The sequence below is a fragment of the Psychrobacter sp. PG1 genome (assembly GCF_014897815.1).
GTDB lineage: Bacteria > Pseudomonadota > Gammaproteobacteria > Pseudomonadales > Moraxellaceae > Psychrobacter.
Window position 1 is genome coordinate 1 of the sequence record NZ_JABUZG010000024.1, and the last position, 57,671, is coordinate 57,671.

Sequence of the window (57,671 nt, forward strand, 5' to 3'; positions counted from 1 at the left end):
TCAAGTAAATCACTCTCCGATAAAGTCGGGGCGGTTCAAAAAGTAGTCAAGTAGAGTTTGAACCTATCATTGCCAAGCTGTCAGAAGATAAGATAAAACAATACTTGGCTGTGGCTTTGTCTGACGTGATCAAGCCTTTGGGTATTAAGCCACTTCCCTTTTCAAGGTTTTTATATTACGCCAGTTACTACTGGGAGGAGCTGGAGGGCGCTGATATTGATCATGCTTCAGTTGGGGTGCTGCGAGGTATGCATAACACGGCTGGACTGAGCACGCAGGACTTTGGTCGGTTTTTGAACCAAAAACATCAGCATAAAGAGGAGCCGTATGTTCTAGAACATATTTTGACGCTGTCTATCAGCAAAAACTCTGTTAATCAAAACGAGACATCTAGTAGTAGTTCTACCAAAAAGATAGAGGTTAGAAAGTCTGATTTAATTATGAACCTGACTAAAGACTTCAAAATGGATAAAAAACAGAAAAAGAAAAAAACCAGCAAAAAGCCACCTACTCTTATCGAAAGAGTACAAAAACGCTATGAATAATACGATGACTTAAGTGAAAAAATTTTATTAGATTGGGTGCTAAGTTTACTCAATCGAAAAGAGTCAAAATCACTTAGTAATGAGTCTATTTTGAAATATATTAGGACCATAGGCTATGAATGGTTATATTTCACAACAGCGCAGCCGCTTGATATTTGGTCAGAAGAAGAGTTTGAAGAGCTCTATGAAGACATCTTAGAATACAAAGCTGTCGTACGAAACAATACTGATATTGGATATTCTGCCAATTTATTAAAGAGTATGCACAACTTTGCCAAAAGCAAATACAACCTTCCCTCTGTGAATTTCCAGCAGTCCAAAAATGGTCGGCGTGTACGTGCGGAGCTGATATCACCGCAAGCGTACCAAGCCATTATTACGCAGATACTGGGTTCTGTAGATATATTGGAGCGGGAGATGTTCGCGCTTTTATTTATCTTAGTCTATCGTACTGGGATGCGCAAAAAAGAGCTGTTGGGTCTTAAGTATAATGACATCGAAGGCTTAAAAACAGCTGTACCATCAGTGGTGATAAGGCCCAATAGCTACCGTCCAACTAAGACTCAAAGTAGTATTCGCCGCGTTCCCTTATTTGCTCTCCTCAAACCTAATGAGCTGAATTTTTTTATTAATTTTGTGCAGAGTAATATTGGCGACAGTTCAAACAAATTTATCTTTACCTTATCATCGGATCAGCGCCCTATTGATGACCATGTTCCGTTGCAGTTACTCAAACGAGTCTTAAAAGACATATCGGTAGATGATAATGTAGCAGAGCATACTTTTCATGGGTTTAGGCATACGGCAGTGAGCAACCTATCTTTAGCGCTAGTAGGCCATTCAGATCTCGTAGAAGCACTCACCGATTATGACGAAAGCGACGTATTGCGTATAAAAGAAGGCCTACTCGGGGAGCATACCAAGGGACAAGATCGCTGGTACGCTCTATCAGGTATAATGGGACACTTATCGCCTGAGCGGAGCTTTGAGTATTACAATCACTTTGCTACTCTGATGGCTACTTATGCGTTGAGTGTTGCTGACATCGGACTACCCAAACAAACACTGTGTAACATTACCAAATCTACTAAAATTAGCCCAAGACAGATCAGTGATAATGCTGACATTGATGATAACGGTATGATCAATATGCCTAGTATACGTAAGCTGTTATTTAAAAATATCATAGAAGGCAAACGCAAGTCACCGAAATTTACGATCGAAAGCCGTGCTAAGCAATTTCTCTTGAGTACCAATACGCCAGCCAATAATGAGCTGTTTGGTCGTTATGGTCTAAACCGAGTACAACTGCTACTACAGACCTATGATAAAAAGATGCCTTTAAGTAAAGCGGCCCAGTTGGCAAATATGTCTATTCACGATGCAAATATTTTAATAAAACGTGCCAGCGAGATTACCGATATCACTACCAAACGCGGCAAACCTCGCTTTGTTAAGCTATCAGATTCAAACACCCCTGTACTGAGTCCACTGAACATTCAATACCAAAGTGATTTAAGATTGCTATCGCTTTTGTTAAATAATGCCTACCGTCTACGAGAAAAGTCAGGGACTGACTGGACTTGGTTTATTGAGATATGTCGTGAAAAACTGTCTGTTAGCAGAGCATACCTACCATTTAGAACAGAAGATGAGAAGGCGTTGCAGCGTTTCATTGATATCGCTGAGAAGCTGTTACCTTTGAAGCGTTGGCTAATGAGTAGCAACGAAGCTTTATTGATGAAAACTATTTCATCTACTGACTATCAAGACATTAAGCGGCAGTCTAACTGCTCATTAGAAGCTATTCATATCGGTATTGCTAGCCGAGATCCTAGAGCTCAAACGAACAAATGGCAGTACTCGCCGCTAATAAGGTTTTTTGTACATATGATGCTGATTACAGATGAAAATTTATCTATTAGGGATAGTAAATTATAGGTATTTTGTTGACTTGAGAATTAAATTTAGTAAATATATTTTAAAACGTATATCTTACTAAGCTTACTTGATTCTAAATCTCTTTTCATTAAACATAATAAAGCCGACTGAATTCAGTCGGCTTTATTATGTTTAATATTAGCATAATCATATTCACTTCAATTTCTCTCATCTATACCAATACTATTATTAGGAGTTCATGCGAGTCAAAACTCTTTACTTCCTATTTCTTACTAAAATATAAAGATTCTTTCCAAAATATGAATTATGTATATACTTATGTAATGTTATATTATAACATTACAATTAATCTCAGTACTGATTTGTATTCATGTAACTTTTAATTTTGGTAAAACTATGTCTAAGTCATTCAATATCAATGAGTTAAGAGGTATTCATTACACTCCTACACCACCCTCCAATTTTAGTATCAAACATACAACGGTTATATTCTCAGTGACTGCTGCTCTAAGCATGGCAGGCTTACCTGTCATGGCGGCAGAAATTCAGTCAACAAACAGTGAGCTTACTACCTCTGCTGATAACGGGTTATCCGATATGACGATGCCCTCAACCACTTTAGATACGATTGTTGTTACCTCAAACCCTTTACTCCCGCAAGCAAATGAGATGGCTACAGCAACCAGCATTGTTACTGGTGAGGCGCTAGATTCTCAGGTCAACAGTACGCTTGGCGATGCATTGGCAAACGAGATAGGCGTATCTACTGACAGTTTTGGACAAGGCGCGAGTCGACCAATTATTCGCGGACAGAGCGCACCGCGTGTTCAAGTCATGCAAAACGGCTTGACTGTACAGGATGCTTCACAGATTTCTCCAGACCATCAAATATCTGTGCCCATATTGGGTGCAAGACAAATTGAGGTCATAAAAGGCACATCAGCGTTGATGTACGGTGGCGGCGCTATAGGCGGAGTGGTCAATATCGTTGACAACACCATTCCAAACCCGTCGTCACAGAAAAACCTAAACGGCAAAGTGTCGCTAATCGGTCAACAAGCCACCGATGGGTATCTTGGGTATGCAGAGCTCAATGGCGGTATCGGCGATAATTGGCTTTGGAGTGGGCGTTATCAAAAAACGGACAAAGGTAATATTCAAGTACCGCATTGGGACACGGATGAGATTAGCAACAGTTGGTATACTCAAGATAATGGCAGTATTGGGCTATCGTATGTGACTGATTTGGGTTATATCGGTGGTTCATACCAACGTCAGTCTTCAGAATATGGTCTGCCATTCCACGTCCATAGCGAATGCTCGCCTGATAGCAATAATCCTAACAGTCTTAGCTGCGCAGGTGAGCACGACCATGACCACGCTCATGGAGAGGCGCCTTATGTTGATTTGACTTCAGACGTCTATCAGCTCTATGCCGAGCGGCAGATACCTATGATAGGGGTTGATAATATCAATGCCAAGATTAGTTATACCGATTATCGCCATGATGAAATAGATGAAGGCGTGGCTGGCACTACTTTCAAAAACAGTGCCATCAGTGCGCGTACCCAAGCAACCCATGCAACTTATAAAACAGGCAATTTAGGGTTTATGAAAGGGGTGGTTGGCTTAGATTACACCAACAGTGAGTTTTCAGCGGTGGGACTAGAAGGTTACCTTCCAAAAACGGATCGTACTCAAGTGGGACTATTTTTTATTGAGCGACTCACGCCGAATTACCTTGGTGCAAAAATAGAAAATGTCGATAAATTTGCTGACAATACGTTTTCATCATCTGATGAACATGCAGGTCACAATCATGGTGGTAGAGCAGATTCTACTGATGAAAGCACTAACGCCATCGTCAGCAAGCAAGGAAGAAGTCCTTGGTACATCGAATTTGGCGGTCGTCAAGATTTTCAAAACCTGACTGATACCGAAAATAATATTGACAAAGCACATACTGGTACTTCTGTCAGCTTAGAGGGTGGTAAGTACCTTACGCCCAACACACAACTGTCTGCAAGAATCAGTCATTCTGAAAGACTACCCTCCTCACAAGAGTTATTCTCTAATGGTGCCCATCTGGCAACCAATACTTGGGAGCGCGGTAATGATCAATTAAAAGAAGAGTCAACCAATGGTGTAGAACTTACATTGCGCTTTGACAATGGCGATAGCTTTGAGACCAGTATTTCTGCTTTTTATAATGACAGCAAGGACTATATCTACGCTAAAACACAAGATGTCGTTACAGAAGGAGAGTCGGCAGGTTTTAGATTGGTTGACTACGTTCAAAGCGATGCCAAACATTATGGCGGTGAAATTCAATCACGCTATTATCTGAACAACAGAATCAGTATCGGCAGCTTCGCTGATATCGCATTGATAACGCTAGACAGTAATGATCTTACCAGTAAATATGCCCCAAGATTGGTGGCCCCTCGAATTGGTGGTGACATTACAACTCAATTTGGTCAGTTCGATTTGGTACTCTCTGGCTATCATCGCTTTGAGCAAGACCACATTGCTGACTTTGAGACCAATACGCCAAGCTACAACATGGTTGACGCCAAGCTTGTCTATCACAGTCCTAGCGCTTATGACTATACCGCCTTCCTTCAGGTTAATAACCTTTTAAATGAGCTGGCATACAATCATGCCTCCTATTTGGTTGAACACGTGCCTATGCCGGAGCGTTCATTGAATGCTGGGGTGACCTATCGTTTTTAACCGTCAGTTCTCTAAGTACTGGCTTGTCTGACTTCTTGACAATAATTAGTAAAAAATCATACCCATGAATGGAGCACCTTTATGATTCAGTTTCACCCACTAAGTAAATCTATTGCACTAGCTTTATCTACTTTGTTAACGGTTACAGCGCTTAGCGGTTGTGGCTCAGATGATGATCGCAAAACACCAACAACGCAACCAGGCCACGATCACGATCACGATCATGATCATGATCATGATGAAGAGTCAGAGGTAACCGCTGAGCTAAGGCAAGGGCGGATAATGATTACCGAAAAAAACAGTAATAAAGCTTATGTTTATAGTCTTGCTCAAAACAAAGTTATTCAAAATTTGGATTTAACAGGTCAAGCTGATGCGCTTCAAACCAGTCCAGATGGTAATTATATTCTAGTACTCGACCGTACCAACCAAGGGGTGAATTTTTACCATAGTGGACTGGAAATTGAAGACCATGGCGACCACGATCACCCCTACGCTCGAGACGTCAGTAAGATGCCACTACAGTTAAATTACACCCGTCCTGTACATTATCAAACGTATGGCGAGCAAGCTGGATTGTTTTTTGATGGCTTAGGTGCGGCAGGTAATCCAATAGATAACCCTACACAGGCAGCTGGATTTGCCCTAGTAACAGATAAAGATATTGCAAATGGCAAACTTCTTTATCAAAAATTAAACACCAACATGCATGGCACAGCAGAGCCTCGCGGGAATTATGTTATCAGTACAGGACGTTATGATACAGTGGGTAGTCCACTCGCTGATACAATCAGCGTCTTTGAACGTCACAATGATCATTATCATTTAAACCAGACGTTTGATACCAAATGTCAGGGTCTGCATGGCAGTGGCAGCGTGACTGACTTTAGTGTTTTTGCTTGTAGTGATGGTATTTTGAGTGTGAAGCAAACTGATGATGCGTTTAGTGCTGAAAAAATCACCTACCCTGCCAGCTTGATCAATAACCAGTGCATCAATGAAGATGGTAGCAGTAGTGCCGCTCGAATCGGTTCGTTTGTAACCAACCATCATCACAACTATTTAGTTGGCACGGCCTGTGGTCAACCATACCGTATTGATCCTGCTAGTAAGAATGTTGCTCCTATTGTTTGGACGTCCAATAACAGTCGCCGAGTTGTCAGCTATGATTTTGATGCTCATGGAGAACATTTAATGCTACTTGACGACGCAGGAACCTTACATCTGCTTGATGTGACGCAGAACTATAAACAAGTAGCCGCATTGAATATTATACCGAATGGAATCAAGAACTATAGTCATGGTGGCCCATCTTTGATCGTTAATCCGAATACTGAGATGGTTTACGTGATGGACAGTGAGAGTCAGCAAATCATTACCATCAATCCTGATGCTAAAAAAATTGAGTCAAAAATGAAATTGGCCTTTGCACCATCGCAGTTGGCTTGGTTCGGGGTGAAAACTGTACACGACGATGAGCATCATCACGAGTCCTAACCTACTTTTTATAGAAACTTAAATTTTTAGACTGAACCCCATGAGTTAATTGTCGCTCATGGGGTTCAGTTTTTAGTAGAATAGACAGTTGTTAAGTAACAATTATATTAGCGTAGATGTAGATGCTCCCCTTTTCATACTTGACTGCTAATGAATAGATTGAGACAAATCTGAGAGCTGTTATAGTCATTCGAAGCTTAATCAATTGAGTTCAGACTGTATGCCGTCGTTTTATACGGGTTAGACAGCTTTAGTGATAATAAAGCCACTATTGGCATAAACAAACTGGGTATCCAAAGACAAGCCTCTAAACCAAATTCTTAATACACCCACCCTGATAACACCATTCCAATCAGCTAGCCTGCGCACTTAGCCAGAGTTATGCCTTAAAAGGGAGTGTGTTCGCGCTCCCTTTTTTAAATTCGAAAATACTTATTTGGATTCCATTCCCGCCAAGGTCATACCGAAGCGTATAATGGTCGCGACCACCAAAAGCGAGCCAACGCCAAGTGCCCAAAAAATCAGTAACCATTTGAACTGGTGAAGACTTTTTTTCATCGTACTTTCCTCCAAACTAACTTACTTACATAAAAGGCTGGCTCTCTGTAAACACCAATCTTTTTGCTATCTGCTTTCTAATGATAACCATCGGTATCTACGACTTTTCCACGGAACACTCGATAAGACCAAAAGGTATAAATCAAGATGACAGGCACAATAAACACAACGCCGACTAAGGTAAATTTAAGGCTAGACGTTGGTGCTGCGGCCTGATAAATCGTAATACTCGGTGGAATAATGTTTGGCCAAAGACTAATACATAACCCTAAATATCCTAAAAACAACATGCATAAAGCACAAATAAAAGCACGATCTTCTTGTTTAGAATGCGCCGCGCCCATAAGAAACAGTGCAAAAATAGCCGTAAAAATCGGTAAAGGCGCCAAATACATAATATTGGATACGTTAAACCATAAGTCCCGTACACTGTCGTTAATCATTGGCGTATAGATGCTGATAATGAACATACAGGCTACGAGCAGTAAGGTTAATGGTTTAATGAATGTGCGCATTTTTTTCTGCAAACCATGCTCTGTTTTAACAACCAACCAAGTGACGCCAAGTAGTCCATAAGCAAATAGCAAACTAAAACCCGTGAACAGGCTAAATGGACTCAACCAATCCAATCCACCGCCAGCGAACTCGCCATTGTCTACTTGAAAACCAATGATCACAGCGCCCATCGCCACGCCTTGAGCAAAGGTGGCCATTAGGGAACCAACAAAAAATAGCTTGTCCCAAATTGGACGATGAGACTCTGTCGCCTTAAAGCGAAACTCAAAGGCGACGCCACGCAAAATCAAACCAAATAACATCAGTAAAATCGGTCCATATAAGGCTGACAAAATCACCGAATACGCCATAGGAAATGCAGCCAATAAGCCCGCGCCACCCAATACAAGCCAAGTTTCGTTACCATCCCAAACAGGAGCAACCGAATTCACCATAATATCTCGCTCATGTTCGTCTTTAATAAAAGGAAACAGCAGACCAATCCCCAAATCAAAGCCATCTAAGAACACGTACATCATCAAACCAAAGCCGATAACAAAAGCCCAAATCGTCGGTAAATCAAAATACATGACACTGTCTCCTAAATTTCTACGCCATCAGCGGCAGATAGCGGACGGGCTGGGCGTTTGCTCAAATCATCATCATCTTCAAACAAATAATCGACGGTTGGACCTTTATGAATCAGCGCCAGCATATAACTCACGCCTAAACCAAACACACACAGATACACCACGACGAAAGCGAGCAATGATAAACTCATGGCAGTCACACTATTGGGCGAGCCTGCATCTATAGTGCGCTGCAAACCATATACCACCCAAGGCTGGCGACCTGTTTCAGTGACAAACCAGCCTGTCAGCATGGCAATCAGACCAGCTGGCCCCATCGCAACACAAAAGCGCAAAAACCATTTTTTCTCGTAGATTCTGCCCTTTTTGCGAAGTATCAATGCAGTTACCGCCAGTACAATCATCAAGATGCCAAGCGCCACCATGATACGAAAGCTAAAGAAAACCACAGGCACGTAAGGACGATCTTCTGCTGCAACAGACGTAAGCGGTGGAATATCCCCATCCACAGAGTGCGTCAAAATCAAACTGGCAAGATTCGGAATCTCAATCGCAAAATCGTTTCTTTCTTCGTCCATATTTGGCCAACCAAACAAGACCAGCGGTACGCCTTCACCTTTTTCCGTTTGATGCCAGTGCCCTTCCATCGCGGCTACCTTGATTGGCTGATGCTCTAGCGTGTTTAGGCCATGCTGATCACCGACCATCACTTGCAAAGGTGCCGAAATCAGCAGCATCCACATTGCCATGGACAACATTTTTTTCGCAACTTGTATATGAGAGCCTTTTAGCAAATGCCATGCACCAGAAGCCCCAACTAATAACGCCGTTGCCAAGAAGGCCGCCAAGCCCATGTGAACTAAACGATAAGGAAAAGAAGGGTTAAAAATAATCTCAAACCAATTGACAGGTACAACGCGACCATCAACGATGTCGTAGCCTTGAGGGGTTTGCATCCAGCTGTTAGATGCCAAAATCCAGGTCATCGAAATTAAGGTTCCAATAGCGACCAAAATAGTAGAGGCAAAATGTAGCTTTTCACCGACTTTTTTCCAGCCAAACAACATAACCCCTAAGAAGCCAGCTTCAAGGAAGAAAGCCGTCATCACTTCATAACTAAGTAGCGGACCAGTAATGGCTCCTGCGAAGTTAGAAAACTGGCTCCAGTTGGTACCAAATTGGTACGCCATCACAATGCCAGAAACAACACCCATGGCAAAATTGACAGCAAATATTTTCATCCAAAATCGGCATAAGGTCATGTAAATCGGCTTTCTTGTACAAAGCCAAAAACCTTCTAATACGGCCAGATAACTGGCAAGACCGATTGTAATAGCGGGAAAAATAATATGGAACGAGACGGTGAACGCGAATTGTATTCGCGCCAAATCAATAGCATTTAAGTCAATCATTGTGCCCTGCCTACCCTCTACACTGTCAGAAAGTAAAAAATAATTACTTTGTTAAGTGTAAAACTTTAAAAAATATAGAACAGGCACAATAAATTAATTTAGAATAGGTACAGATTCATTAACAAAGGCTCAGTTATGAGTCAGTTTAAATACCTAGAGCTGGAACATTTATTACGCAAAGATATAAAAGCCAATCATTTTTTGCCAAGCGGAAAACTTCCTTCTGTCCGAGAAATGTGCCAGAACTTGGGCTTTTCTAAAGCCACGGTGCTACATGCCTTGCATCGACTTGAAGCAGAGGGATTGATCTTTTCTAAACCAAGATCAGGTTACTTTGTCACAGCAGAGACACAAAATGACCGGCTCTCGCCAAAGTGCATTAACCCACCCGCCGCTCCCAGAGAAGTAACCGTACCAGCCATCTTAAAAGACATCATGACACGCAGTGCCGCTTTTGATATTTTGCCAACGGCTGGTGCTACCAATGATGCGAATCACCTCATCACTTTAAACCGGCACTTAAGTAAAGCATTGCGTTCCAGACCCACTCAAAAAGCTCTCTACTACAACGACTCAAGCGGCGATATGCGCTTAAAAGACTCCATTGTGAGTCACTACCGCCACCGTAGTTTGAACCAAGATCCATCACAGGTTTGCATTACCGGTGGTTGCCAACACGCCTTATTCATTTCCCTCATGGCAACGTGCTCACCCGGTGATACTGTAGCAGTAGAATCTCCAGCATTTTATGGTGTACTGCAAATCATGGAACAACTCAAACTGAAAATTATCGAGGTCGCTGCTGATCCTGAAGAAGGTTTGAGCGTTGAAGATTTGGTCGAAAAAATAACAGATTGGCCGATTAAAGCCTGTATTGTGTCGCCAAATTACGCCACTCCCACTGGGGCATTTATGCCTGAAAAAGCACGCCGAGCATTAATCAATCTAGCGGTTGAAAAAAATTTTTGTATCATAGAGGACGATATTTATGGGGATTTGGCTTTTCCGCCTTTTACAGCGGAACCATTGAAGAAATTCGATCCTAAGGGACAAGTTATTCTGTGCAGCTCTTTCTCGAAAAGTTTATCGCGAGATTTAAGGATTGGTTGGGTGTTTGGTGGTAAGTGGCACGACAAGATTACTCAATTGAAACTGATTACCCAGCTCTCCTCTAGCGAATCCACTCAGCAGGGGCTGGCAACATTTTTAGAAGAAGGTCATTACCGACGTTACCTTGCTCAACAGGTCAATACGCTAAAGCAACAACAAAGGGAGCTGATGACTTTATTAGATACTCATTGGAGTGACAAAATTCGCTATACCCACGCCCAAGGCGGCATTTCTATGTGGGTAGAGTTAGATGAAACCATCAACGTACAGCGCAGTTATAATAAAGTATTAGAGCAAGGCGTGATCATGACACCCGGCTCACTTTTCTCGGCATCGGGTCAATATAAAAATTTTTTACGTTTAAGTTATATCCACCCGTTAACCGAACAAAGACAAGCCGCTGTTAAAAAGCTGTTTGACGTACTACTTGGATAGGCTTTTTTAACATTAATCCTAGCGACGAACCCGTTTATCGATTGGGTTCGGTTGCGATACGCTACTATTATAAGTGACGAACAAGCCTTTGATGCCTTTCGCCGGATCATATAGTAAAACTGTCGAAACCAACTTGGTGTATTAGACTCAATTGATCTCTTAGTACATCACCAAAGACACGTAAATTCCCTTGAAAATTTAACCCCTTACGCAGTAAATATGCCGTCGAGTAGCCCTGCCCATTTTTAAGATCAGCGAAGAAAACACAGGCAAACGATAGCTTATCGATCTCACCTTTCAATTCCATTGGGTCATCAACGTCAATCCAAATGTCCGCCGAGGTATTATCACCTCGTTCGACACACACTAACCAAGCCTTCATCGGTAAAATTTGATGGAACTCGAGTGAGTCAAAATCCTCTTCTAAAATGACCTAATCATAGACTTGACTGATCGTCATATCATTAGACTGAATACAGATAATCTTCTTCATACTAAGCTCTTGTAATCCCTCCTAATGCAGTATAAGCCGCCACTCGATAAATGCTGCCTTCATTCTATTTGATCAGAGATATGAGAAACCTCATCTGTCTTCACTTTAATTCACCATGGCTTGTCTAAGAAATTTTTCTAATTCATCCATTTGTAATAATCCCAAGTCTGTACCTTTACTGGTGCGGACTCTAACGCTAGATTCCTCCAACTCTTTTCCTCCAATAAGTAAAAGAAACGGTATTTTTTGCAAGGTATGCTTGCGAATTTTATAACCAAGTTTATCCTTACCAAAGTCACACTCTACTCGCAATGATAAACTCTGTAGTCGCTTCAAGACTTGCTGGGCATAAATCTGTTGGTGTTCAGAAATAGTTATTATCATAACTTGGACAGGCGCAAGCCAAAAAGGTAGGTGACCTGCGTAGTGCTCAATCAAAATGCCGATAAACCGTTCAAGTGAACCGAATATAGCGCGGTGTAGCATGACCGGTTTCTGTTTCTGATTATCTTCGTTAATATAGCTGAGATCAAAGCGCTCTGGGAGGTTTAAATCTACTTGAATGGTGCCACATTGCCATTCTCTACCGATCGCATCTTTTAGCGTAAATTCAATTTTAGGTCCATAAAATGCACCTTCTCCTTCACTGACCTCATAGGCGATATCAATGTCTTGCAAAGATTGAATGAGCGTCTGTTCTAAAAAATCCCATGTTTGCTCAGACCCTATTCTATTTTTTGGACGAGTAGATACTTTGATAGAAATATTGTCAAACCCAAAATGCTGGTAGATTTTATAAATCAAGCGGATGGTACTGACACACTCTGATAGGAGCTGGTCTTTGGTACAAAATATGTGCGCATCGTCCTGAGTAAAATGTCGAACTCGCATTAAGCCGTGCAGTGATCCTGAAGGCTCATAACGGTGAACTTTACCAAATTCCGCCATTTTAAGTGGTAACTCTCTATAGCTTTTTAAATCATGACCGTAGAGACAAACAGCACCAGGACAGCTCATTGGTTTTAACGCGTAGGTTTTTTCATCAGGTGTCTCTACCGCAAACATTTGCTGTTTATAGTTTTGCCAATGTCCTGAAATCTCCCATAGCTCTCTATCCATAACGTCTGGTGTATTGACCTCAATATACCCTGCCTCTTCCTGCTGATGGCGTAAATATCCCGTCAGTAATTGAAATATTTTCCAACCTTTCGCATGCCAAAAAACAGCTCCTGGTGCTCGTTCGTCAAAATGTAACAGGTCCAGTTGCTGTGATAATTTTCTGTGATCTCTTTTTGCTGCTTCTTCTTGTTGCTTCAGATAATCGGTCAGTTGTTTTCGAGTAGCCCAGCAAGTGACATAGATTCGTTGCAACATAGGCTGACTTGCATCACCTTGCCAATAGGCACCTGATACATGAGTGATTTTGAAGTTTGGCAAAAATGAGGTGTTAGCAACCAAAGGGAATATATAGATATCATTCACACTATCATCAAGTGGTTGAAATAAGGTCGTTATTGACTCGCTTTGTTCTCTATACTGTTTTAAATGTTCTGATTTAAGTGGGTTTTCTGAGCCGAAGTAAGCAATAGCATCAGTTAGAGAGACGTCACGACCTACTATGGGCTGCTTTTGTTGAACAATATTTTGCATGCCGTTTGATATGTCATTGAGGTGATCTTCGTTAAAATTAGGCGTCTCTGCAAAATCATAATAAAAACCAGTATCTGTGGTTTGATACTGTATGGGCTTGGCATTTGGGTGTAAGTTTAAAACTGATTTCACAAGAAGATAAGCAAATGAATCACGTTGAAGCATTGAAGCCTCGTCATCTTGAGACGTGATAAGCTGGATGTGGCAGTCTTCAGTTATGAGATGTTGCAAATCAACATATCGGCTACCAACTTTCGCCAAAAACACTTTTTTATAACCAGGCGGTTTATAGGTTTCTAATAAGGTAGCGATCGATATAGGGTCTTCAATTGAAAGTTGCTGAGCATTTTGGTGACTAATTATTTGGATATTCATAAGTAATCTGGCAATTAATAATTATGGTGATTAACGGTCGATTTCAAGAGATTGACCACGGCAGTTTGGGAACAGCTGGTTTTTATGCCATGCAAGTTGCCCTGAGATGATGGTGGTGTCTACAGAATATCGAAAAGCTTTATGTGCAAAAGGCGTCCAGTTACAGTGCATATAATTACGAGTGTCACTGACCATGACTTTTTCTTTATTTTCTTTGAGTAATACCAAATCAGCCCAATATCCTTCGCGTATATAGCCTCGGTCTTTAATGCGAAACAAGTCTGCCACTTGATGCGATGTCTTGCGTACCATGGTTTCGATGTTCATCTGTTTGTCCTCAACCAATTCCATCAACGCAGGCAAGGCATGTTGTACAAGGGGCAATCCAGCTGGGGCATTGAAGTAACTTTGCTGCTTTTCCTGCCAAGTATGCGGTGCGTGGTCAGTACCAATAATATCCAAACGGTTAGACTCTGAGATCGCTTGAATCAATGCTTGACGGTCCTGTACTGTTTTGATGGCTGGATTACATTTGATGAGATGTCCTAGCATTTCATAATCAGTATCATCAAAACTTAAATGATGCACACAAACTTCAGCGGTAATATACTTTTTATCGAGTGGTAGGTTTTTAAACAGACAAATCTCTTTAGCTGTGGTGATATGTAATACGTGTAGCTGAGTACCATATTTTTCAGCCAGTGCAACCGCCATACTTGAGCTTTCAAAGCAGGCTTGTTTATCACGAATACGGCCATGCATGACGGCAGGAATGTCGGCACCGTATTTTTCTTTATACTGTTGCTCGCGCATTTTGATACGAGGCGTTGATTCACAATGCGTCAACAAAATAGTAGGCACATTCGAAAATAGGCGTTCTAGGGTTTGCGGGTCGTCGACCAGCATATTGCCTGTAGACGCTCCCATAAAAACTTTAACGCCACTAACAAGCTTAGGGTCTAGGTTTTCGACAATATCAATATTATCGGCACTGACACCGAAGTGAAAGGCGTAATTTGCCATGCTATGTGTTGCGGCATTTAACTTCTTTTGCTGTAATGCTTGCAAATCTAGTGTCGCAGGCTGCGTATTGGGCATATCCATATAGCTTGTGATACCACCAATCGCCGCCGCCATCGACTCTGATTTTACAGTGCCTTTTTGCGGTGCCCCTGGATCTCTAAAATGCACTTGATCATCAATCATACCTGGAATGAGCCAGCCACCTTCTGCATCGATATTTTCTGCACGAGAAACACCGGTAATACTAGGCTGTATTTTTTCGATACGACCATTTTCTATCAGTACATCAGCCATTTCCCGAATGCCTTCATTCACAATGACAGCATTGCGGATGATGATTTTTGGAAGGTTGCTAAAATTCATTTTGTAAGGCCTTGTATCCTTGCACCAGCTCGATATTGGCATTTACCACACTTTCTGAAAACTCATTAAGCGATACATCCATAGGTGGAAAGTCACTTAAGTTAGTGGTGGGGTGAATATGACTGATAGCAGGAACATAAAAGTTATCAGGTAAGTCTTGTCCATCCACAACGGCATTGTGTCTCACTGCACTTCTATTACCGACTCTGCAATTGAACAAGACACTATTGAATCCTATAAAGACATGATGTCCAATCTTACAAGGCCCATGAATGATAGAGCGATGAGCAATAGAAGAGTTTTCTCCAATGGTGACAGCGGCCCCAGCTTTGGAGTGAATAACTACTCCATCTTGAATGTTTGAATTAGCACCGATAATAATAGGTTCCATTTCACCTTGTGCATCCACTTCATCAGCGCGGATAACAGCATAAGGCCCAATGAAGACATTGGCATGAATAATAACTTTGCCGCAAATAATAGCCGTTTGATCGACATAGGCCGTTTGATCGATGATAGGAAGGTCGCCGGATGGGTTTTTACGAATCATAAGATATCTTATTGGTATTGGATAAAGGATTGCTTAAGATTGATACTTGTGTCAATTCTAAGCCTAGATAAAAACAACTGGGTCGCAAGGTGTGACAGGCGGGGCCATGTTGCTGAACTGAAAATAAAACAGCATCTCCATCACAATCTAATTTGGCATCGATAAGCTGCTGGTGATAACCAGAGCTTTCTCCTTTGCGCCATAAAGTTTGTCTCGAACGCGACCAGTAGCAGACTCTTTTAGTGGTTAAGGTTTCTATGAGCGTTTCGGCATTGACCCAAGCCAACATTAATACTTCTTTAGTTTGGGCATCTTGTGCAATCGCTGCTATCAAGCCTTGCTCATTCCAAGGAATCTGCTTCATCACCTTATCAAAGCAGTACTTTTGACCTTTTTTGCCATGTTCCATTGCTAAGAAAATAGACGTGCTTGCGTTCACCATTGCCATGAACCTTCTGCAACAGCGTCATGTGCATGCAGGCTTTCTGCATGAATGACTTTGAATTTAAATCCTAAAATATTGGCATAGTCTAAGAATGTATGACGTAACCGCCGTACGGCATCTTCACAGAACATCAAGTTTTGTCCATTTGCCAGTGCAAAAGCTTGTTCATCTACCCGTTTTACCGCTGTTTGCACAGGTGTCGCAAGGGCGTGTTCTGCTTGGTCAATGATTGCGATGAGTGGCAGTTCAGCTAACTCAGTTGAGACCTTAAACCTTAATTGGGCCACGCTACGCTGACTATGCGGGGTTGCAACAATCGCCTCGGTAGTCCCTAACCAATCGATAACTTCTTCTGAATTGGTCAGATCAAATCGTTTCTCTGACAATGCTTTTTGAAACTGCTGCTGAATCAAACTACGTGATAAGGCAGCCGAACAAGGACAAGTAGATGAATACGGGATCTCAACTTGAACCTCAAAGAAAAATTGCTGATCAATGAGCTGGCAGACCAGCTCAAAAGGGTAGCTTTTCCAGCCAGTCAGCGGACTGATCAATGCGGGACGCTCGACATATAGCTGACTTTTTATATGTAGTTTTGCATTGCTAGATAAGCCTTCGTGACTCTTGAGGAAATCTTGCAATGTGTCTTTGAGGTGCGAAAAATTGAGTATTTTTAATTTGACTAATTCTAGTAGGCGAATGTATAGCCTAGACATGTGAATCCCTTTGACAGCAGGGTCATCTAAGCTCACGAAAGCATTGACTTGACTTGGGCAAAGCGTATTTTCTATGTAAATAGGTAAGGCAATATTCTCCATGCCAACCCAGTCTAAACAAGAAGAATGTGGTGCTACATTTAGGTTTTCAGAGATATCAGGAAGATCGTTAATCATTAATATTTAGAACTCAGTTGAATTATTTATTGTTATGTTATAACATTACAAAATGTTTGGCAACTATAGTGATGTTTACTGTTTCACCTATACAAATTTCCGTATAGGTAGTGAGGTGCTAGATACATTAGAAGCAATATAAATTTTAGAAGCTAAAAAAAGATTTTGTACGTTCTGGTAGGAGAAAGGAGCGGCGTTAAACATGTGACTTAAGGTTTATAGTTTTAAGCAAATTCATACCGCTAGTGCTGGTTACCAAACTTGGGGTCCTGACCACCTTAGTAAATCCTTACCTTGTTTGTCTCGCACCATTTAAGACAAAAACGCAACCAATCGATATGCTTTTTATTTTTCATAATCTTACGTACCTATATTTTTCAAGTATTTTTTATAACCCTTATATAAATTGATAGAGAAGAGAGAGCCAATGAGTAATTCCTTAGCCATCGAAAAAAAACTGCCTGTGACTGTGTTGTCCGGGTTTTTGGGCGCAGGTAAAACTACGCTACTCAATCATATTTTGAATAATCGTGAAGGTAGACGCATTGCCGTTATCGTAAATGATATGTCTGAGGTAAATATTGACGCAGCATTGGTTAGAGAAGGTGGAGCTGAGTTGTCCAGAACCGATGAAAAACTCGTAGAAATGAGTAATGGCTGTATTTGCTGCACTTTACGAGAAGATTTATTGATAGAAGTGCGACGTCTGGCAGAAGATAATCGTTTTGATCAACTGGTTATCGAATCAACTGGCATTTCTGAACCATTACCTGTTGCGGAAACCTTTACTTTTGAAGATGATGATGGTTTTTCTCTCAGTGAGTTTGCCCGTCTAGACACCATGGTGACCGTCGTTGATGCCTTTAATTTTTTAAAGGACTATAGCTCTTATGACAGTATACAGTCTCGAGGCGAATCATTGGGTGAGGAGGACCAACGCACCGTGGTCGACTTATTGATTGATCAAATCGAATTTTGTGACGTCATTGTGTTGAATAAAATTGATTTGATTTCAGATGCTGAAAAAGAAAGATTGCTGGCAATTATTCACTCGTTAAATCCGCGGGCTAACATTGAAATTTCTCAATTTGGTCAAGTAGATTTAGATAAGTTATTGAACACAAATTTATTCGATTTTGATGAAGCCTCTGAAGCACCAGGTTGGCTAAAAGAGCTTAGAGGGGAGCATACACCTGAAACAGAAGAGTATGGCATCAGTAGTTTTGTTTATCGTGCTAGACGCCCCTTTCATCCGCAGCGGTTTTACGATTTTATTAATACAGAGTGGAAAGGTGTGATTCGATCTAAAGGTTTTTTTTGGCTAGCATCTCATCCCAAACTGGCAGGTTCTTGGTCACAAGCGGGTGCGATGGCTAGACATGGTCTAGCTGGATATTGGTGGGCAACCATTCCTGAAGAGCAATGGCCACAAGATCAGCAAAACCGTGACATCATAGAAAGTAATTGGCACGCGAGTACAGGCGATGCGCGTCAAGAGATTGTGCTAATAGGCATGGAGATGGATGAGTCAAATCTTATTGATAAGTTCAATAATTGCTTGCTTAATGATGAAGAAATGGCAGAAGGTCCTGAACATTGGAAATTGATGGATAATCCATTTATAGAGTGGACTGACTTAATAGCTTAATTTTTTAAGTCTTCGTAGTATTTAGACATGTTCAAGCAAGTCATGAACAAAGCGTTGGCATGGCAGGCAGATTTTTGCGTCCTTAATGAGTTTAAAAGGCGTATCAATTATTTCCTAAGGAAGCGTATGGGTTTATAATTAGACACGTAAATTTACATTAATCGAACTTCGGGGCGGGGCGAAATTCCCCACCGGCGGTATTTTTTCTTGGATGATATCATCCAGTTAAACAGCCCGCGAGCGCCTTGTTCCTTGTGAACAAGGGTCAGCAGATCTGGTGAGATGCCAGAGCCGACGGTTACAGTCCGGATGATAGAAGATCGACCAAGCTTTTAATGCGCTTAGTAATAGGGGCTTTATATATGCTTTTTTAAACGTGGAGCTTGGTACTATTTATTCTCATCACCCCTGTACATCTTATTGATTGGAGAAAATCAAGATGGCAGGAACATTCTTTATCATGATCGCGTGTTTTACGTGGGCATTGGATACTTTAATCCGCTATCCGTTGTTAGGCGCCGGTTATTCAACCTTACAAATCGTTCTTATCGAACACGTTACGTTGGTATTATTTGTCAGCCCCATGTTGTGGCGTTACCGCCATGTTTATCGTCATATGTCGATCAGCGGATTTTCAAGCTTGTTTTTTATCGGTGGCATTGGCTCGGCTATGGGTACCTTAGCGTTTACCGAAGCTTTTTGTTACTTGAATCCTACTATCGTTATTTTGCTGCAAAAACTTCAGCCTATCGTTGCTATTTTGCTGGCCTATTGGTTACTAAAAGAGCATATTGAAGGGCGTTTTTTACAATGGGCGGCAGTCATTTTACTGGGCAGCTTTGTGATGATGTGGCCAGATCTACACGCATTGGGCAACGCTCAATGGCACTATTCAAGCGATACAATAAGTCTCTTCAAAGGCTACGGTTACACGCTGATTGCGGTGATCGCATGGGGCGCTGCCACTGTATGCGGTAAGTATTTGTCCCATCAGAATATACCAGCAAATGCCATTATGTCGGGTCGATTTTTTGCTGCGCTGTTAGTGCTCTTGCCCATGGCCTTGACGCAGTCAAATGAGTTATCCGTGATGACGTCGGTGGATCTGAGCCTTATCGTCGTCATGGCCTTACTGAGTGGCTTCATTGGTATGTGGTTTTACTACCAAGGCTTGAAAACCATCCCCGCGCAATTAGCTACCTTGGCCGAATTGTCTTTTCCCGTCTTCGCAGCCGTGATCAACTGGGTCTTCCTCGATATGGGGTTAACTGGCTACCAAATCATTGGTGGCATGATGCTGATACTTGGCAACATCGGCCTGCGCATGAAAAAAACGAGAAGAAATGACCTAAGCCCTGTGATGCAATAAAAACTGCGACATATGAGCCACGTACAGCACAAAAAACTAGGTTGACTGATTTTTTTGTGCTGTTTAGCTATGCTAAACAAACCGTAGAGGTATACTTGGTAAACTAACGATTCGATGAGAGGTTTATTATGATTAAGAGAATCATGATTTATAGTTACAAATCAATAAAATAAATATATACGAGAGAAAATAATCCTAGGCACTTTCTTCAGCCTACTTTGACGTGATTTTATTTGCAACCGTGCATATGCAGTCCCTGGATTGCTATAATCTAGTGTTATAACCCTTGTAAATATCTGATTAACTGTCATAAAATAGCGTTCTTTGTGTTTATGTTAGAATATTTTGCTAGAAAACATCTGTTCTCTCTATGAATGTTACCTGTGTAAAAATATCTGGTGACAGATGATAATCCCATGCTTATTAAGTGGCGAACGCTCACTCTACGACACTCATCACCAGTAACGTTATGGTTTGGCATGCTGCTTGCGTGCTTTGCCTGGATCATGCATGTCTCAATGTTGCTGACGCCTCTATGGGATGATAATGCCCATTTAGGTCACGGCATTTGTATTCAGCTTGCACCTGTTGTATCAACCGCTAAGCAGTATGAGCAAATACAGGCTGATATTACTTATACCGCACACAATATGCCTGATGATAGCGCAGCTTATCATCTGCACCATCATACCGTTTCGAATTCCTTATCATCGACTTCAACAGTAAATACCCACACAGAACTGTCGTCAAAACAATTACATAGCAAGCATCACGCTGAAAGCTCTGATCCAGATACTGTAAAACATTCTAGCTGTGATATTTGTCTTTCTATGACGGCGGTGCTTACACCAAAAGTGTTTGCACACACTGACTCTGCTTTGTTTGAGTTGCCCGCCGTATTAGTCGCGTTTTTATATCACTCAACCACTCACTATCCTAGTCATTTTCTACGGCCTCTCACCCGCGCTCCCCCTCAAGTCATATTTCAATAACCTTAAACATTCATAGTTCAATACTTTATTGGTGCATTGATAACTTGCTATCAATCAATAAGCTTACTTATTGCTTTGATTGATTGGCTTGTACTCGTTTGCCCAAAATATTGGGCTTGAAATGCTATTTATTTATATCAGTACCTATTCAGTAAGTATCTCATCTAAGCTCGTAAGTGGCTTGGATTGTATGTTGTTGCAAAAAACTGAATAACTGATTCAATTATGTTTTAGGAGTCATGTTTATGACTATGGCATTGTTAACAGCAGCGTTGTTAATGGGATTTTTTGGTTCACCGCATTGCTTGGGTATGTGTGGTGGGATTGTCGCAGCATTTGGGCTGTCTATGAAAGACGTTAGCCCAGCAAAAAAGCGCGGTCTTATAGCCACTTATCATTTAGGTCGATTACTCAGTTATGCGCTATTAGGATTGGTCGCTGGTCTGATTGGTACGGCTGTATTAGCCCCACTGATGGTTGGTAATAGTACGCCTCGCATCTTACTGGGGCTGGTTTTGGTGTTTGTAGGACTGACGATGCTCGGTCTACCTTTTTTGAACAAGCTTGAGCGATTTGGTATGCGCTTATGGCAAGCACTAGCACCGCTACGCACAAAAGTGTTTCCCTTAAATACGGTTCCTCGCGCACTAGCAGCGGGTTTGCTCTGGGGCTTTTTACCATGCGGTCTTGTATATGGTGCATTACTCATTGCCGTTGTAGGTCATGATCCCCTAACAGGCGCTGTTTTGATATTTGCTTTCGGGCTTGGGACTATTCCTATGCTGGTTGCTACTCATGAAACAGTCAATTGGGTACGCCATCATATTGGGCGTCTACGTCTACGGCAATTGAATGGTGCGATTATGATGATATCGGGATTGGCCGTTGTCGCTGTACCAATGGTCATGGCAAATATGCATGGACATATGGATCATGGGCAAATGAATCATGAACAAATGAATCACGAGCAAATGAATCACGAGCAAATGAATCACGACCAAATGAATCACGACCACTGAAAACTAAATAGTCTGACTCTGCTTCTAGCGCTTGTCATCATTTAGATAGCGAGACTTAAAATGATGCGTGTCGCTTTAAAAGCAGAGCCATATAGCCAATTATTATTTAAGGATCTACTAATGAGTAGACAAAGTCAGAAACCAAAAAATTCTCAGCATTACTTTACTGTATGGCGTTGGCATTTTTATTCAGGGATTTTTATTGCCCCTTTTTTAATCATTCTTGCTTGTTCTGCGCTCGGCATGCTATTGATGTCGAATACGACGGGCCGAGATTACGATCGCTTGACGGTTACGCCACAAACCACGGTACAAGCGCCTGTTTCCACTCAAGCCAAAGCGGCGCTTGAAAGCACGCCTGGTAGTACACTTGTCAAATACATCGCGCCACGAGAGCCTGATACCGTTGCGCTGTTTCAAGTAAGATCAGACAGTCAAGATAATATGGTGGCTATTGATCCTTATACGGCAGACATCGTCAAAAGCATTCCGACGCAAAGTAATTTATATCACACTTTTGATGCCATTCATGGAGAACTGCTTTTAGGAACGGTCGGGGATTATATCCAAGAAACCACGGCGGCGTTGACCATTCTAATGATCCTAACGGGTTGGTATTTGTGGTGGCAAAAACGCAAATCGGTCAAAGCCATGCTAGTCCCTGATGGGGATACGAGCTTGAAACAAAAACGCTCGTTCTTTCGTACGATTCACGCCACATTAGGAAGTTGGATATCGATTGTCTTACTGTTTTTTTGTATTTCTGGTATGGCATGGGCAGGTATTTGGGGTGGCAAAGTGGTACAGGCATGGAGTCAATTTCCTGCGGGCAAATGGGGCGTAGCTCCTGTACCTATTTCAATCAATCCCGATGATCCTCATGCGGGTATGGACATGAGCGAAGCAACCCCTCATGTTCATGGCTCAAGCAGCACGCCAACACATGGTAGCGTCTTAAATACAGGGAAAACTAAGGAAGTGCCTTGGGTACTTGAGCTAACACCCATGCCAATTTCTGGCACGACCAAAGGTAAGGATGGTATTGCACCCAATATACCTATTAACGTAGATACGGTAAATCAGTATGCACATGAGATAGGGTTTGTAGGCCGTTACCACATGAATGTACCGCAAGATAGTACAGGCGTTTGGACACTCAGCCAAGATTCCATGAGCCATGATATGCACAGTCCCACAGCTGACCGTACTGTACATATCGACCGTTACTCGGGTAAAGTATTGGCAGATATTCGCTATGATGACTACAACGCGTTTGGGAAGTTTATGGCAGCAGGTATTGCCCTACATATGGGAACGCTTGGGTGGTGGAGCATACTCGCTAACGTACTGTTTTGCCTAGCAGTCATCGGTATCTGCATCAGTGGTTATGTGATGTGGTGGCAACGTAGGCCTAATACTCAGGAGGTTATCGGGTTAAACCCACCAGCACGCGGTATTAAGAGATCGATACCAACATGGTTAGCGATTATTCTTATTGTCGTAGCAATAATCTTTCCCACAGCAATCATCGCCATCATCGTTATAGCGTTGTTAGATTTTTTGGTTATTTCGCGTTTTTCTGTTTTAGAGAAATTATTGAAATAAAGTTTTATCGAAAGTAAAGTTATAATAATTGCGATAGTTTAAACTATCGCAATTATTATAATAGCTTTGATTTTATAAGAAGTGTATTAAATAAAATAACTATCTATATGAATACTTAGCAGACTGTCATTACCATCAAATCTGTAAGATGAAACTTAGGGAGTCAAGTCCATAAATATTAACTTGGAAGACTATCGTTTTGAAAAAATTCTGATTTGCTGTTTACTTCCATCCAAATATGAAAATATCAAAAAAATGTTAATTAATTAATAGACTACTTAAAATATTCTATTGTAAAAAAAACCGCTCATATTAGATCATTGAGTTGATCGTATTCATTACGGCTTATTCGAATACTTTATTTCTGTCATAACAGACTTGATCAATATAATTTTTATGATAAGACCAACTCATAACTCGTACTACGTCCTGATGCTACAGATTTTTGCATCATATCCTTCTCTATCAAATCATTAATATCTCGTAGTGCCATGTCTATAGAACACTTAGTCATGGTCGCCCATTTTTTAGTAGTGAGCTTGCCATACAAATTAGTCAGCAAAGTATTTAGCATTTTTACTTGCCTATCATTCAAAGCGTGCTGTCGATGCGTTTGCCAAAAGCCTGACTTACTAATAGTTTTATCCGTGGTTTCTTGAGCAGCAATGAGTGCTTGCTCTAATGTTTGTAAAAACCAGACCAACCAATCCGAGATATCAGTATCACCCTTTTGCGTGCGCTCTAGTATTTTATAATAATCATTACGCTGTTTAAGAATTTGCGCTGACATACTATAAAAGCGCTGGGCACTGTTATCGTTTTTTGCCAGCATTCGTTCTGTGATTGCTCGTGTTAGTCGTCCATTTCCATCATCAAATGGATGCAAAGTCACAAACCATAAATGAGCAATACCTGCTTTAATGACTAAATCTATAGCATCTTGCTCATTTGACGAAGTATTAAACCACAATAAGAATCTGTCTAACTCATCTGGCAACCTATCCGCACTCGGGGCAACAAAATGAACCCGCTCGCGACCATACCCACCAGACACTACTTGCATTGGCCCTTTACTATCATCACGGACGCTACCTGCTTCAATGCGATAAAGCCCACTATATCCATTTGGAAATAATGCGCGATGCCATCCGAGTAAGTCATCTAATAATAGTGGCTGTTGATAATGATAGGTGGCCCTTAGCATCATCTCTACCACGGCATCGATTTCACGAGTAGTGGTTGGCATACTGGCATTATCTAACCCTAAATGCCGCGCAACTGAGGAACGAACTTGCTCATTATTTAGCGTCTCACCTTCTATTTCAGAAGTTTTGACAATCTCTAAAGTCACCGCATCTAATTGCGCCTCAACATTTAACTCAAACCCTAGCGTTAGCAGTTTTCCTAATAAACGGCCTTGTAAAATTCGTACACGACTAACCAATGGCAATAGTGCTTTGTCCGACCATTGCCACTCAATCCAATTTGAATGCTCATGAATATAAGTAATAGAAACAATACCTAGAAATTTTAAAACCAGAAAATCGGCTTTAACAATCGAAACATTAAAGATAGATTTTTAATAAAATTACGCGGCTTTTTGCTCTAAGCAGTGATTGAGTGGAGGTAAAAACACTATAAAAATATAGTGCCCAAATACGAGTTAAATTTTATTCGATTACAATTTACATCACGATTATTTAATCTTATAATGCCTATAGGCCATAAATATCAATGTATGTAAGATATTGTCATAATATGTACTTTGGTTGAGCGACTTTGACATGGTAGAGGTCAGCAGTTCGAGTCTGCTTATGCCTACCAAATATTTAGAAAGCCCCAATCTCACGATTGGGGCTTTTTTTGTCCGTAAAATATGGGCTTTCCACCCAATAAAAAGATCACCATGAATAGTATTATATTTTGCAGTAGCGTCATGACGGAACCGCCCTTGACCCATGTAAGCAATCCAACGCCCCACTATTCCCCAGTTGCTCGGTGGAATATTAAATAAATACTTCCTGAGTAATGATCATAAGTCCATTACAGCGGTAGCGCCAATACCGATTAATATTATAAAAACGACGTTATCCATGATGACTCTCTTACTGGTTTCAATATCAATGTGATGATTGCATACAATTTTAAGTCCAGAGGGCATTATAGATATTTCGCAGGTTACTAAACAGTCTGGTCTTCCTACTTCAACGTTACGATTTTATGAGAAAAAATGCCTAATTCGCTCTGTTGGTCGGCAAGGTATCCGCCGAGTTTTCAGCAAAGATATATTAGAGCTTATGTCCTTGATTGCTTTAGGACGTGTTGCAGGATTTTCATTGGATGAGATTGCTGGGATATTAGGGTCTGAAAAAACTCTAGATGTTGATCGATATTTGTTGCTGAACAAAGCCTCTGAACTGGATGAAATGATTCAAAAATTAGTCGCTATCCGTGATGGGATGAAACATGCGGCAACTTACACAGCGCCTAGCCACTTGGAGTGTCCGAGGTTTCGACGTCTAATGAATCTAGCAGCACTGGCGCTATTAAAGGTAACACCTTGCATTAATAAGCAATAGAGCTGATTCTATTAGGTGATTAGGTCACTCAAATAATATTGAACTGCTTAACAAATACACTGCGATTATCCAAAAAATCTAGATTACTGATATTAATAGCCTACAGCCAGCTATTCAATTGCGCCAAACGTATAGAATAGCATTCGTAAATAAAGACAAACCTACTCTAAAGCCTGCCCCTTCATACGATGTTTGTTCTTCGCAACTGCCGTTAAAGCTAAACTAGCTATTTTTTATTCAAGTTATCACTCAAAGTTGGTTTTAAACTTCCAAAATATAACATCTTCAACCATGTGAAATCCTAACCTCTGGTGCTGAATTCCTGCACACTGTCATTAGTCCAGACGATCTATTATTGATTTATTACCTACCGTTCTTATTTCTTCAGAGACTGGCTTACAAAGTGCTCTATATTTCAGACGTGTCAATTCATTGACCAGAGATCTATAAGGCTTTTTATGATTGATATTCTCATGAACCATAGTCCTTAACACATTCATTTTTCTAACTTTCGACATACTCATCATTATCTCAGTACCAACACATTCATTGAACGACTGTGACATTTATCACTCACAAAGAAAGTCAAATATTGAAGTTACCTTGTGTAAGCGTAGCTAATATGCACACCTTACTGAAATATAAAGTTTGTATATCTTTATGTTATATTATAACATAACTAAAATATTTACTCTTATCGTTATTTATCCCTATATAACTTCTTATTTTGGTAATCTCATGTCTCCAATTTTTCATATCAACAGATTAAGAGAACCTGATTATACTTCTGTATCTTCAGTTAATTTTAGTATTCGCCGGGTAACGACTGTATTCTCAGTAACGACAGCTTTAGGTATGGCAAGTTTGTCGGTCAATGCACAGGATACGATAGTAGACATCAAACCTATGACACCCTCATCTTTTAACCTAAACTCTCCTGATATGACCCACCCTTCGGTAACTCTAGACACCATAGTGGTAACGTCTAACCCTTTATTGCCACAAGCGAATGAAATGGCAACCGCAACCAGTATTGTTACTGGCGATGCGCTCACTACTCAGACAAGCAGTACGCTTGGTGATGCACTAGCAAATGAAGTGGGCGTGTCTACTGATAGTTTTGGGCAAGGTGCGAGCCGACCCATTATTCGAGGGCAAAGCGCACCGCGTGTCCAAGTCATGCAAAATGGTTTGAGCGTACAAGATGCGTCACAAATCTCACCAGACCATCAAGTGGCGGTACCTGTACTAGGTGCCAAACAAGTTGAAGTAATCAAAGGCACGTCAGCGTTGATGTATGGTGGCGGTGCTATCGGTGGTGTGGTCAATATTGTTAATGACACTATTCCTAAAGAAAAGCCTAAAAACAACATCAACGGAAAATTGGCATTGATTGGTCAACAAGCCACAGACGGTTATTTAGGTTATGCAGAACTCAATGGTAGTATCGGTGAAAATTGGCTATGGAGTGGGTATTACCAAAAGACGGATAAAGGCAATATCCAAGTACCACATTTGGATACCGATGAGATTGCCAACAGTTGGTACACGCAAGACAATGGTAGCATTGGCTTGTCTTATGTGACTGATATGGGCTATATCGGTGCATCATATCAGCGCCTATCCTCAGAATATGGCTTGCCCTTTCATGTGCATAATGAATGCTCACCTGATAGCGTACTGACTAACCAACTGAGCTGTGAGGCGGATCATGAACATGACCACGATCATGGTGAAGCGCCCTATGTCGATATGACGTCAAACGTCTATCAGCTCCATGCAGAGCGAAAATTACCCATGATAGGCGTCGATAGCATCAATACGAAACTCAGCTATACCGATTATCGTCACGATGAAATAGATGAAGGTGCGGTGGGCACAACTTTTGAAAACAAAGCCATTAGTGCTCAAGCTCAAGCCACACATAGCACGTATAAAACAGGTAATCTAGGTTTTATGAAAGGTGTGGTCGGTCTAGATTACACAAACAGCCGGTTTTCTGCTGTTGGGCTAGAAGGCTATTTGCCGCAAACCGATCGTACACAGGTCGGTTTGTTTTTCATTGAACGACTCACGCCAGATTATTTTGGCGCAAAAATACAGAATGCTGATAAATTTGCAGGTCAGTCATTATCTACAATTGATGCCCATGCTGGTCATAATCATGGTGAGACGACGAAAGACGCTCCTCTCGATACGTCTAGTATTTTAAGAAAACAAGGCAAAAGTCCTTGGTATATTGAGTTTGGCGGTCGTCAAGATTTTCAAAGCCTAATAGATAACGACAATAACATCGAAAAAACACATGCTGGAACGTCTGTCAGTTTAGAAGGTGGCAAATATCTTACGCCTAATACGCAGTTGTCAGCCAGAATCAGTCATTCTGAAAGATTGCCTTCTCCACAAGAGTTATTTTCTAATGGCGCCCATCTTGCAACCAATACTTGGGAGCGTGGCAATGGGCAATTAGAAGAAGAATCTACTGATGGCGTAGAATTCACTTTGCGTTACGACAATGGCAATCGTTTTGATAGTAGTATTTCTGTCTTTTATAACGACAGCGCAAATTATATTTATGCAAAAACTCAAGACATTGCTACTGAAGGAGAGTCTGCAGATTTTCGTTTAGTGGATTATGTCCAAAGCGATGCCAAGCATTATGGTGGTGAAATTCAATCACGCTATTATCTTAATGACAATATTAGTATTGGCAGCTTTGCCGATATTGCACTCATCACGCTAGATGATAGAAGCCTTACACGGAAATACGCGCCAAGATTGGTAGCGCCTCGTATTGGTGGTGATATTACCTCTCAATTTGGTCAATTTGACTTGGTGCTGTCTGGGTATCATCGTTTTGAGCAAGATCACATTGCTGATTTTGAAACCAATACACCGAGCTACAACATGGTTGATGCCAAGCTTGTCTATCACAGTTCGAGCGCTCATGATTACACCGCTTTTTTTCAAGTCGAAAATATTCTAAACGAGCTTGCCTATAATCATGCCTCTTATTTGGCTGAACAAGTACCAATGCCAGAGCGCTCTTTCAATGCGGGTATCACCTATAACTTCTAACAGCCTACTCTCTTTTCATTAGTCACCAGTAACTAGCAATCCGTAATCAATTGTCATAAGCCTCATAACTTATGACTGGAGTCCTTTATGAATCAAATAAATGCTTTGAGCCGTGCCATCACGCTCGCCTTCTCTTCTTTAATCGCCGTTTCAGCACTTAGCGGCTGCGGGTCATCAGATGATAGGAAAACACCAATCATAGATTCAGAACATGACCACGACCATGGAGACGATCATGACCATGATGATGAATCTGCTGTCAGCACTGAAATGGAACAAGGTCGTTTATTTATCACTGCAAAAGATGGCAGTCAAGCTTACATTTATAGCCTTGCTCAAGATAAAGTGATACAAACCTTACCTTTGACAGGTCAAGCCGATGCCGTACAAAGTAGTCCAGATGGTCATTACGCCGTCGTCATGGATCGTACTAACAACACGGTCAATTTTTATCATAGTGGGCTTGAGATTGAAAATCATGGCGATCATGATCACCCATATGCTCGTGATACGGCAAAAATGCCATTACAGCTCAACTATACCCGTCCTGTACATTTTCAAACGTTTGGTGAGCAAGCTGGATTATTTTTTGATGGTTTGGGTGCCACAGGCAACCCCATAGAAAACCCTGTAAAAGAAGCTGGATTTGTACTCGTAACAGATACCGGTATTGCCGATGGTACACTGCCTTATCAAAAGCTTAATACCAGCATGCACGGTACAGCGGAACCTAGAGGCAATTATGTGATTGCCTCGCAGCGTTATCAGACAACTGGTAGCTCACTGGCTGATACGCTCTCTGTATTTGAACAGCATGGTGATCACTATCATATAAGCCAAACCTTTGAGACAAAATGCATGGGGTTGCATGGCAGTGGCAGCGTCACAGATTACAGTGTCTTTGCTTGTAGCGATGGCGTTTTAAGCGTCAAACAAACCGGAGACACATTCAGCGCCGAAAAAATTTCCTATCCCAGCAGCCTAACCAATATTCAATGTGATGGTACAAGCAGTAGTCCTGCTCGAATTGGCTCATTCATCACTAACCACCATCATAACTATGCCATTGGCAGCGCTTGCGGTCAGCCTTACCGTGTTGATCCTATCAGTAAAAACATGACACCGATTGTCTGGACAACAGACAGCCGTCGCCGTGTTGTCAGCTATGATTTTGATGCCCACGGAGAGCATTTAATGCTACTCGATGATACTGGCAAGTTATACATACTGGATGTCGCACAAAATTATAAGCAAACTGCCGTATTAAATGTTTTCCCTAATGGCATCGAAGGCAAAGCGGTTCCCTCATTTATTGTTAACCCAAACACGAAAATGGTTTATATGATGGATGACTCAAACCAGCAAATCATCGAAATTGATGCTGAAGATGGTGAAATCGAGTCAAAAATAACACTGAATTTCACACCCTCTCATGTGACTTGGTTTGGTGTGAAAGCTGGGCATGATGATGAACATAGCCATTAGCGCTTAGCACCTCATCTAATAAAGATAGTTTAATGACTGCTGACAGTAATTGGCTATTAAATATATTTATAAACGCTAGTATTCAAGATAACCCTTAATCCGACGCTTCTTAAATTCCGAAGCATCCGATTAAAGCGCTCGATGATCTTGAATTCTTCTATAGGCATATCTTAAACAACTGGGCTAGTAGGATTTACTACATTAGTTATAGTCTGCTATAACATCATATTACCCCAGTTTATAATTATAAAAAAACCAATGAAACCGCTACGATATTTTCATAGCAGTTTCATTGGTTATACGGTCTTTAACGCTAAAAATTATTTACTGAATACTTTCATACGTTCATCAATTGGCTGAAACGCTTTATCGCCTGCTGGCTGCTCAATAGCGCCGAACACCATTTGCGCATTTAATTCCCAATCATCAGCGATGTCCCAAGCATCGGCAACTCTCTGATCGATGACAGGATTATAATGCTGCAAGTTAGCACCGATATCTAAACTCGCCAATGCCGTCCAAATTACATATTGATGCATCGCGCTGGTTTGATGTGCCCAGATTGGGAATTTATCCGCATATAAAGAGGCGGCTTCTTGCATGTTTCTCACGACGCCTTTGTCCTCGAAAAACAATACTGTACCCGCACCCGCTCTAAAGCCTGCAATTTTATCTTTAGTACCTTGGAACTTCTCGTCATCGCCAACAATCACTTTGAGTGTCTCTTCAGTAATATCCCATAATTTTTCATGATCTTCACCGAATAACACCACGATACGCGTCGATTGTGAGTTAAAAGCGGATGGCGTATGCAAAACCGCATGCTCAACTAACTTAACGATTTCGTCATTTGATACTGGCAATTGATTGCTCAATGCATAGATAGAACGGCGCTTTTCTGCCAATTGTTGTAAGTCTTTTAGGTTTGACATTGTTTTCTCCAGTGATTATTGATGAGTTTACGTGATTAAGAACTAAGTTATAAATTTAAATACTAACCAACCTTTAACCTTTAAAACCTTGAAGTAATTCAGGTGCTGGCAAACGTTTCATATCAGAGTCGACATTACCGAAACGCTCATGACCATTATTCCAGTCGATGATGGATTGCTCAATCTCTGCTTTATTGTCAGCAACAAAATTCCACCAGAGTAGGACTTGGTTATTTAATGGTTCACCGCCGATAAACATCACACGTGTGCCTTTTTTAGCAACCAATTTAATGCTTTCGTTATTAGCAACATCACTATCGTGGAAACGAAAGAGTTGATCCTGCTTACATACCTTTCCTTCAGATTCTATCTCACCCTCTGAGACTAAGATGCCGTATTCAAAGCTTGGTTCTAAAGTGAGCGTCACCTCGCCATCCTCGGTAAAGTACACGTCGATACCGACCAGCTTGGAGTATTGGATAGTAGGCGCTTCAAAGTGCTGACCTGACACATTGGTATAGCTACCGGTGGTCAGAATCATCTCAACACTATCTTCCGTCCACGTTGGTAGCTCTGGATAATGATGAAAACCGCGCTCAATCTCTTGATCCGTTGGTAGTGCAATCCAGAGCTGTACCATGCTGATAGCACGCGCCGCATCCGACGAACCACCAGTGTCTGGAAACACGCTTTGTTCCGTATGACTGATGCCTTGGCTTAGACCCGTACCGGCTGTCATGACGTTGACTTGGTTCTTAGTAATGACTTGCTCGTTACCTAAGCTATCTTTATGCAGTACTTCGCCATTTAACATCCAGCTAAAAGTTTGCAGATTGGTGTGCGGATGACGACCCACTTGCATGCCTAATTCATCTTCACCAAAGTCAGCAGGACCAGCGTGATCTAAAAAGCACCAGGCTCCGATAGGTTTTTTGCCAGTGTTAGGTAGCAGACGAGCAATAGGAATACCGCCAACATCGGCCATTCTTGGCTCTAGGGTTTGAATACTCATCATTCACCTCTTATTATAGATAGTTATAGATTCTTGAATACATGATTATGAATTACTACTATTTTTTGTATCAATTAATACATAGGTACTTCCATTAGCAATACTCTAGCGTCCTCATCAGCATCCATCGTGAAGCTTTTGGTGTCTGAGATACCAAGACCATCTCGAGTATCAAGTACGTTACCGTTGATAGTCACTTTACCCTCTAGTACCAAGACATAAACACCGTTATTGACATCTTTTAAATCATAAGTCTGAGTCACGCCTTTGTCAAAATGACCCATATGGAACCAAGCGTTTTGGTGAATCCAAACCCCAGCGTCGTCCGCGTTTGGCGAGAGCACTTGGTTAAACTCATTAGCTTTCATGTGCTCATCCATACGTACTTGCTGATAGCGCGGCGTCACACCCATTTTATTGGGAATCACCCAAATTTGTAAAAACTTGACAGGTTCATTGGCATCGCCATTCATCTCACTATGAGTAATACCCGTACCCGCTGACATGACCTGAATCTCACCCGTTTCGATGATACCTTCGTTACCGATATTATCGCCATGAGCTAGCTTCCCACTTAGAGGAATACTGATAATTTCCATATCGCGGTGTGAGTGTTTGCCGAAACCTTGACCACCAATAACAAAGTCATCATTGATGACCCGTAGCGCGCCAAAACCCATACGCTCTGGATTATGATAATTGGCAAAGCTAAAAGTATGACGGCTTTTGAGCCAGCCATGATTAGCATCGCCACGAGAATCTGCTGCATGATAGATCGTTTTCATAAGTTATCCTTTATTTTTAATTGGCTTGTTTAAGCTATGGTCCTATTATAATTGTTGAGCAGATATAGATAAACAGTGATTATTGCAAATAACTATTCTTATTTATAGAACAATAGGTGCTTAGAATTAACGTAATATAATAGTCACGCCATCATTCGCGCCACCCGTTAGTACCAATAAACGGGTGCAAAAAATATTAACGATAAGGAGAGGTAAACCATGTCAAATCTACATACATTGAATAATGAAGTTATCGACAACAAAGCTCAAAAACGTTTCGAAATTCATATCGATGATCAAGTTGCGTTTGAAGAGTATGAGTTTTTTACCACATCCACAGGTGAGGAAGGTATTGAGTATAAGCACACATTCGTACCTGAGTCGCTCAGTGGTCGTGGTATTGCTGGTTACTTAGTTAAGGTTATCTTAGATTGTGCAGCCGTTAGAAAACTGCGCGTTAAACCAACCTGTCCTTATGTGAAATCCTATATTGATAAGCATCTACAATACCAAGACAATTCGGTGTTTCATGGTGCGAAAGCCTAAGAAAATATGAACCAAAAAAAAGCCATGACAAATCATCATGGCTTTTTACGATTAATGGCATTACTCAATAATGGTAAAACTTTTATTAGCTAATATGCTGTAAGAACTCTGGATTACGCGCTAGTAGTGATAGGTACAGCACAGGAATGACAAACAAACCGACTGCCCAATAACTGAGATTGACGTACAGCACCGCCCCAAGGAGCGCGCCAATCACAAAGCTGATAACCAATGCCGCGCTATGCCCCAATTTTTTGGCATTATCAGCGCTACGGTTGGCAATATAATCTGACAGACCAATGCCCAATTGGGTCGTATTACCCGTCATTAATACCGTAGGACTCATATGTTTGATGACTGTTTTACTAGCCGTATTACGAATAGCAAGTGCCGTTAAGCCCAAACCACCAGTAATGGCGACCGATATATCGCCTGCTTCAGTGAAAGGTTGAAAGGACAATCCTGCTATCATAAATGCGCTCAAAAATAGCGCTTCTGCTAAAAACAAATGACTGAGTACTAACGTTTGCTTTCGGCTTTTATCAATGTATATTTTGGTAATAACCACCGTTATTATAAAAAGTGGCACCGATGCCAGCTTGATCCACAAGCCATCTTCACCTTTAACCAAACCGCTACCAGCCAGTACTAAGTTACCCGTGACATGAGCGGTAAAAAAGCCAAATAAAGTGATAAAGCCAATGGTATCAATCGCCCCACCAACTATCGTTAATAGTATAGGCGCTTGATAGCGTTGCCAAAAGCTTGGTGTCTTACGATCTAGAGTATTGTTATCAGCGACAGCTTTAGGCACTGGTATGTCCTGCAAAATCCACGAAATCAGTCACAAAGCGCTGTAAGAATTTCTGTGTGCGCGGGCTAACACTGCCATCGTCATTTAAGCTGTCAGTTGCACGACTTAAATGAATTTCAGGATCAATCATCATTTGTGCCGACAGCATTTGCAGGCTTTTTCTGAAATCAAGGCCACTATTGATACCGCCAAAACTGCCTGGCGAGGCCGTCACTACCGCAACTTTTTTATGGGTCCAAACGCTTTCTTTATACGGACGAGAGCCGATATCGATGACGTTTTTTAGGGCAGCAGGCATGGTTCGATTATGCTCTGGCGTGACAATCAATACCCCATCGGCGTTCTTAAGCTGTTTACGGACACGCTCATAGCTGTCAATGGTCGTGTCATCATAATCTTGATTATAAACAGGCAAATCGGAAATGTGTACTTCTTCTATCACTACGTTCTCAGGCATTTGCGATACCATAAGCTCTGCAAATTTACGATTGATAGATTCTTTTCGCAAGCTGCCAATAATTAAGGCGATGTTTAGGGATGCGCTCATAGCGGCTCCTTGATTATGATGATAAGACGATATTTTCTACGCCATTTACTCTACTATATTCTGCGATGATTACTGTTATCAATTGAATAAGCACCTGCTCCATGAGCAAATATCATCAAGAAACCACCCGCCATCGCAATGTTTTTCATGAAAGGGTTCATCTGTGATTCATCTATCCAAAATTGATGAAAAAGCAGCGCTGAGACTACGCTAAAACCAGCCATTAAAATCGCTACTAAGCGCGCTTTGAAACCAAAGAGAATAGCAAGGCCGCCGAAAAGTTCAACAGCAATAACCAAAGGCAATAGCATCCCAGGCACACCCATTGCTTCCATATAACCTTGAGTAGCGGCATAACCGGTAATTTTGGTAAAGCCTGAAAAGATAAAAATCATTGATAAAAACAGGCGTCCGATAGGAGCGCTTAGCTCTTGTAGTTTATCCATGGGTTTTCTCCAGTAATAGAATGTTTTTTAAGCTTTTATTTGATTATGTGACAGGACTATTGTATTCGTTGCTTATAACTAGATAAACCGTGATAATTACAAATGTAAGTTCTTATTTAAAGAACAATTAAGAGGTGGTTTACATGGGACAATTAGAAGATATGGCAATGTTTGTGCGTATTGTCGAAGCAGGTAGTATTACCAAGGCTGCCGAGCAACTGAACATCGCAAAATCTGCGGTAAGCCGGCGTTTAAAGGAGTTAGAGACGCGCTTGGGCAGTCAACTGATTAGCCGAACCACGCGTCAATCAAACTTAACCCAAGCTGGTGAACAGTATTATCAAAAGGTGCACCATATACTCAGCGAAGTGGATGCGCTGAATGAAGAGACGAGTGGTACTCCGACGCGTATCGAAGGGACATTAAAGATGACAGCACCATTGTCCTTTGGTTTGATGCATTTAAACGATGTTATTGATGAATACGCCAATCAGCATCCTGAGTTAAAGTTTGAGCTGGATTTTTCTGATCGGCATACTGATTTGATTGAGGAAGGGTTTGAGTTAGCGATTCGTATTAGAGAGTTGCAAGATTACAGTTATCAAGCCAAACGTCTAGCACTGATTCGTTATGCGTTATGCGCCAGTCCCGAATATTTAGAGAGTATGGGTACGCCAAAGACTTTTGACGATCTGTCAGAACATGAGTTTTTACAATATGGTATGAGCAAATCTAGCACGATAGAACTGATAGATGAGCAAGGTAAGAAGCATCAAGTCGCCGTAAACGGTAAAATAAAAGCCAATAATGGGGACTTTTTGCGGGAGATGGCAGTCAAAGGTCATGGCATTGCTTTTCTGCCAACTTTTATTACGTATCAAGCCTTAATTAGCGGTGAGCTTGTGCCTATCCTGCAGCAATATCAATTACCCACTTTAAATGCTTATGCGGTCTATCCTAAAAATCGATTTTTATCGCAACGTTGTCGTTATTTGATTGATTTTATCGCTGAACGTTTTGGCGATAATCCGTACTGGGATAATTTTTGATAAACACTTACGGCTCAACACTTAACGGACAAGCTTAAATGATCACTATACCTACCATTAATACAATAAGCGCCCGCGATCCCACTGAGCCATATCGACCCTCAACTACGCTAGAGTTATTATTTGATTTAGTTTATGTCATTGCCGTTTCAGCAGCCGCAAGCGGCCTTTACCAGCGCTTGCTTGCGCATGACTTTTTAGGGTTTTTGACCTTTATCATCGCCTTCTTTATTTTATGGAATGCTTGGACGAGCTTCACATGGTTTGCTTCCGGCTACGATCCTGATGATTGGTACTATCGTCTCTCAGTATTGCTGCAAATGTTTGGCTCATTAATGATTGCAGCCAACATCAATCAGTTTTTCGAGCAAGGATTGACATGGATAGGAGTCACTGGTTACGCGATCATGCGATTGGCCAGTTGTAGCCAGTGGTGGCGTGTTTATCAGCAAGTTAAAGGTCACAAACGGGTGGCTGGTCGCAGTATTATTGGCTTATTAACGCTACAAAGTGTTTGGATACTTTGGTTATTTCTACCTGCTTCGATACAAACGCCTGCGTTATTTTTATTTATAGCCGCTGAATTACTGATGCCAATTTGGGCGCGTGCAGCACAGAACATCAATTGGCATCCTCATCATATGGCTGAACGTTATGGCCTGTTGACCATTATTGTTTTAGGCGAAGGCGTGCTAGGAGTTAGTAATAGCATTCGAACCTTTTTAGTCAACTCCGAGTCTGCTGCTAGCGCTATTATATTATTAGGTTCAAGCCTTGTGGCATTGGTTTTTGCCTTATGGTGGCTCTATTTTACGATCCCGTTTGGTACTATTTTGGACAATGAGCGTCGTCGTTATGATTTATTCTTATTTGGCTATGGGCACTTTTTTGTTTTCGCTACGCTTGCAGCGTTAGGCAGCGCGCTTAATTTAGTGACCGATGCTTGGGCAAATACTCTAAATAGTACGGTCACTCAGCCTTATGCTATGGGATTATTGATGATCATGCTATTTGGCTTTTTAGTAACCCTAACCTTACTTCGAGCCTTAATGTGCCGCAAATCAAGTCACAATATGACGGCTCTTATTCTTGCCACCTTTATTATTTTGCTGAGCTATATCACAGTAGCGCAAGGGCTATCGATTACTTATGGTATTTGGCTAAGCCTGCTCGCGCCTATAATAATGACGTGGTACTTTCATCAAGATAACAAGCAATGGCAAGCCTAAGCTCTAATTTAATATTGCACGATAACAATGACTTGCAGAAAAACTCTAGTTTGCATTATCATAATTTTTTTTAATTATTTGACTTCCAACCTAATATTTATCTATAAGGATTATTATGAAAAACTAATGGCTGCGGCTCCTATTGTGCTACTAACGCACCTATGACTAGCACTGATCAAACAACTATTATGTCCTGTCAGGATAATGGTCAAATTGCCAATCTAAATGTGACGTTGCCTAAAGTGGGTATAAATAATAAAAAACTCACCTTGAATCAAGCAGTTTCAGCTTCTGGTGCTCGTTATGTTAATAGCACTGACCCTTAGATGAGCTATGATTGGCACACCAAAGCAAACTATGGTGTCATGAACGTAAACATGGCAAACGGTCAGACATATAGTGTCAACTGTAAAATATAAGTATTGATATTAGTGCTATAGTCAGTCCACAATAAAATTAGTACAGCCCATATCATGAAACAGTTTAGACAGATCGTTCTCCATCCAGCTTTGGCGTAGAAACTTTGCTTGTGCCCATTTTTTCTCGATGGGATTTAAATCAGGGCTGTAAGGTGGCAACCATAGAATACGATGGCCATTTCTGTTTAGTAGCTTTTGAATGCATTTGCTTTTATGAAATCTAGCATTATCCATAATAATCACGCATTTAGTCTTAAGGCTTGGGATAAGCGTGTGTTTGCACCAGTGATAAAATATATTGCTATTGATATTCTGCTCAAAGTAATCAAGCGCAAACAGCATTTTTTCATAGAGCGTACCAATAATATTAGTACGCTTTCTTGCTTGCCAGTTATAGCGATCAATACAAGTTTTACCAATAGGTGCATATCCGTAAGGTCTTATGCTTACAGCCTCAAAGCCACTTTAATCCATATGAATAATGGGGAAGCCTTACTGCGTAAAGCTATCAAGCTTATTCTGATATATCGCACTTTTTATTGGACAAGTTTTTGGATGCTCTAAGGTCTTTTTTTGACTGATTCCAAGACGCTTTAAAGCAGTGTGCATACCTGTCTTACTACCGTTAAAGCGCCTAGCCCGTTCATACAGATAATCATCAGGATATTATTCAACGTCTTTTAAAGAGTGCTTCATTCGGTATTTTAGTTGGTGGTTTATCCCTAGTTTTTTTGAGAGCCAACTTCTGTGCCAGCTACGAATGGTGATGGTACTCAGGTGATAGCCGCTTCTCTTATCGTCATGCTTTTTTTAATGCTATGCATTACTTGCTTGCGAAATTCGATTCAGTAATACATCGTTCCTCTAATTAAATAAAGTTGTTATAAACACTGTATCAGTTTTACATATTATTAATTGCATAATCCCTTTTCAAATAATCTGAATGAGTCGACCACTACTTTGATAAACCGCTAAATAATATTAATCTCATAACTGAATTTTTCTGCCAGTCCATATGATTCTCTATATTCGATAGGATCGCCTTCTAGATTCTTCGCAATGCGGCATACCTTAACTAAGTTTTCTTGCTTATTGTTGCCCAGATAATCATCACTGTGATCGGTTATAAAATACAGCGTCTCTACAGCAGACGATACGAATTGACCACACTTTGTATAGTAAAACGGATAGAGAAGATTCTCGAAATCTTCAGGATTTAGGGTTACAAAGGCTTGGAAGCGACTCTTAGGTAACCAAATCTTTTCACTTAACAAGACTCTGTCTTCAACCATACGCGTACGTTCTATATAAATGAGCGCTTTGTTTTTACCTATATTTAGTTTTTTATTAATGTCATCAATACCGTCTACAACCATGATTTTTTTAATTATGCCCGTCGGTGTGACATAGCGGGCATCTTTATCACGAAACTTAAAAAACCTTAATAATGAGCTTGCAAAATCTGGACGTTTTAAGAAGGTGCCTTTGCCTTGCTGCTTTATTAACACCCCATCTTCTACCAATTTTTCGACAGCTTTTCGGACAGTTCCTACAGATACTTCATACTTATCTGCAAATTCCTGTTCCGTCGGTAAGGGCGTGTTTTCATCCCACTTACTCTCTGTCAGTAACGTCTGTATATGCCATCGCACTTGCTCATAACGTGGCATTTTAAATTCTTTGAAATTATTTAGCATTTTTTTCACCACAGTGGAAAGGTTTTTATTAACTGTTTCAATCTCGTCAAGCACTGCTATTGCTGTAAAACTACGTTATCCCTGATCAATTTCTCTTAAGCTTTCAGCGCATTCGATAGGTATCACATTAATATTAAAGCATTATTATATTTTTATGATTAATCTTTCCTAATTAATGCCAAATTTTTTGCTATCATTCCACTCAATGATACGCTTTTAAAGCTCAGATGAGCTTCTGATATAAAAAGCTATCCGTCAATATTAGCGCAATGCTCTTTACTCTGTAAAAACTGCTATGGTTTTTTATAGAACTCATACAGTTAAGGTCAAGGAGTAGCCGTGACTTTTTATATTCTCGCCGCCATCGTGATATGTATCATTTTGGGCTATACCACTAAGATTAATATTGGCCTATTTGCTATTGCATTTTCATATCTGATCGGTTGTTTCGGTATGGGGATGAAGGCACATGAAATTGTTGAGCTATGGCCTCTCAAAATTTTCTTTGTTATTTTTGCAGTGACGCTTTTCTATAACTTTCCCCTAGCTAACGGTGCTTTAGAGAAGCTATCTAATCATTTAATCTATAAGTGCCGTCACTTTCCCGCATTCTTACCTTTGGTTATTTTCCTTGTTGCCACGATTATTGCAGGCCTAGGAGCCGGCTATTACACCGTCTTAGCGACGATGGCACCAATGATCCTGCTGTTGTCTAAACGCACTAACTTGAATCTTGTCATTGCTACTTTATCGGTGAACTATGGTGCCTTAGCGGGTGCTAACTTTATCACCTCACAAAGCGGTGTTATTTTTAGAGAGCTGATGCGCGGCGCAGGCGTCGCAAATGACAATACCTTTACTTATGTGTTAGGGGTGTTCGCTGTCACTTTTATAATGCCTATGATTGTATTGGGTGCTTATAGCTTTATCAATGCCAAGAACAGCAAAATAGCGATTCAGACGACCATACCAGAGCCCTTTGACAGTAAGCAAAAACAGTCTCTTGTACTGATCTTTATTATGATGGCTATTGTACTTATCGTGCCCATTTTAAATCTACTCATGCCACAAGTATCAGCGATTCAGTTTTTGAACGCTCGGATTGACATCGGTTTTATCGCTATATTTTTTGCTTTAGTGAGCTTATTTTTAAAATTAGGCGATGAAAAAGCAGTGATTGCTCTAATACCTTGGAATACCCTCATTATGATTTGTGGTGTTGGTATGTTAATCAGCCTCGGAGTAGAAATAGGCGTTATTTATGAGCTGACAGAATGGCTAAGTACCAATGTACCTATCTGGATGATACCGATTTTAGTCTTTGTTATTAGCGCCATTATGTCAATATTTGCCAGTACACTCGGGGTAGTCGCCCCTACTTTATTCCCTATGGTGCTACCCCTAGCCGTTGCCTCTGGACTAAGCCCTTTATTATTATTTACCTGTATTGTTGTGGGCGCGCAAAGCTCATCACTCTCGCCTTTCTCATCAGGAGGTAGTCTGATGTTAGGCGCTTCTCAAGTCGTTATAAACAAAGACAAGCTTTTTAATGCGCTACTATTCAAGGCAGTGCCCTTAGATATTGGTATCGGAATACTCGCAATTTTACTTATCCAGCTGATATTTTAACTTCTCATAGGTAAAATATACCGTGATTTTTAAATATTTTTAAATATGCTTGCTATATTTTGATCCCAATATATCTATTTTTCTCACTAAATTCATAACTTCTTAAATCGTTGTCATAGCCTCGTAATGGTACTGATATCAACGTTATTTTTAGGATGTCTCAATAATCTTCGCCATCACCAAATCATCTTATCTATTTGTTTTAATTAATTTAAATATTTTTTTCGAAGAAATCAATATCATTTATTCATCCTGCATATTGCTATAACAGGAGACCTTATGCCGCCTTCAATTTAATATATTACTATAAAATTCATACATACATACATATGTTTCTTGTTATTTTTAAAATATTCTGTTACTTTTGCATAGTAATGAAAAGCATACGTTTATGAAGTTAATGAGACACATTAATCGAATGCTACCTTCACCTGTAATAACTTTATATTTTGGCCAAAATTCTATTGAATTTTTACTGTAAAAATACACACAAGGAGTGTCGTGTGAAAAAACTATCCTATCTGGCTCTTGGCCTGTCTGTCCTATCTTTGACTGCTTGTAACAATGCAAACGAAACTGCCAGTACAGATGCGACTGCCGCAGATGGCTCAACTGAGCTTACTGCCCCTTCACGTCCAGAATGTATTGCGCCTGCCAAACCAGGTGGTGGTTTTGACTTGACGTGTAAGCTTGCTCAAGCTGGCTTAAGAGATACTGGTATCTTAAAAGATCCTATGCGCGTCACCTATATGCCAGGCGGCGTCGGCGCTGTTGCTTATAACAAAATCGTTGCCAATGATCGGGATAATGGCGATGCCATTATTGCCTTCTCTACCGGCTCTATTCTTAATTTGTCGCAAGGTAAATTTGGTAAATTCACTGAAAAAGACGTGAAATGGCTAGCTGGTGTTGGTACTGATTATGGCGCTATTGCAGTCAATGCAGACTCTCCTATTAAAGATCTAGCTGGGTTAGTTGCTGAGCTCAAAAAAGATCCAAAAGCGATCAGCTTTGGTGCTGGCGGTAGTGTTGGTGGTCAAGATTGGATGCAAACCGCTATTTTAGCTAAAGCCGTTGGTGTTAAGCCTAGTGACATGACTTATGTTGCCATGGAAGGCGGCGGCGAGGCGATCACAGCAGTGATGGGCAATCATATTACTGTTGTTAGTGCCGGTATTGCTGAGATTATGCCGCAAGCCAATGCAGGTAAATTACGTGTATTAGCAGTATTTGCAGATGAAAGATTGGGCGGGACGATGACCGATATTCCTACTGCGAAAGAGCAAGGTTATGATGTGACGTGGCCAGTAGTTCGTGGTTACTACATGGGTCCAGACGTAAGCCCTAGTGCTTATAACTGGTGGAAAGAGGCTTTCGATAAGATGCTTGTTGATCCGAAATTCGCTGAGATACGTGAGCAACAAGAATTGCTGCCTTTCTCTATGACTGGCGATGAGCTACAAGCCTACGTTTATAAACGTACGGGCGAACTACGCGAGTTATCTGCTGAATATGGTCTTGTTGAAGCAGCACCAACCAAATAGTTACGTTGAGATTTAATAACCTTTAGCAATTGAATATCAAATATTTTGGTATTTCTCAAAGGGCTGGCAGGATATCTATCTGTCAGCCTTTTGCTCCAAAATTCAAGGAATGCTCCTTATGACAATGGAACGTTTGTTTTCCGGGCTGATGGCACTGGTCAGTATATTCTTAATATACTTAGCCATTGGTTATGTTGCCCCTATTGCTTATGACCCAATTGGTCCTCGTCCTTACCCTATTTTAATCTTTTCCCTGCTTGCCTTTGGCTGCTTAGTCGTTGCTTTTCGTCCCGCCAGTTTTACTAAAGCGATTGAATTGGGTTTAAATAAAACGATCATCCGTAATCTTATTTTATGTGCGCTTGCCTTATTGGTCTATGGTCTCATTTTTGAAGTATTGGGCTTTATTCTTGCCACTATTCTGATGTCTTTCGCCGTAGGTTTACTGTTTGCAGGTAATCCTCTAAAGAGTTTTATCTTTTCAGTGTTAATCAGTATTGGCTTATATGTCTTATTTGACCTATTTTTAGATGTCAAATTACCACTCGGATTGTTGTCAGGGATAATAGGATAGCCAATATGGATACTTTTGATTTTTTGATGCATGGCTTTGCTGTTGCATCTACCCCCCAAAACTTACTGCTGGCACTCATCGGCGCTTTTTTAGGTACGATTGTGGGCATGTTGCCGGGTCTTGGCCCGATTAATGGTGTAGCGATATTACTGCCATTCGCTTTTGCGCTTGGTTTACCGCCTGAGAGTGCGCTCATTTTGCTAGCAGCCGTTTATCTTGGCTGTGAATATGGTGGTCGTATTTCTGCCATTCTTATTAACGTACCCGGTGATGCTGGCGCCATTATGACGACTTTGGATGGCTATCCATTGGCAAAACAAGGCAAGGCTGGTATTGCACTGTCTTTATCTGCTGTCAGCTCTTTCGTCGGTGCCACTATCGCGACAATCGGTGTGGTGCTATTTGCGCCGTTATTAGCCAAATGGGCAATCTCATTTGGACCTGCTGAATACTTTGTACTGATGGTATTTGCTATTACCTGCCTCAGTGGTTTGGTAGGTGATCAGCCAGTTAAAACGGGTATTGCCGCGTTGATTGGTCTTGGTCTAGCAACTGTTGGGGTTGATGCTGTTACTGGTATTTACCGCTTTACCTTTGATTCGGTTAATCTGTCTGATGGCATTCAATTTACCACCATTGTTATTGGTTTCTTTAGTGTGAGTGAAATTCTAATCTTGCTCGAAAAAACAACGACTGGACACAAGGTTATTGAACAAGGTAAGCGCAGTTTATTAAACTTTAAAGAGTTTACTTTTGCTTTTGGAGCCATGCTACGTAGTGGTCTAATGGGCTTTGTCGTTGGTATCTTACCAGGTGCAGGCGCAACGATTGCCAGTGCAATGACTTATGCTAGTGAACGTAAAATCGCTGGTGATACTGGAACCTTTGGTGATGGTGATCTTCGCGGTGTTGCATCGCCAGAAGCAGCTAATAATGCCTCAGCTTGCGGCTCATTTGTGCCAATGTTGACGCTAGGTGTGCCAGGTTCTGGTACGACAGCAGTCATGATGGGTGCGTTGACGTTATATAACATTACACCGGGTCCACAGTTATTTACTGAGCAGCCAGATATCGTATGGGGTCTGATTGCCTCATTATTTATCTGTAACGTGATTTTGCTAATCATGAACATCCCTTTGGTAGGTTTGTTCGCCAAACTGCTTGATGTACCAAACTACATCTTGATACCAGCCATTGCTGCGGTCAGTTTCGTTGGCGTATATTCTATCCATAGCACGACTTTTGACTTGGTCTTTATGGTGGCACTTGGTGTATTTGGTTACTTTTTACGTAAACTAAATTTTCCATTATCAGCGCTTATTTTGGGCTATGTATTGGGTGAGCTCATGGAGTCTAACTTAAGACGAGCCCTATCTATCTCTCAAGGTGAGCTTAGTATCTTATGGAGCAGCCCTATTACAGTAGTGCTATGGTTGTTGGCTATTTTGATGGTATTTATGCCAGTTATACGTAGTATCTACCGTAGAAAATTTAAGCCTGCTATTTAAGTTTTAGTTACTCTGTTCTCAAAATACTCTCCGGTGGTGGTTATACTCTATGTATGACCACCATTTTTTTAGGAAATAGTTACACCCGATACTTTTAATGAACGCGTTGAAATTGCTAGAGGAATGAAAATGCTACTCTAATAAAACCTCTTATCATTTAGACAGATTTAGTTGACTACTACCACTTGATGTCACTCATGAAATAGGATTTTATAGTGCTCCTTGTTTTAGATTTACTACAATCCATCCCAAGTTGGCATTTAGTAGGCTTGTTTTTCGCTGGCATGGCCGCTTTTATTATCTCTACTATATCGGGTGGTGGCGGTGCTATGTTACTGATACCAGCCACTTCTTGGATGATAGGGACAGCGGTTGCACCACCTGTGATCAATTCGGCTACTTTGATTAGTAATACATCTCGACTATATTTATTCTGGAATGATATTGATTGGTCATTGACCAAATATTACGTACCAAGTGCCATTATAGGTGTGTGGCTAGCAGCATTTGTTTTTAGTCATTTAGATGCTGGCTGGATTCAGTTATTGGTTGGCGTGTTTTTGGTATCTACTATATTCCAATATAAGTTTGGTAAGGTAAATAAAACTTTTGATATGCCAAAAGCAGGTTTTATACCTTTGGGCTTTATGATTGCTTTCATGAGCACATTAGTGGGCGGTCTCGGCCCTATACTTAACCCTTTTTATATGAATGCTGGACTAGAAAAAGAAAACCTTATTGCTACCAAAACGGCTAATTCTTTTTTTGTAGGTATGGTACAAATCGGCAGCTATTCTTTTTTTGGTATATTCACCGTCAAGCTCTGGGTATATGGCATTGTCTTAGGATTAGGTGCCGTTATTGGCAATATCATCGGCAAACGCTTTTTGGCCGGTATGAGTATTAGTCAGTTTAGAATAATGCTACTCATGCTAATGGTTATCAGTGGCGTAATAATGATAATAAGAAACCTGAATGTGCTGTTTTAATAAGCCTTTCATTCGATGCTGTGACTATATTACAGCAAATTTACATAGGTAATCGCGGTGAGTTTACATCGCTTATCCTTACCAATTTAGCACATGCACATGATACATTTTTTGAAATGTACTCAGCTTGGTTATCCTTGACCTATGCTGTCAATCCTGTAGAAACTAGCTTGAGAGAGTCTAACTAACCAACTGGACAGTAAAATTCAAACCCCTAGCAAGTTTGTTCACAAGGCAACCTCGTAATTTGTACTACGCTTAGAAGCATCAGATTTTTCCAATATTCCCTTCTCTATCAAGTCATTGATACTTCGTAGTACTGGGTCTATAGAACACTTGGTCATCATTGCCCATTTCTTAGTACTCAGCTTGCGATAAAAATCAGTGCATAAAGTATGACCTCTGCCGTCAAATCCGTAGAAACAAAATTGGGATAATATTGATTTTAATAGGTACAAATACGATACTGGATATATTTCTAAGGTTTTGCCCTTCTCTCCCGAAATGGATATTGAATTTCCTATATAATGTGAGCCATCTCTTTGTTGATAACCCCTTTAATTTAGGCTTTTTTCTTAGTAAAAAAATGCTTCTTATCAGGTAAAACGGTGCTTTATGTTTAACGCTTCCTCAACTCGTTTAAATAAATACATCAGCGAAAGCGGTATTTGCTCCAGGCGAGACGCTGACCGCTTTGTTGAACAAGGTAATGTATACATCAATGGTAAGCGTGCTCAAGTAGGCGATCAAGTGGTTGCTGGAGATACGGTAAAAGTCAACGGGCAACTCATTGAGCCGCGAGAGGCGGATGATTTTGTGTTTATTGTCTTGAATAAACCCGTGGGTATTGTGAGCACTACAGAAGCTTCAGAAAAAGATAATATCGTTGATTTCGTTCGACATAGTACACGTATTTTTCCGATTGGACGTTTGGATAAAGACTCTCAGGGTTTAATCTTTTTGACCAGTAATGGTGATCTGGTTAATAAGGTACTTCGTGCTGGTAATAACCACGAGAAAGAATATTTAGTGACGGTGAACAAGCCGATAACAGATAGTTTTATTGAGGGTTTAGCTGGTGGCGTGCCAATGCTTGGGAAGATGACCAAGAAATGCCCGGTTACTAAGATGGCACCCACCGTGTTTAACATCACGCTAGTGCAGGGTTTAAACCGCCAAATTCGTCGTATGTGTGAGCATTTTGGCTATGAAGTGGTGAAGCTTGAGCGTACGCGGATTATGAATGTCAGTCTTAAAGGTACTCCCGTTGGAGATTGGCGTGATTTAACCGAAAAAGAGTTGTCTGTTTTACTTAAGTCCATAGAAGGTTCTTCTTCAGATGCCAGTAATCCGGGCAAGAAATCTCGTAATGCGCCACGAAAAAATGCTCGTACTGATGATTCGTCAAAGACAAAAACGTCTTCGAAATCAGCGGGGGCAGCAAAGGGCAATAAAAAACATGCCAAGGATGATGCTAGAAAACCAGCGGGTTCTAAAGGTAAAGATAGACGTCCTTTTGGTAATGGCAAGAAGGCTGTAGGCAATGGCAAACCTGCTACAAATGGTAAGCGCCCTGCAAAAGGTCGAAGTTCTAAGCGGTAGCAGTATCGCGACTATAGATTGATGGTTAATGGTTAACTAATTAAGACAGCTGATAAAAGATGCTGCACGAAAAGCCAGACAATTTCAGTTGTCTGGCTTTTTTGTTACCTGTGGATTTCCTCAACCAAATAATTTTTATTATAAAGCCAAATCATAACTAGGATGTGTCTGCACGAAGTACCGTTGGTATGGGCGGACTAAAAATAGCAAAGTCTAAGACAGTTAGCAGATGTCATTATTTAAAAATTCGATTATAGTAGATATCAAATCATACATTTAAAAGTTGAGGACAAAATAATGAAGACACTAAGCTTATGTATTGCAGCAGGACTGGGTTTAAGCGCTTGTGCTGGTGGAATGACAGGGAACACGGGTCAAAACAACAATGTCAATGGCATCGTCACTCAATACCCTGTTGAGACTGCCATGCTCAACATCTATACCAAACAACGCAGTGATACATTAGTTGCAGTTGTCGGCAGTCAAAGCGTGTCAGCAGAGATTCAAGTGACGCCTAAAGGCAGTATGATATTTAATAATAAATCTGTACAAGGTACCGAAATAAACACCATCAATAAGATGAATAATCAAATCACCAATCAATCCGTCGCTATCAATTACTTCACCCTGAATCCACTGATATTCCATGGTTTTACAGACGGTACAGGTAAATACTCACTATCTAACCAGACGACCACCATTCCTAAAATGGCGACGGTGGGCGCTTCTAGTAAGCTACTGACGGAAAATGTCTATGCCGATAGCAGCATGCGTAACAAGATAGGGACTTATAACCAAGACTGGTCTTTATCGCGTGATACAAATAATACCGCATGGTTCTGTATAGAAACCTCAAGCAATCTATTACTCAGCTTTGACCCTGCAGGCACTTCATCAGAATGCTACAAGATCAATGCCAAAGGCGATATCTTAGCAAGCAAAGTGACACTGAGTCAGCCTAGTAGTAATGGTAGTACTAAGACGGTTACTTTAAACAGTCAGTAGTGATTATCTTTGTGACATAGCATTTATTACATAACAACGAAACAAAAAAAATAGCGCCTAACATGGGCGCTATTTTTATATCAGTCAGCTGAACGATTAAGAACGATGTCCATTAGTATGCTTAGCTTGATATTTGCTTTTTGCTTTGAGATGAGCCGCTGGTTTTTTTGATTGATGCTTTGACACTACTACCTTTTTCTTAACATGCTGATGTTTATTATCAAACTTTGCATTGACCTTTTGATGCTTCACTTTAACAACATGATGTTTAGCAATTTGCGGCGCAGCACTTGCTTGGCTAACCATTGTGAAGCAAGCAGTAATGGCTAGCATTGAACTTATCATTATTTTTTTCATTATTTTTTCTCGTATAAAGTCATATTGGTTATGAGTTGTGATTGAAAGTGCCTTACTCAATATCAAGCAAAGCATTCACGTGATAAGAAGCATCATGATAAAAATCTGCTCTATCGACAACGAGAATGATAAATGATTCAAACGTTAAGTAGATTTATGAAGATTGAAGAAAGGTAACCTTAATGAGGGAAGGTTTCTTAAGTGGTACGCTATAAGCGTCATATTGGCGCTTTTCTAGACGGGCAAGTAATAGCGAATGAAAAGATATCTTATATATAGCTTAGGATGACTGGCTTTGGCATATTTTTTATAAAGCGTAGACGTTGTCACGATACTTTCATTTTCACCCTATAAAATGCGTTGATTATTCAAAGCCATTGACGATATGCCGCATCACAATAAAGACTTTTAAGGAGTGAAGACCAAACTAAGCAGGCGAGATAAGTATTTGTAAGGGTCATTAGGGTTGGGCTTTTTTTAAAGTAGCCACACTTATGGCCTTCTGAATAGCAATTTTGAAATAACTGAGAATCGATGTAATGAACCATTACTTATGTTTGACAGATTATGAAAAAAACTTGATTGATAGTGCTTTGCTCATTCTGATGAAAAAAAACATCCAATATAGCGATCAATCAAAAGAAAACTCAGTGCAGCAATACTATCAAGATTTTAATCTCACACTTTTTGAGCTATGTGCAAAAATAAAAGCACCTGATTTTGATAAGCAAATGGATTTATCCTCGAAAGAAATCAAAGCAATTAAAAAAGCCCTAACCTCACTGTATGACCGTATCTATCAAAGAACCCTTAAGGACATAGAGGGCAACCAAGAAGATCACTATAAGAGCTGTAAGTTACAGATTATAGAATTAGAGAGAAAAATCGATATTATCGAGAAAAACAGTATAGAGAGCAATAGTTGTTAAATTGTTCTTTTTTACCGAAAAATTTCACTATTTTTAAGTCGCTAGCACCATCAATATTGGTCGCGTAAAACAAAAAATCGCACTCCGCATTACATTAGCCTATCTTTTCCGCTGGGTTTTATTAGCTCTTTCCCATTTGTTTGGCTATCGTCTAGCTACTTCAGTCATATAGTCTTCTCAGTACAAGATGGATATAAATATAGCAAAGGATAGTACGACAAATTAAGGTACGGCAAATTAAGGTACAGCAAATAGCAGGCTGGGCAAATATGACGACGCTGTGACCGATTTCTCTACAATGCCCGATATATCTCTATACAAGACTTGTAAAGAGCATACCCCTTGTCTTAGAATGGCATTGCTAATGATAATGTCTATTTTGTTAAGTATTCTTTCTAAAATGCTTTAAACTGACGTTTTAATTTAGCACACCTCCTTACTTATAAATGTTACCTATGCATCATCAGCATGCTGGTAATACGATGACCCTATCATGTCTACTAAGCGCCGCAAGCTTGTTTTACGATATTCATCACCGGTAACGATGTGGTTCGGCATGTTGGTCGCGTGTTTTGCTTGGATCATGCACATCACGCTGTTGCTCACACCTCTATGGGATGATAATGCCCACTTAGGTCATGGTATCTGTGCAGAGCTTGCACCGATTGTATCGGCAGCTAAGCAGTATGAGCAAATACAGACTGATATTGCGCAAACGAATCACAACATACCCATTGATAGTGCCGCTCGTCATTTCCTTCATCATAATGCATCCCTATCTTTAGCATCGCCTGCGACCGTTGAGCCAGTTATAACGGTTGACGCCGCACCTTCGCACGAAGCTTTGTATAGCAAAGATAAGGTTGAAAGCTCTGAATCTAACCCTGATACCTTAAAATACACTGGCTGTGACCTTTGCACTGCCATGTCTGCGGCACTATTGCCAGTCGCTTTTACACATACTGACTCGGCTTTGATTGAGCTGTCTATTGTCTCAGTCACGTTTTTGTATCGCTCACATACCTACTCTCCTAGTAATTTTTTACGACCCCTCGCACGCGCTCCTCCAGTCACACTCACATAACTATCTACATTTATAGTCCAATATTTTTAGGGCGTGTCCTCACTTTAAAAATGGTGATAAACATGAGATAAATTGCCGTCAAACAAGAAAAGTAGCGCAAATAATATCGAGATATTAATAAGCTATTTGATGATGCTTGGCAAAATTTAGCCATTTTTAGTCCATTTCGAAAGTAATCAATTGAATTGAGGACACGCCCTAGAGCATTAGTGACAATGCTCTCAATCAACGCGCTCATTTGAGCTCTGATTGAGGCACTTGTATGCGTTTGCCTAAAACATTGCGCTCAAAACTGTGCTCATAATATTGTGCTCAAAATGCTATCTATTTATATCGGAAAATATTCAGTAAGTGCCTAGTCTAAGTCCATAAGTGGCTTGGCTGACATTGCAGCTTGGTAAAAACTGAATAACCGATTTCATGAAATATTTTTGCGAATTTCTAGGAAAGTAAGATGTTATCTTCATCAATGAATGCTGTACCTATTTTAAAACTAAGTGTTTTAGCTTTGTCTTTATTGCATATCAGTAGCGCTTATGCGGATTCCACAACCGTAAAGGCGCACATGCCTACTACTGATGATGAGCCACATATTCAATTGCCAGAAATCGTCGTTTATGCGACAGCAGCGGATAAGCGCTCTAGTACCAATGCACTCGGGACAGCCGCCACCCTTGATCAAAAACTTCTTAACAGTAAACAAGTGGCAAGCAGTGATACGGCCACCATACTGACAAAAATACCTGGTCTAAATGTCCAAAGTGCCGGTGGTATCTCGAACTTGCCCGTGATGAGAGGCTTGGCGGATAACCGTCTGCGTATCTTAGTGGATGGCGTTGACTCAATCGCCTCCTGTCCAAACAGTATGAACTCACCCTTGTCTTATATTGCGCCAAGCGCTATAGACAAGACCACCGTCTATGCAGGTGTGACGCCTGTGAGTGTCGGTGGTAATAGCATTGGCGGTACTATCGTTGTCGAAACAGCAGAGCCTATGTTTTCAACGGATAGCGACATATTAACCTCAGGTGAAATTGGCACATTTTATCGTAGTAATGGTGACGCCTATGGTGCTAACTTATCTACCACAGCGGCAAACGAGCAGCTTAGCCTCACCTATAAAGGCAGCTTTGCGCAGGCGGATAATTATAAAGCTGGTGGTGATTTTAAATCTTATACAGAGACAGGAAACGCTGGTAAAACCTTAGCGAAGGACGAAGTTGGTTCAACCGCCTATGAAAGCAAAAACCAGTCAGTAGATGTGGCTTATAAGAATGGCAATCATCTACTACAAGGCACTTATTTGTGGCAAAACGTCCCAAAAGAGCTATATCCAAATCAGCGGATGGATATGCTCGACAATCAGCTTGACCGCATTAATTTGCGCTACAAAAGCGAGTTAAATTGGGGACAGTTAGAAGCACAGGCCTATCATGAAGATGTCGATCACTATATGAATTTTGGGGAAGACAAACAGTTCTTATATGGTAATGCCAAAGGTATGCCGATGTACACCAGTAGCGAGACCATCGGTGCCAATCTTAAAGGTATTATTGATTTAACCAACCAAGGCACGCTCAATATAGGTGCTGAATATCAAGACTACACGCTCGATGACACGTGGGCGGCATCTGGCGACGGTATGATGTCGCCAAACGACTTTCAAAATATCAACAATGGTCAGCGTCAGCGTATCGGTATCTATGGCGAATGGGAAAAAGATATCTCATCTGACTGGAGCACCCAGCTTGGCGCTCGCTATGAAAACGTACGTACCAGTGCTGATGAAGTACATGGCTATCAAATCGATGGTCAAAACAATATGACCAATCAGGTGCGAGATAGCGCTAACTTTAATGCCAGTGACCGCCGAACCACTGATAACAACTTTGATATTACTGCACTCGCACGCTACGACATTGATTCACAAAAAAATCTAGCCTTAGGTCTATCGCACAAAGAACGCACGCCAAGCTTATATGAACGCTATACCTGGTCCACTTGGAAAATGGCGGCCATCATGAATAATACCGTTGGTGACGGTAATGGCTATTTTGGTGATCCTAATCTACGCCCAGAAAAATCCAACACCCTATCTGCCACCTTAGACTGGCGCGGTGCTGATGATAGCTGGGGCGTTAAAGCCACTCCTTACTATTCAAACATTGACGACTATGTCGATGCCGTACAGTGGAACCCCATGGCAAACACAGCAGCTAGCACTCAAACAGCGAATCAATATAATGTGCTGCGCTATACCAACCAAGATGCTGAGATATATGGCATAGATATCTCAGCCAATCGGGAGCTGGCAGCAAATGCTTGGGGATACTGGAATATAGTAGGCTCCTTAAGCTATACCAAAGGGGAAAATAAAGACAGCGGCTCAGACTTATATAACATCATGCCATTCAATGGCAGTGTTGCCCTGAATCGGGAAAATAACGGTTGGACAAACCAAATCGAAGTGGTGGGCGTCGCGGCTAAAAATGATATCTCAACCCCTCGCAACGAAATTAAAACGGCGGGTTATGGCCTCTTAAACCTCAGTACAGGCTATCAGTTTAAAGAGGTAGCGATTGAGGCTGGTATCGACAATGTCTTTGACAAAAACCATGCCCTACCTTTAGGCGGTGCCTACATGGGGCAAGGTAGAACTATGTCTATGAATAAGGAGATAGATGGCAGCTCTAACTGGGGCACGGCTATACCTGGCGCGGGTCGCTCATTCTATGTAGGTGTTAACTATAAGTTTTAGGTGTCATTAAGATAGATTGTTAACTGACTTTATTTCTCTTATACCATTTCCAAAAATTAGAATAATAAGGATAACTTTTTTGACTATGACCGCTAACAGGCTTAGCAAGTCTAATAAAGTTAATCGTATTTTTGGATTTGGTATTATATTATAGGAAGCACTTTCATGACTATGGCACTATTAATTGCAGCATTCTTAATGGGATTTTTTGGCTCGCCGCATTGCTTAGGTATGTGTGGTGGTATCGTGACTGCATTCGGACTATCGATGAAAGAAGCTAGTCCAGCAAAAAAACGCGGCCTCATTGCAACTTACCATCTAGGGCGCTTACTCAGTTATGCCCTATTGGGCTTAATTGCCGGTGTGATTGGCACCACAGTATTAACGCACCTAATGGTTGGCAATAGCACACCTCGCATCCTACTAGGGTTGGTCTTGGTATTTATAGGATTAACCATGCTAGGTTTGCCTTTTTTGAACAAGCTTGAACGTCTTGGTATGCATTTTTGGCAAGCTTTATCACCTCTGCGGCAGAAAGCATTCCCCTTAAACACCTTTCCTCGAGCATTAACAGCAGGTTTATTATGGGGGTTTTTACCCTGTGGTCTCGTTTATGGCGCATTACTTATGGCGGTCATCGGTCATGACCCGCTCACAGGTGCCGTGTTAATGTTTGTCTTTGGTCTAGGAACCGTACCCATGCTCGTCGCTACGCACGGAACGGTCAACTGGATGCGCAATCAAATCGGGCGTTTGCGCCTAAGGCAAGTGAATGGCGTAATCATGATGTTATCTGGCTTAGCCGTCATAGCGGTGCCGATGATCATGGCCAATATGCATGGTGGACACGGGCAAATGAACCATGAGCAAATGAATCATGAGCAAATGAATCATGAGCAAATGAATCACGAGCAAATGAATCACGAGCAAATAAATCACGAGCAAATGAATCACGAGCAATAAAAACGTCTCTCATGTACATAGGAGGCAATGACATTTTAAACTATCGATAGGGCATGTTTAGCGTGCCCTATTTTTTTATCTACTAATGCGCCAACCTCTGAATTTGGCAAAGAAACCTTTCAACCTTTCAGAAAAGTTAAAAGCCTCTGACTCCGGTACTTCTTCAACATGATGACGAGCCGCCAGTATCGGCTGCTGCACCAATCTTTCGTGATGATCAAAAGCGCGATCCAGACTGATACTCATGATAGAGAAGTTGGTCGGCCGTGGTAGACAACGATATACCTGACCTTTATTAATTAAATCAATGACCATATGGGCGTCTTTGAATTCAGTCAACATAAGAACCATCAAATCTGGCTGGATGTTTTTTAAGGCATAAACAATGGGGGTAATATTTTCTTTATTGAGCGTCGAATCCGTAATCGTGACGCCAAAGCGTTTCTTTTGTAATAACTTTGCTGCCTGTTCAAGGTTACTGGCCCAACTCACGGTATAAGCACTCTTAAAGTGACTTTTTATTTGCTGATAGACGCTCTCGTCGTCATCTAATACCAATATATTACGATTGCTACCAGTACTGCCACCACTAACTTGTTGAGTATCATTACCTTGCATAGTGTTTTGGGTGATTTCTTGTGTTTGCTGAGCTATTTCTGTGGCTTTATTGACGATTTGTTTAAGCTCATCATTCTGCCATGGCTTTGTAATATAACGATAAATTTCGCCCTCATTCACAGAGTCAATCACTGCATTCAAATCCGCATAACCGGTCAGCAAAATACGCAGCGTATTTGGTGAGGCCGCTTTGATATCACGTAACACTTCTGTACCTTGCTTATCTGGCATGCGTTGGTCGCTGATGACCACTTGCACATCATGCTCGCTAACATACTTCATCAATTCGCTAGCATCAGTGGTGATAAATACATCATGTGACTGACGAAAATGCATTTTTAAACTGCGTAAAATGCGTGGCTCATCATCGATAAAAGCGATTTTTGGTTTTTGCATGACACTCTCTTTAAATAAGTGATTGGAAGTCTCTCAACTTTCAAATAAAGCTTGTGAAGGTTTAGGTTCATGAGCGCTAGACTGTATCGGTAGCATGAGGGTAAATGTCGTGCCCTCCCCAACGATTGAGCTAACCTCGATGTATCCACCATGTTGTTCAATGATTTGTGCCGTGATAGCCAATCCTAACCCTGTGCCATCGCCTGCTTTTTTGGTGGTAAAAAACGGCTCAAAGATATGCGTTAAAATATGCTCTGCGATACCGACACCATTGTCTATAATACGTACAACAATATATTGCTGCGCCTCATCGACAGACGAGCTGACTTGCAATGTCCCTTTATGATCTGGCGGCATGGCTTGCGCGGCATTATTAAATAGGTTTAGTAATACTTGGTTAATTTGTGAAGGATTACACTGAATGAGCGGCAGCTCGGCTAGATTGGTATTGACGTCTAAGGTTTTTAAATTATTGCGAGCCATAATCAATGAGGTATTGATGCAATCATTGATATCGACATCTTTTACTTTTGATTCATCCAGTCGAGAAAAGTCGCGCAAGCTGACGACCAGTTCAGCAATTTGATCGACGCCATACAGTCCATCTTTGATTAAATCTGCCAAATCTTCATTGACTTCATCTTCTTTAATCTCTTCACAGCATTGTAAAGTCTCTTCTATCAGTATCTTGACTTGCTCTTGATTGATAGTTGGCGCTTTTAACGCCTGCAATAATTGATCGGTATGCTGTAGCAATTCATCAAAACGAACAAGATTATCGCCAACCAATTCCATGTTACTTCGCACGTAGCCCAGCGGTGTGTTGACCTCATGCGCCACGCCTGCCACCATTTGACCTAATGTCGCCATTTTTTCGGAGCGCACCAGATGCACTTGTGAGGCTTTCAACTCATCCATGGCTTGCTGCAAGTCTTGGGTGCGGGCAGCGACTTGTTTTTCTAGATGGACATTGATTTCGGCAAGTGCGCCTTCATTTTCGACGACGCGGTCAATCAGTTGATTGGTCTGCTCGCTGATGATTTGAATTTCGCTGACATTTGAGTGTGGCAGTTTAAGCGCGCTTAATTGTTGATATTTTTTTTGCTCAATTAATGCGCCCATATCAGCCACTGCTAGTGCCATATATTTTAGCGGTCGTGTAAAGTAGCGACGGAACACCCACGCGGTCAACAACAGGATAGGAATAAAACCCAGTAGCATGGTTTGAATCAGTTGGTTCGACAACGCATTTGCTACGCTCATCATGTCATTATTGGGCTTGACGATGACCATCTTCCAATAGGTAAATGGCATACGAAACACAAAGGCGGTGGCGGACTGCTGCAACACAAAATCATTGGGCACAGCGATGGTCTCAATCAAGTGACTGTCTAC

General features: G+C 41.1%; 49 protein-coding genes, 1 pseudogene and 1 riboswitch (1 of these 51 running past the window's edge). Of the genes and pseudogenes, 28 read left to right on the top strand and 22 right to left on the bottom strand.

All coding sequences use genetic code 11. The features are described 5' to 3' along the window. The first annotated feature begins 116 nt into the window (after positions 1 to 116). From INT03_RS00905 to INT03_RS00920, 4 genes are all read left to right on the top strand, one after another. Positions 117 to 545 (top strand): hypothetical protein, encoded by a 429-nt coding sequence (locus INT03_RS00905; protein ID WP_193007196.1) that lies wholly within the window; start codon positions 117 to 119, stop codon positions 543 to 545. Between the two features lie 90 nt (positions 546 to 635). Then, positions 636 to 2,486: a tyrosine-type recombinase/integrase gene (locus tag INT03_RS00910; protein ID WP_193007197.1), complete on the top strand. Its 1,851-nt coding sequence runs from the start codon at positions 636 to 638 to the stop codon at positions 2,484 to 2,486. 357 nt (positions 2,487 to 2,843) lie between these two features. After that, positions 2,844 to 5,180, top strand: a complete 2,337-nt coding sequence (locus INT03_RS00915; protein WP_226914317.1) for a TonB-dependent receptor — start codon at positions 2,844 to 2,846, stop codon at positions 5,178 to 5,180. A gap of 81 nt (positions 5,181 to 5,261) precedes the next feature. After that, positions 5,262 to 6,677 carry a hypothetical protein gene (locus INT03_RS00920; RefSeq protein WP_193007198.1) on the top strand — a complete coding sequence of 472 codons (1,416 nt, stop codon included), beginning with the start codon at positions 5,262 to 5,264 and terminating at the stop codon, positions 6,675 to 6,677. A 432-nt stretch (positions 6,678 to 7,109) separates the two neighbouring features. Here the strand turns inward: INT03_RS00920 and INT03_RS00925 are convergent, their stop codons facing one another. The 3 genes from INT03_RS00925 to INT03_RS00935 all read right to left on the bottom strand — a co-directional run bounded on the left by INT03_RS00925 (position 7,110) and on the right by INT03_RS00935 (position 9,732). After that, entirely contained in the window at positions 7,110 to 7,235 is a 126-nt protein-coding gene (locus tag INT03_RS00925; protein WP_083766349.1) for a DUF2474 family protein, read from the bottom strand. Positions 7,236 to 7,312: 77 nt separating this feature from the next. Beyond that, positions 7,313 to 8,320, bottom strand: a complete 1,008-nt coding sequence (gene cydB / locus INT03_RS00930) for a cytochrome d ubiquinol oxidase subunit II (protein WP_095570159.1) — start codon at positions 8,318 to 8,320, stop codon at positions 7,313 to 7,315. Between the two features lie 11 nt (positions 8,321 to 8,331). Next, positions 8,332 to 9,732, bottom strand: a complete 1,401-nt coding sequence (locus tag INT03_RS00935) for a cytochrome ubiquinol oxidase subunit I (RefSeq protein ID WP_095570158.1) — start codon at positions 9,730 to 9,732, stop codon at positions 8,332 to 8,334. A gap of 135 nt (positions 9,733 to 9,867) precedes the next feature. On the opposite strand from INT03_RS00935, the gene INT03_RS00940 reads away from it, so the two are divergent. Next, entirely contained in the window at positions 9,868 to 11,277 is a 1,410-nt protein-coding gene (locus INT03_RS00940) for a PLP-dependent aminotransferase family protein (RefSeq protein ID WP_193007199.1), read from the top strand. 106 nt (positions 11,278 to 11,383) lie between these two features. Here the strand turns inward: INT03_RS00940 and INT03_RS00945 are convergent, their stop codons facing one another. The 6 genes from INT03_RS00945 to folE2 form a co-directional block, all read right to left on the bottom strand. Continuing rightward, on the bottom strand, positions 11,384 to 11,644 hold the full coding sequence (locus INT03_RS00945) for a DUF934 domain-containing protein (protein ID WP_193007200.1): 261 nt from the start codon (positions 11,642 to 11,644) through the stop codon (positions 11,384 to 11,386). Positions 11,645 to 11,875: 231 nt separating this feature from the next. Then, positions 11,876 to 13,795: a threonine--tRNA ligase gene (thrS, locus tag INT03_RS00950; RefSeq protein ID WP_095570155.1), complete on the bottom strand. Its 1,920-nt coding sequence runs from the start codon at positions 13,793 to 13,795 to the stop codon at positions 11,876 to 11,878. Between the two features lie 30 nt (positions 13,796 to 13,825). Continuing rightward, positions 13,826 to 15,181 carry a dihydroorotase gene (locus INT03_RS00955; protein ID WP_095570154.1) on the bottom strand — a complete coding sequence of 452 codons (1,356 nt, stop codon included), beginning with the start codon at positions 15,179 to 15,181 and terminating at the stop codon, positions 13,826 to 13,828. Further along, complete coding sequence (locus INT03_RS00960; protein WP_095570153.1) at positions 15,171 to 15,731, bottom strand: carbonate dehydratase; 561 nt, start codon at positions 15,729 to 15,731, stop codon at positions 15,171 to 15,173. Before INT03_RS00960 ends, INT03_RS00955 begins: the two co-directional genes overlap by 11 nt. Then, positions 15,721 to 16,179: a phosphoribosyl-AMP cyclohydrolase gene (gene hisI, locus INT03_RS00965; RefSeq protein ID WP_179288379.1), complete on the bottom strand. Its 459-nt coding sequence runs from the start codon at positions 16,177 to 16,179 to the stop codon at positions 15,721 to 15,723. Before hisI ends, INT03_RS00960 begins: the two co-directional genes overlap by 11 nt. Then, positions 16,167 to 17,069: a GTP cyclohydrolase FolE2 gene (gene folE2 / locus INT03_RS00970; protein WP_095570151.1), complete on the bottom strand. Its 903-nt coding sequence runs from the start codon at positions 17,067 to 17,069 to the stop codon at positions 16,167 to 16,169. Before folE2 ends, hisI begins: the two co-directional genes overlap by 13 nt. Before the next feature lie 427 nt (positions 17,070 to 17,496). Between folE2 and zigA the strand changes: the two genes are divergently transcribed. From zigA to INT03_RS00995, 5 genes are all read left to right on the top strand, one after another. Next, positions 17,497 to 18,717: a zinc metallochaperone GTPase ZigA gene (gene zigA, locus INT03_RS00975; RefSeq protein WP_193007201.1), complete on the top strand. Its 1,221-nt coding sequence runs from the start codon at positions 17,497 to 17,499 to the stop codon at positions 18,715 to 18,717. A 160-nt stretch (positions 18,718 to 18,877) separates the two neighbouring features. After that, positions 18,878 to 19,042, top strand: a riboswitch (FMN riboswitch). Between the two features lie 114 nt (positions 19,043 to 19,156). Further along, positions 19,157 to 20,086 (top strand): DMT family transporter, encoded by a 930-nt coding sequence (locus INT03_RS00980; RefSeq protein ID WP_193007202.1) that lies wholly within the window; start codon positions 19,157 to 19,159, stop codon positions 20,084 to 20,086. A gap of 416 nt (positions 20,087 to 20,502) precedes the next feature. Further along, positions 20,503 to 21,078: a hypothetical protein gene (locus INT03_RS00985; protein ID WP_143516795.1), complete on the top strand. Its 576-nt coding sequence runs from the start codon at positions 20,503 to 20,505 to the stop codon at positions 21,076 to 21,078. Positions 21,079 to 21,323: 245 nt separating this feature from the next. Then, positions 21,324 to 22,097 (top strand): sulfite exporter TauE/SafE family protein, encoded by a 774-nt coding sequence (locus tag INT03_RS00990; RefSeq protein WP_193007203.1) that lies wholly within the window; start codon positions 21,324 to 21,326, stop codon positions 22,095 to 22,097. Between the two features lie 120 nt (positions 22,098 to 22,217). Further along, positions 22,218 to 23,702: a PepSY-associated TM helix domain-containing protein gene (locus INT03_RS00995; RefSeq protein WP_193007204.1), complete on the top strand. Its 1,485-nt coding sequence runs from the start codon at positions 22,218 to 22,220 to the stop codon at positions 23,700 to 23,702. A 394-nt stretch (positions 23,703 to 24,096) separates the two neighbouring features. On the opposite strand, the gene INT03_RS01000 is transcribed toward INT03_RS00995, so the two are convergent. Together INT03_RS01000 and INT03_RS15095 are read right to left on the bottom strand one after the other, a co-directional pair. Further along, on the bottom strand, positions 24,097 to 25,275 hold the full coding sequence (locus INT03_RS01000; RefSeq protein WP_319021202.1) for a Fic family protein: 1,179 nt from the start codon (positions 25,273 to 25,275) through the stop codon (positions 24,097 to 24,099). A gap of 123 nt (positions 25,276 to 25,398) precedes the next feature. Further along, positions 25,399 to 25,719 (bottom strand): annotated as a pseudogene (locus tag INT03_RS15095) (DUF2938 family protein); the annotation flags it as partial. 115 nt (positions 25,720 to 25,834) lie between these two features. Here INT03_RS15095 and INT03_RS01010 point away from each other — a divergent pair. The 3 genes from INT03_RS01010 (at position 25,835) to INT03_RS01020 (ending at position 30,844) form a co-directional block, all read left to right on the top strand. After that, positions 25,835 to 26,281 carry a helix-turn-helix domain-containing protein gene (locus tag INT03_RS01010; RefSeq protein ID WP_226950323.1) on the top strand — a complete coding sequence of 149 codons (447 nt, stop codon included), beginning with the start codon at positions 25,835 to 25,837 and terminating at the stop codon, positions 26,279 to 26,281. A 738-nt stretch (positions 26,282 to 27,019) separates the two neighbouring features. Beyond that, positions 27,020 to 29,359, top strand: a complete 2,340-nt coding sequence (locus INT03_RS01015) for a TonB-dependent receptor (RefSeq protein ID WP_226950322.1) — start codon at positions 27,020 to 27,022, stop codon at positions 29,357 to 29,359. 87 nt (positions 29,360 to 29,446) lie between these two features. Then, the gene (locus INT03_RS01020; RefSeq protein WP_193007205.1) at positions 29,447 to 30,844 is read left to right on the top strand and encodes a YncE family protein; all 1,398 of its coding nucleotides are present in this window, start codon (positions 29,447 to 29,449) and stop codon (positions 30,842 to 30,844) included. Positions 30,845 to 31,164: 320 nt separating this feature from the next. On the opposite strand, the gene INT03_RS01025 is transcribed toward INT03_RS01020, so the two are convergent. The 3 genes from INT03_RS01025 to INT03_RS01035 form a co-directional block, all read right to left on the bottom strand. Further along, positions 31,165 to 31,776: a nitroreductase family protein gene (locus tag INT03_RS01025; RefSeq protein WP_193007206.1), complete on the bottom strand. Its 612-nt coding sequence runs from the start codon at positions 31,774 to 31,776 to the stop codon at positions 31,165 to 31,167. Positions 31,777 to 31,849: 73 nt separating this feature from the next. After that, on the bottom strand, positions 31,850 to 32,788 hold the full coding sequence (locus INT03_RS01030) for a pirin family protein (protein ID WP_193007207.1): 939 nt from the start codon (positions 32,786 to 32,788) through the stop codon (positions 31,850 to 31,852). A 74-nt stretch (positions 32,789 to 32,862) separates the two neighbouring features. After that, the gene (locus INT03_RS01035) at positions 32,863 to 33,573 is read right to left on the bottom strand and encodes a pirin family protein (RefSeq protein WP_193007208.1); all 711 of its coding nucleotides are present in this window, start codon (positions 33,571 to 33,573) and stop codon (positions 32,863 to 32,865) included. Positions 33,574 to 33,792: 219 nt separating this feature from the next. Between INT03_RS01035 and INT03_RS01040 the strand changes: the two genes are divergently transcribed. Next, entirely contained in the window at positions 33,793 to 34,119 is a 327-nt protein-coding gene (locus tag INT03_RS01040; protein ID WP_193007209.1) for a GNAT family N-acetyltransferase, read from the top strand. A gap of 85 nt (positions 34,120 to 34,204) precedes the next feature. Here INT03_RS01040 and INT03_RS01045 read toward each other — a convergent pair whose 3' ends face one another. From INT03_RS01045 to INT03_RS01055, 3 genes are read right to left on the bottom strand one after another with little or no spacing between them, the layout of a single operon-like run. Further along, positions 34,205 to 34,933: a YoaK family protein gene (locus INT03_RS01045; RefSeq protein ID WP_193007210.1), complete on the bottom strand. Its 729-nt coding sequence runs from the start codon at positions 34,931 to 34,933 to the stop codon at positions 34,205 to 34,207. Continuing rightward, positions 34,926 to 35,480 carry an NADPH-dependent FMN reductase gene (locus tag INT03_RS01050; protein WP_193007211.1) on the bottom strand — a complete coding sequence of 185 codons (555 nt, stop codon included), beginning with the start codon at positions 35,478 to 35,480 and terminating at the stop codon, positions 34,926 to 34,928. The genes INT03_RS01045 and INT03_RS01050 overlap by 8 nt, the downstream gene beginning before the upstream one ends. A 53-nt stretch (positions 35,481 to 35,533) precedes the next feature. Continuing rightward, positions 35,534 to 35,926 (bottom strand): DoxX family protein, encoded by a 393-nt coding sequence (locus INT03_RS01055; RefSeq protein WP_193007212.1) that lies wholly within the window; start codon positions 35,924 to 35,926, stop codon positions 35,534 to 35,536. 143 nt (positions 35,927 to 36,069) lie between these two features. Between INT03_RS01055 and INT03_RS01060 the strand changes: the two genes are divergently transcribed. The 3 genes from INT03_RS01060 to INT03_RS01070 all read left to right on the top strand — a co-directional run bounded on the left by INT03_RS01060 (position 36,070) and on the right by INT03_RS01070 (position 38,530). After that, positions 36,070 to 36,975, top strand: coding sequence for a LysR family transcriptional regulator (locus tag INT03_RS01060; RefSeq protein ID WP_193007213.1), 906 nt, complete (start codon positions 36,070 to 36,072; stop codon positions 36,973 to 36,975). 38 nt (positions 36,976 to 37,013) lie between these two features. Next, positions 37,014 to 38,204, top strand: a complete 1,191-nt coding sequence (locus INT03_RS01065; RefSeq protein ID WP_193007214.1) for a low temperature requirement protein A — start codon at positions 37,014 to 37,016, stop codon at positions 38,202 to 38,204. Between the two features lie 161 nt (positions 38,205 to 38,365). Further along, the gene (locus INT03_RS01070) at positions 38,366 to 38,530 is read left to right on the top strand and encodes an MliC family protein (protein WP_193007215.1); all 165 of its coding nucleotides are present in this window, start codon (positions 38,366 to 38,368) and stop codon (positions 38,528 to 38,530) included. Between the two features lie 114 nt (positions 38,531 to 38,644). Here the strand turns inward: INT03_RS01070 and INT03_RS15100 are convergent, their stop codons facing one another. Then, positions 38,645 to 39,067, bottom strand: a complete 423-nt coding sequence (locus INT03_RS15100) for a transposase (protein ID WP_227675974.1) — start codon at positions 39,065 to 39,067, stop codon at positions 38,645 to 38,647. Positions 39,068 to 39,594: 527 nt separating this feature from the next. After that, the gene (locus tag INT03_RS01080) at positions 39,595 to 40,320 is read right to left on the bottom strand and encodes a GntR family transcriptional regulator (RefSeq protein ID WP_193007216.1); all 726 of its coding nucleotides are present in this window, start codon (positions 40,318 to 40,320) and stop codon (positions 39,595 to 39,597) included. Positions 40,321 to 40,659: 339 nt separating this feature from the next. On the opposite strand from INT03_RS01080, the gene INT03_RS01085 reads away from it, so the two are divergent. The 7 genes from INT03_RS01085 to INT03_RS01115 all read left to right on the top strand — a co-directional run bounded on the left by INT03_RS01085 (position 40,660) and on the right by INT03_RS01115 (position 49,171). Beyond that, positions 40,660 to 41,949 (top strand): SLC13 family permease, encoded by a 1,290-nt coding sequence (locus INT03_RS01085; RefSeq protein WP_193007217.1) that lies wholly within the window; start codon positions 40,660 to 40,662, stop codon positions 41,947 to 41,949. A 503-nt stretch (positions 41,950 to 42,452) separates the two neighbouring features. Continuing rightward, complete coding sequence (locus INT03_RS01090) at positions 42,453 to 43,493, top strand: Bug family tripartite tricarboxylate transporter substrate binding protein (RefSeq protein ID WP_193007218.1); 1,041 nt, start codon at positions 42,453 to 42,455, stop codon at positions 43,491 to 43,493. 118 nt (positions 43,494 to 43,611) lie between these two features. Continuing rightward, positions 43,612 to 44,067: a tripartite tricarboxylate transporter TctB family protein gene (locus tag INT03_RS01095; protein ID WP_041753189.1), complete on the top strand. Its 456-nt coding sequence runs from the start codon at positions 43,612 to 43,614 to the stop codon at positions 44,065 to 44,067. 5 nt (positions 44,068 to 44,072) lie between these two features. Beyond that, a complete protein-coding gene (locus INT03_RS01100; protein WP_193007219.1) occupies positions 44,073 to 45,575 on the top strand; it encodes a tripartite tricarboxylate transporter permease in 1,503 nt (500 codons plus the stop codon). A gap of 215 nt (positions 45,576 to 45,790) precedes the next feature. Further along, a complete protein-coding gene (locus INT03_RS01105; RefSeq protein ID WP_227675970.1) occupies positions 45,791 to 46,564 on the top strand; it encodes a sulfite exporter TauE/SafE family protein in 774 nt (257 codons plus the stop codon). A gap of 615 nt (positions 46,565 to 47,179) precedes the next feature. Next, positions 47,180 to 48,166: a 23S rRNA pseudouridine(2604) synthase RluF gene (gene rluF, locus INT03_RS01110; RefSeq protein WP_193007220.1), complete on the top strand. Its 987-nt coding sequence runs from the start codon at positions 47,180 to 47,182 to the stop codon at positions 48,164 to 48,166. Positions 48,167 to 48,463: 297 nt separating this feature from the next. Continuing rightward, positions 48,464 to 49,171, top strand: coding sequence for a hypothetical protein (locus INT03_RS01115; RefSeq protein ID WP_193007221.1), 708 nt, complete (start codon positions 48,464 to 48,466; stop codon positions 49,169 to 49,171). 96 nt (positions 49,172 to 49,267) lie between these two features. Here the strand turns inward: INT03_RS01115 and INT03_RS01120 are convergent, their stop codons facing one another. After that, a complete protein-coding gene (locus INT03_RS01120; RefSeq protein WP_193007222.1) occupies positions 49,268 to 49,528 on the bottom strand; it encodes a hypothetical protein in 261 nt (86 codons plus the stop codon). 578 nt (positions 49,529 to 50,106) lie between these two features. On the opposite strand from INT03_RS01120, the gene INT03_RS01125 reads away from it, so the two are divergent. The 4 genes from INT03_RS01125 to INT03_RS01140 all read left to right on the top strand — a co-directional run bounded on the left by INT03_RS01125 (position 50,107) and on the right by INT03_RS01140 (position 55,262). Beyond that, positions 50,107 to 50,457, top strand: a complete 351-nt coding sequence (locus INT03_RS01125) for a hypothetical protein (RefSeq protein WP_193216949.1) — start codon at positions 50,107 to 50,109, stop codon at positions 50,455 to 50,457. Positions 50,458 to 50,950: 493 nt separating this feature from the next. Then, on the top strand, positions 50,951 to 51,541 hold the full coding sequence (locus INT03_RS01130; RefSeq protein ID WP_193007224.1) for a hypothetical protein: 591 nt from the start codon (positions 50,951 to 50,953) through the stop codon (positions 51,539 to 51,541). Positions 51,542 to 51,995: 454 nt separating this feature from the next. Beyond that, complete coding sequence (locus tag INT03_RS01135; RefSeq protein WP_193007225.1) at positions 51,996 to 54,299, top strand: TonB-dependent receptor; 2,304 nt, start codon at positions 51,996 to 51,998, stop codon at positions 54,297 to 54,299. Positions 54,300 to 54,464: 165 nt separating this feature from the next. After that, positions 54,465 to 55,262, top strand: coding sequence for a sulfite exporter TauE/SafE family protein (locus INT03_RS01140; protein ID WP_193007226.1), 798 nt, complete (start codon positions 54,465 to 54,467; stop codon positions 55,260 to 55,262). Between the two features lie 75 nt (positions 55,263 to 55,337). Here INT03_RS01140 and INT03_RS01145 read toward each other — a convergent pair whose 3' ends face one another. Both INT03_RS01145 and INT03_RS01150 read right to left on the bottom strand, forming a co-directional pair. After that, the gene (locus INT03_RS01145; RefSeq protein ID WP_193007227.1) at positions 55,338 to 56,276 is read right to left on the bottom strand and encodes a response regulator; all 939 of its coding nucleotides are present in this window, start codon (positions 56,274 to 56,276) and stop codon (positions 55,338 to 55,340) included. A gap of 33 nt (positions 56,277 to 56,309) precedes the next feature. Beyond that, a protein-coding gene (locus tag INT03_RS01150) for a sensor histidine kinase (RefSeq protein ID WP_226950321.1) crosses the window boundary here: on the bottom strand, positions 56,310 to 57,671 show its 3' portion. Its footprint extends 93 nt past the window's final position; only the last 1,362 of its 1,455 coding nucleotides appear in the window; the start codon falls outside the window, past its right edge; the stop codon is at positions 56,310 to 56,312.

Bases quoted from the DNA above. Each gene is read 5' to 3' on its own strand.
- INT03_RS00915 (WP_226914317.1), top strand. From the start codon at position 2,844: ATGTCTAAGTCATTCAATATCAATGAGTTAAGAGGTATTCATTACACT.
- INT03_RS00920 (WP_193007198.1), top strand. From the start codon at position 5,262: ATGATTCAGTTTCACCCACTAAGTAAATCTATTGCACTAGCTTTATCT.
- INT03_RS00925 (WP_083766349.1), bottom strand. From the start codon at position 7,235: ATGAAAAAAAGTCTTCACCAGTTCAAATGGTTACTGATTTTTTGGGCA.
- cydB (WP_095570159.1), bottom strand. From the start codon at position 8,320: ATGTATTTTGATTTACCGACGATTTGGGCTTTTGTTATCGGCTTTGGT.
- INT03_RS00935 (WP_095570158.1), bottom strand. From the start codon at position 9,732: ATGATTGACTTAAATGCTATTGATTTGGCGCGAATACAATTCGCGTTC.
- INT03_RS00940 (WP_193007199.1), top strand. From the start codon at position 9,868: ATGAGTCAGTTTAAATACCTAGAGCTGGAACATTTATTACGCAAAGAT.
- thrS (WP_095570155.1), bottom strand. From the start codon at position 13,795: ATGAATATCCAAATAATTAGTCACCAAAATGCTCAGCAACTTTCAATT.
- INT03_RS00955 (WP_095570154.1), bottom strand. From the start codon at position 15,181: ATGAATTTTAGCAACCTTCCAAAAATCATCATCCGCAATGCTGTCATT.
- INT03_RS00960 (WP_095570153.1), bottom strand. From the start codon at position 15,731: ATGATTCGTAAAAACCCATCCGGCGACCTTCCTATCATCGATCAAACG.
- hisI (WP_179288379.1), bottom strand. From the start codon at position 16,179: ATGGCAATGGTGAACGCAAGCACGTCTATTTTCTTAGCAATGGAACAT.
- folE2 (WP_095570151.1), bottom strand. From the start codon at position 17,069: ATGATTAACGATCTTCCTGATATCTCTGAAAACCTAAATGTAGCACCA.
- zigA (WP_193007201.1), top strand. From the start codon at position 17,497: ATGAGTAATTCCTTAGCCATCGAAAAAAAACTGCCTGTGACTGTGTTG.
- INT03_RS00980 (WP_193007202.1), top strand. From the start codon at position 19,157: ATGGCAGGAACATTCTTTATCATGATCGCGTGTTTTACGTGGGCATTG.
- INT03_RS00985 (WP_143516795.1), top strand. From the start codon at position 20,503: ATGCTTATTAAGTGGCGAACGCTCACTCTACGACACTCATCACCAGTA.
- INT03_RS00990 (WP_193007203.1), top strand. From the start codon at position 21,324: ATGACTATGGCATTGTTAACAGCAGCGTTGTTAATGGGATTTTTTGGT.
- INT03_RS00995 (WP_193007204.1), top strand. From the start codon at position 22,218: ATGAGTAGACAAAGTCAGAAACCAAAAAATTCTCAGCATTACTTTACT.
- INT03_RS01015 (WP_226950322.1), top strand. From the start codon at position 27,020: ATGTCTCCAATTTTTCATATCAACAGATTAAGAGAACCTGATTATACT.
- INT03_RS01020 (WP_193007205.1), top strand. From the start codon at position 29,447: ATGAATCAAATAAATGCTTTGAGCCGTGCCATCACGCTCGCCTTCTCT.
- INT03_RS01025 (WP_193007206.1), bottom strand. From the start codon at position 31,776: ATGTCAAACCTAAAAGACTTACAACAATTGGCAGAAAAGCGCCGTTCT.
- INT03_RS01030 (WP_193007207.1), bottom strand. From the start codon at position 32,788: ATGAGTATTCAAACCCTAGAGCCAAGAATGGCCGATGTTGGCGGTATT.
- INT03_RS01035 (WP_193007208.1), bottom strand. From the start codon at position 33,573: ATGAAAACGATCTATCATGCAGCAGATTCTCGTGGCGATGCTAATCAT.
- INT03_RS01040 (WP_193007209.1), top strand. From the start codon at position 33,793: ATGTCAAATCTACATACATTGAATAATGAAGTTATCGACAACAAAGCT.
- INT03_RS01050 (WP_193007211.1), bottom strand. From the start codon at position 35,480: ATGAGCGCATCCCTAAACATCGCCTTAATTATTGGCAGCTTGCGAAAA.
- INT03_RS01055 (WP_193007212.1), bottom strand. From the start codon at position 35,926: ATGGATAAACTACAAGAGCTAAGCGCTCCTATCGGACGCCTGTTTTTA.
- INT03_RS01060 (WP_193007213.1), top strand. From the start codon at position 36,070: ATGGGACAATTAGAAGATATGGCAATGTTTGTGCGTATTGTCGAAGCA.
- INT03_RS01065 (WP_193007214.1), top strand. From the start codon at position 37,014: ATGATCACTATACCTACCATTAATACAATAAGCGCCCGCGATCCCACT.
- INT03_RS01070 (WP_193007215.1), top strand. From the start codon at position 38,366: ATGACTAGCACTGATCAAACAACTATTATGTCCTGTCAGGATAATGGT.
- INT03_RS01080 (WP_193007216.1), bottom strand. From the start codon at position 40,320: ATGCTAAATAATTTCAAAGAATTTAAAATGCCACGTTATGAGCAAGTG.
- INT03_RS01095 (WP_041753189.1), top strand. From the start codon at position 43,612: ATGACAATGGAACGTTTGTTTTCCGGGCTGATGGCACTGGTCAGTATA.
- INT03_RS01100 (WP_193007219.1), top strand. From the start codon at position 44,073: ATGGATACTTTTGATTTTTTGATGCATGGCTTTGCTGTTGCATCTACC.
- rluF (WP_193007220.1), top strand. From the start codon at position 47,180: ATGTTTAACGCTTCCTCAACTCGTTTAAATAAATACATCAGCGAAAGC.
- INT03_RS01115 (WP_193007221.1), top strand. From the start codon at position 48,464: ATGAAGACACTAAGCTTATGTATTGCAGCAGGACTGGGTTTAAGCGCT.
- INT03_RS01120 (WP_193007222.1), bottom strand. From the start codon at position 49,528: ATGAAAAAAATAATGATAAGTTCAATGCTAGCCATTACTGCTTGCTTC.
- INT03_RS01130 (WP_193007224.1), top strand. From the start codon at position 50,951: ATGTCTACTAAGCGCCGCAAGCTTGTTTTACGATATTCATCACCGGTA.
- INT03_RS01135 (WP_193007225.1), top strand. From the start codon at position 51,996: ATGTTATCTTCATCAATGAATGCTGTACCTATTTTAAAACTAAGTGTT.
- INT03_RS01140 (WP_193007226.1), top strand. From the start codon at position 54,465: ATGACTATGGCACTATTAATTGCAGCATTCTTAATGGGATTTTTTGGC.
- INT03_RS01145 (WP_193007227.1), bottom strand. From the start codon at position 56,276: ATGCAAAAACCAAAAATCGCTTTTATCGATGATGAGCCACGCATTTTA.